Source organism: Cellulophaga sp. BC115SP (assembly GCF_009905545.1).
Lineage (GTDB): Bacteria > Bacteroidota > Bacteroidia > Cytophagales > Spirosomataceae > Flectobacillus > Flectobacillus rivi.
The window spans coordinates 173014-226793 of the sequence record NZ_JAAALB010000007.1 but is presented as its reverse complement, the minus strand read 5'-3'; the positions used below and the strand labels follow the sequence as shown (position 1 = coordinate 226793).

The 53780-nt window shown below is 37.2% G+C and carries 44 protein-coding genes and 3 tRNA genes (1 of these 47 running past the window's edge); 22 read left to right on the top strand and 25 right to left on the bottom strand.

Annotation, left to right across the window (positions count from 1 at the left end):
- Nucleotides 1-191: 191 nt before the first annotated feature.
- The 3 genes from GVN22_RS08320 to GVN22_RS08310 all read right to left on the bottom strand — a co-directional run bounded on the left by GVN22_RS08320 (nt 192) and on the right by GVN22_RS08310 (nt 4472).
- Nucleotides 192-1403, bottom strand: a complete 1212-nt coding sequence (locus tag GVN22_RS08320) for a glycosyltransferase family 2 protein (protein WP_166550567.1) — start codon at nt 1401-1403, stop codon at nt 192-194.
- A gap of 174 nt (nt 1404-1577) precedes the next feature.
- Entirely contained in the window at nt 1578-1937 is a 360-nt protein-coding gene (locus tag GVN22_RS08315; protein WP_166550566.1) for an Hpt domain-containing protein, read from the bottom strand.
- Between the two features lie 261 nt (nt 1938-2198).
- On the bottom strand, nt 2199-4472 hold the full coding sequence (locus GVN22_RS08310; RefSeq protein WP_166550565.1) for an NADP-dependent malic enzyme: 2274 nt from the start codon (nt 4470-4472) through the stop codon (nt 2199-2201).
- A 683-nt stretch (nt 4473-5155) separates the two neighbouring features.
- On the opposite strand from GVN22_RS08310, the gene GVN22_RS08305 reads away from it, so the two are divergent.
- The 3 genes from GVN22_RS08305 to GVN22_RS08295 all read left to right on the top strand — a co-directional run bounded on the left by GVN22_RS08305 (nt 5156) and on the right by GVN22_RS08295 (nt 8873).
- Nucleotides 5156-6175: a glycosyltransferase family 2 protein gene (locus tag GVN22_RS08305; protein WP_166550564.1), complete on the top strand. Its 1020-nt coding sequence runs from the start codon at nt 5156-5158 to the stop codon at nt 6173-6175.
- Between the two features lie 64 nt (nt 6176-6239).
- Nucleotides 6240-6869, top strand: coding sequence for a 7-carboxy-7-deazaguanine synthase QueE (locus tag GVN22_RS08300; protein ID WP_205690817.1), 630 nt, complete (start codon nt 6240-6242; stop codon nt 6867-6869).
- A gap of 78 nt (nt 6870-6947) precedes the next feature.
- Entirely contained in the window at nt 6948-8873 is a 1926-nt protein-coding gene (locus GVN22_RS08295) for an OmpA family protein (protein ID WP_166550563.1), read from the top strand.
- A 376-nt stretch (nt 8874-9249) separates the two neighbouring features.
- Here the strand turns inward: GVN22_RS08295 and GVN22_RS08290 are convergent, their stop codons facing one another.
- The 4 genes from GVN22_RS08290 to GVN22_RS08275 all read right to left on the bottom strand — a co-directional run bounded on the left by GVN22_RS08290 (nt 9250) and on the right by GVN22_RS08275 (nt 12827).
- Nucleotides 9250-9984: a carboxypeptidase-like regulatory domain-containing protein gene (locus GVN22_RS08290; RefSeq protein ID WP_166550562.1), complete on the bottom strand. Its 735-nt coding sequence runs from the start codon at nt 9982-9984 to the stop codon at nt 9250-9252.
- Between the two features lie 335 nt (nt 9985-10319).
- Nucleotides 10320-11156 (bottom strand): phosphatidate cytidylyltransferase, encoded by an 837-nt coding sequence (locus GVN22_RS08285; RefSeq protein WP_166550561.1) that lies wholly within the window; start codon nt 11154-11156, stop codon nt 10320-10322.
- 491 nt (nt 11157-11647) lie between these two features.
- Nucleotides 11648-11869 carry a DUF2007 domain-containing protein gene (locus GVN22_RS08280; protein ID WP_141234719.1) on the bottom strand — a complete coding sequence of 74 codons (222 nt, stop codon included), beginning with the start codon at nt 11867-11869 and terminating at the stop codon, nt 11648-11650.
- A gap of 28 nt (nt 11870-11897) precedes the next feature.
- The gene (locus tag GVN22_RS08275; protein WP_166550560.1) at nt 11898-12827 is read right to left on the bottom strand and encodes a CPBP family intramembrane glutamic endopeptidase; all 930 of its coding nucleotides are present in this window, start codon (nt 12825-12827) and stop codon (nt 11898-11900) included.
- Nucleotides 12828-12929: 102 nt separating this feature from the next.
- Between GVN22_RS08275 and dusB the strand changes: the two genes are divergently transcribed.
- The 11 genes from dusB (at nt 12930) to GVN22_RS08220 (ending at nt 24852) form a co-directional block, all read left to right on the top strand.
- The gene (gene dusB / locus GVN22_RS08270) at nt 12930-13928 is read left to right on the top strand and encodes a tRNA dihydrouridine synthase DusB (protein ID WP_166550559.1); all 999 of its coding nucleotides are present in this window, start codon (nt 12930-12932) and stop codon (nt 13926-13928) included.
- A 99-nt stretch (nt 13929-14027) separates the two neighbouring features.
- Nucleotides 14028-14585, top strand: a complete 558-nt coding sequence (locus GVN22_RS08265; RefSeq protein WP_166550558.1) for a hypothetical protein — start codon at nt 14028-14030, stop codon at nt 14583-14585.
- 186 nt (nt 14586-14771) lie between these two features.
- The gene (locus tag GVN22_RS08260) at nt 14772-15659 is read left to right on the top strand and encodes a DMT family transporter (RefSeq protein WP_166550557.1); all 888 of its coding nucleotides are present in this window, start codon (nt 14772-14774) and stop codon (nt 15657-15659) included.
- Nucleotides 15660-15680: 21 nt separating this feature from the next.
- On the top strand, nt 15681-16178 hold the full coding sequence (locus tag GVN22_RS28240; RefSeq protein WP_166550556.1) for an acetyl-CoA carboxylase biotin carboxyl carrier protein subunit: 498 nt from the start codon (nt 15681-15683) through the stop codon (nt 16176-16178).
- Between the two features lie 360 nt (nt 16179-16538).
- Nucleotides 16539-17249: a UMP kinase gene (gene pyrH / locus GVN22_RS08250; protein ID WP_095162017.1), complete on the top strand. Its 711-nt coding sequence runs from the start codon at nt 16539-16541 to the stop codon at nt 17247-17249.
- Nucleotides 17250-17363: 114 nt separating this feature from the next.
- Nucleotides 17364-17924: a ribosome recycling factor gene (frr, locus tag GVN22_RS08245; RefSeq protein WP_166550555.1), complete on the top strand. Its 561-nt coding sequence runs from the start codon at nt 17364-17366 to the stop codon at nt 17922-17924.
- A gap of 345 nt (nt 17925-18269) precedes the next feature.
- Complete coding sequence (locus GVN22_RS08240) at nt 18270-19142, top strand: ABC transporter ATP-binding protein (protein ID WP_166550554.1); 873 nt, start codon at nt 18270-18272, stop codon at nt 19140-19142.
- Between the two features lie 12 nt (nt 19143-19154).
- Nucleotides 19155-22745, top strand: coding sequence for a M1 family aminopeptidase (locus GVN22_RS08235; protein WP_166550553.1), 3591 nt, complete (start codon nt 19155-19157; stop codon nt 22743-22745).
- Between the two features lie 313 nt (nt 22746-23058).
- The gene (locus tag GVN22_RS08230) at nt 23059-23772 is read left to right on the top strand and encodes a GntR family transcriptional regulator (RefSeq protein ID WP_166550552.1); all 714 of its coding nucleotides are present in this window, start codon (nt 23059-23061) and stop codon (nt 23770-23772) included.
- Between the two features lie 189 nt (nt 23773-23961).
- Nucleotides 23962-24381, top strand: a complete 420-nt coding sequence (locus GVN22_RS08225) for a hypothetical protein (RefSeq protein WP_166550551.1) — start codon at nt 23962-23964, stop codon at nt 24379-24381.
- A gap of 63 nt (nt 24382-24444) precedes the next feature.
- The gene (locus tag GVN22_RS08220) at nt 24445-24852 is read left to right on the top strand and encodes a hypothetical protein (protein ID WP_166550550.1); all 408 of its coding nucleotides are present in this window, start codon (nt 24445-24447) and stop codon (nt 24850-24852) included.
- Between the two features lie 41 nt (nt 24853-24893).
- Here the strand turns inward: GVN22_RS08220 and GVN22_RS08215 are convergent, their stop codons facing one another.
- Nucleotides 24894-25283 (bottom strand): helix-turn-helix domain-containing protein, encoded by a 390-nt coding sequence (locus GVN22_RS08215; RefSeq protein ID WP_166550549.1) that lies wholly within the window; start codon nt 25281-25283, stop codon nt 24894-24896.
- A 175-nt stretch (nt 25284-25458) separates the two neighbouring features.
- On the opposite strand from GVN22_RS08215, the gene GVN22_RS08210 reads away from it, so the two are divergent.
- Together GVN22_RS08210 and GVN22_RS08205 are read left to right on the top strand one after the other, a co-directional pair.
- A complete protein-coding gene (locus GVN22_RS08210; RefSeq protein WP_166550548.1) occupies nt 25459-26271 on the top strand; it encodes a hypothetical protein in 813 nt (270 codons plus the stop codon).
- Complete coding sequence (locus tag GVN22_RS08205) at nt 26255-26674, top strand: hypothetical protein (RefSeq protein WP_166550547.1); 420 nt, start codon at nt 26255-26257, stop codon at nt 26672-26674. Before GVN22_RS08210 ends, GVN22_RS08205 begins: the two co-directional genes overlap by 17 nt.
- A gap of 92 nt (nt 26675-26766) precedes the next feature.
- Here GVN22_RS08205 and GVN22_RS08200 read toward each other — a convergent pair whose 3' ends face one another.
- From GVN22_RS08200 to GVN22_RS08145, 12 genes are all read right to left on the bottom strand, one after another.
- The gene (locus GVN22_RS08200; protein ID WP_166550546.1) at nt 26767-27141 is read right to left on the bottom strand and encodes a PH domain-containing protein; all 375 of its coding nucleotides are present in this window, start codon (nt 27139-27141) and stop codon (nt 26767-26769) included.
- A gap of 217 nt (nt 27142-27358) precedes the next feature.
- Nucleotides 27359-28753 carry a DUF342 domain-containing protein gene (locus GVN22_RS08195; RefSeq protein WP_166550545.1) on the bottom strand — a complete coding sequence of 465 codons (1395 nt, stop codon included), beginning with the start codon at nt 28751-28753 and terminating at the stop codon, nt 27359-27361.
- Nucleotides 28754-28765: 12 nt separating this feature from the next.
- Nucleotides 28766-29854, bottom strand: a complete 1089-nt coding sequence (locus tag GVN22_RS08190; RefSeq protein ID WP_166550544.1) for a hypothetical protein — start codon at nt 29852-29854, stop codon at nt 28766-28768.
- Nucleotides 29855-30146: 292 nt separating this feature from the next.
- Nucleotides 30147-31469, bottom strand: coding sequence for an ethanolamine permease (eat, locus tag GVN22_RS08185; protein ID WP_205690816.1), 1323 nt, complete (start codon nt 31467-31469; stop codon nt 30147-30149).
- 145 nt (nt 31470-31614) lie between these two features.
- Nucleotides 31615-32763, bottom strand: coding sequence for a cysteine desulfurase family protein (locus tag GVN22_RS08180; RefSeq protein ID WP_166550543.1), 1149 nt, complete (start codon nt 32761-32763; stop codon nt 31615-31617).
- Between the two features lie 327 nt (nt 32764-33090).
- Complete coding sequence (gene glmM / locus GVN22_RS08175; RefSeq protein ID WP_166550542.1) at nt 33091-34485, bottom strand: phosphoglucosamine mutase; 1395 nt, start codon at nt 34483-34485, stop codon at nt 33091-33093.
- Nucleotides 34486-34771: 286 nt separating this feature from the next.
- Nucleotides 34772-34842: transfer RNA gene (locus tag GVN22_RS08170), tRNA-Gln, on the bottom strand.
- A gap of 73 nt (nt 34843-34915) precedes the next feature.
- A tRNA-Gln gene (locus GVN22_RS08165) sits at nt 34916-34986 on the bottom strand.
- A 71-nt stretch (nt 34987-35057) separates the two neighbouring features.
- Nucleotides 35058-35128 (bottom strand) — tRNA-Gln (locus tag GVN22_RS08160).
- A gap of 162 nt (nt 35129-35290) precedes the next feature.
- A complete protein-coding gene (fabD, locus tag GVN22_RS08155) occupies nt 35291-36169 on the bottom strand; it encodes an ACP S-malonyltransferase (RefSeq protein WP_166550541.1) in 879 nt (292 codons plus the stop codon).
- 215 nt (nt 36170-36384) lie between these two features.
- Entirely contained in the window at nt 36385-36807 is a 423-nt protein-coding gene (locus GVN22_RS08150; RefSeq protein ID WP_166550540.1) for a thiol-disulfide oxidoreductase DCC family protein, read from the bottom strand.
- Between the two features lie 85 nt (nt 36808-36892).
- The gene (locus GVN22_RS08145) at nt 36893-39655 is read right to left on the bottom strand and encodes a gliding motility-associated C-terminal domain-containing protein (protein WP_166550539.1); all 2763 of its coding nucleotides are present in this window, start codon (nt 39653-39655) and stop codon (nt 36893-36895) included.
- 544 nt (nt 39656-40199) lie between these two features.
- Between GVN22_RS08145 and GVN22_RS08140 the strand changes: the two genes are divergently transcribed.
- The 4 genes from GVN22_RS08140 to GVN22_RS08125 all read left to right on the top strand — a co-directional run bounded on the left by GVN22_RS08140 (nt 40200) and on the right by GVN22_RS08125 (nt 44187).
- Nucleotides 40200-40868, top strand: a complete 669-nt coding sequence (locus GVN22_RS08140; RefSeq protein WP_166550538.1) for a succinate dehydrogenase cytochrome b subunit — start codon at nt 40200-40202, stop codon at nt 40866-40868.
- A 71-nt stretch (nt 40869-40939) separates the two neighbouring features.
- A complete protein-coding gene (locus GVN22_RS08135; RefSeq protein WP_166550537.1) occupies nt 40940-42928 on the top strand; it encodes a fumarate reductase/succinate dehydrogenase flavoprotein subunit in 1989 nt (662 codons plus the stop codon).
- 84 nt (nt 42929-43012) lie between these two features.
- Nucleotides 43013-43372, top strand: coding sequence for a four helix bundle protein (locus GVN22_RS08130; RefSeq protein WP_166550536.1), 360 nt, complete (start codon nt 43013-43015; stop codon nt 43370-43372).
- A 59-nt stretch (nt 43373-43431) separates the two neighbouring features.
- Entirely contained in the window at nt 43432-44187 is a 756-nt protein-coding gene (locus GVN22_RS08125) for a succinate dehydrogenase/fumarate reductase iron-sulfur subunit (RefSeq protein ID WP_205690819.1), read from the top strand.
- A gap of 42 nt (nt 44188-44229) precedes the next feature.
- Here GVN22_RS08125 and GVN22_RS08120 read toward each other — a convergent pair whose 3' ends face one another.
- Nucleotides 44230-45099 carry a M48 family metallopeptidase gene (locus GVN22_RS08120; protein ID WP_166550535.1) on the bottom strand — a complete coding sequence of 290 codons (870 nt, stop codon included), beginning with the start codon at nt 45097-45099 and terminating at the stop codon, nt 44230-44232.
- Nucleotides 45100-45188: 89 nt separating this feature from the next.
- Here GVN22_RS08120 and GVN22_RS08115 point away from each other — a divergent pair, with 89 nt between their 5' ends.
- Together GVN22_RS08115 and GVN22_RS08110 are read left to right on the top strand one after the other, a co-directional pair.
- Entirely contained in the window at nt 45189-46727 is a 1539-nt protein-coding gene (locus tag GVN22_RS08115) for a cryptochrome/photolyase family protein (RefSeq protein WP_166550534.1), read from the top strand.
- An 82-nt stretch (nt 46728-46809) separates the two neighbouring features.
- A complete protein-coding gene (locus GVN22_RS08110; RefSeq protein WP_095162019.1) occupies nt 46810-47556 on the top strand; it encodes an ABC transporter ATP-binding protein in 747 nt (248 codons plus the stop codon).
- A 363-nt stretch (nt 47557-47919) separates the two neighbouring features.
- Here GVN22_RS08110 and GVN22_RS08105 read toward each other — a convergent pair whose 3' ends face one another.
- From GVN22_RS08105 to GVN22_RS08090, 4 genes are all read right to left on the bottom strand, one after another.
- Nucleotides 47920-48885, bottom strand: coding sequence for a MoxR family ATPase (locus GVN22_RS08105; RefSeq protein ID WP_166550533.1), 966 nt, complete (start codon nt 48883-48885; stop codon nt 47920-47922).
- A 351-nt stretch (nt 48886-49236) separates the two neighbouring features.
- A complete protein-coding gene (locus GVN22_RS08100) occupies nt 49237-50583 on the bottom strand; it encodes a peptidylprolyl isomerase (RefSeq protein ID WP_166550532.1) in 1347 nt (448 codons plus the stop codon).
- Nucleotides 50584-50859: 276 nt separating this feature from the next.
- Nucleotides 50860-53130 (bottom strand): peptidylprolyl isomerase, encoded by a 2271-nt coding sequence (locus GVN22_RS08095; RefSeq protein WP_166550531.1) that lies wholly within the window; start codon nt 53128-53130, stop codon nt 50860-50862.
- A gap of 139 nt (nt 53131-53269) precedes the next feature.
- Nucleotides 53270-53780 carry the 3' portion of a hypothetical protein gene (locus GVN22_RS08090; RefSeq protein ID WP_166550530.1) on the bottom strand. The gene runs 242 nt beyond the window's last position, so only the last 511 of its 753 coding nucleotides appear in the window; its start codon lies off the right edge, out of view; its stop codon occupies nt 53270-53272.

Here is a 53780-nt window from a genome sequence, read left to right as displayed (position 1 = left end):
GGGGTTAGGGGTTAGGGGTTAGAATAAAAAAAACCGCACTCCATCTACTCAATTTAACCTACGTTTTCAACTTTTTTCGAAAAAACTAAACCCTATACCCTTACCCCTATACCCAAAAAATACTTTGTCCCTGTTCGCTTCAAAAGAAAAAAACTCACCCCTGATGCCTCACCCCTATCCCCTCAAAAAAACTACTCCGCTCTTTTAACTTTTTCCCAGATACCTGAAGTTAATCCATTGCGATAACGAGCGTAGCCTTTGATGGCACACCAGTTCATAAACGAAAAGTAGAATGGCACGAACAGTAGTTTGATACGAATTTGTTTGTTTTCTAAGGTATATCCCACAATAGCCAATCCATAAAATGCTGTTTGTGCAAGAAATAAAAGTAGATAAAAAGACCGAGGCAAAAATCCCTGTTCTGCCTGTAAAACTAGTAGCAAATTGAGGAAGTAAATAATTGGTAAGCAAAATGGTGCTACCGCCCAGCGCATAGCACGGTGCGATACATACTGGAAAGATAACAAGCCATATTTGAAAATATTCAACAAAAACCCTAAACGAGCAATAGCTTGAAAACCACCTGCGGCAATGCGGATTTTACGCTTCATTTCATCTTGGATAGAGAACGACGGTCGCTCAATAGCATAAGCTTCAGGTTCATAGATAACACGGTATCCATCAGCAGCAATACGAAGGGAAATCACAAAATCGTCGAGCAAAGTATCTTTTTCTACGGGATTAAATAATGGTGTTCTTACGGCAAAAAGCTCACCTGCTGCCCCTACTACGCTATATAACTGTGTATCAAGTTTTTTCAAAAATGACTCATATTTCCAATACAACCCCTCTCCTGCCCCTGCGGCGGCTTCGGCGTCGTTGGTTTGGATACGCTTTTCTCCTGCTACAGCACCCACTTTTTCGTCCTTAAAATGACGAACAATCGCTTTGATTGCTTGATTGTTCAAGGTGGTATTGGCGTCTGTAAATATCACAATCGGAGATTTGATCGTTGGCACCGCCATATTCATAGCCTCAATTTTACCACGACGTGCCGTTCCTCCAATCATCCGAACATTTGGATATTGAGCGCATATCGACTCGATATACTCGCTTGTGCCATCAGTTGAGCCCTCAGTTACAAACAAGAATTCAATCTTTTTGGTGGGATAGTCTAAACTTAAGGAGTTAAAAAGCTTACTTTCGATACAGCTCATTTCATTATAAGCAGGTACAACGAGAGTAACTTCGGGAAGATATTCAGGGTCAAAATCAGCGATAAAGGTTTTTCCTAAGGAACGTCGAATTTTCACTAAAATCCAAGCTACAATTCCATAGCCAACGTAAGTATAAAAAACCAAAAACAACGCAATTACGAGGAGAATCTCAATAAATTGTTTCATACCCTTAGAATATTTGATATAATTAGTAGAAAGGATTTAATAAGCTTTATTGGTATCGAACCCAACAAACACCATTCCACTTAATCAATAATCAGAAAAATATACTTCTAATTACCATCAAGTTTACTTCGATACATAATAACAAACTATTATTAAGGGGACTTAGGTCATACCTTATGATTCTTCTGACAGATAAGCCTCTATTTGTGGTATAATGAGTGCTAGCTCTTCGTCAATCAATTTGTGTAAATCAAGTATAACAGATGATGCTATGCCTTGTTTCAAAGCATGTTCCAAAGCTTGAACAGGCTCATGAAAATCTTGAAGACCAACCATTGTAAAAGAAGGCTTGATACGATGTACCACCTGACCTGCTGCAACAAAATCATTACTAGCCAAAAGAGACCCTACACTTTGCCATGAGGGCACCGAGTCGGACAGAAATACTCCCATCATCATAGTAATAATGTCACGTTCGCCTCCATACACCTCATCCAAGTATGTATGGTCTATATGTCGTCTGAATGGATACATCTTTATAAATTGTCCTGATTAGGTCTTTTTTGTTAGAACGGGTAAAGGTAGTGTGTTGTCAAAGATACTAAAAAATCAGTTTTCATTTTCTTTTTGTTTTAAAAACATCCTAGGATATAATTAAAATTAGTACAGTTAAGTGAGGAAAAATCTATTTAAACACACCTATTTCTTTTTCAGTATTTCTGTAAATAGAAAAAGGAAGCTTCGAAAAAACTTCGAAACTTCCTTTTAAAATAGCAAATGGCACCAAAGAAAAACCTACTTTGATTGTGCTTCTACCACGGCAATCGCTACCATGTTAACAATTTCACGAACTGATGAACCTAATTGCAATACGTGTACAGGTTTTCGTAAACCAAGCAAAATTGGTCCGATATATTCAATATCTCCTGTTTCTTTCAATAAGTTGTAAGAAATATTTGCTGCCGAAAGGTTCGGGAAAATCAATACGTTTGCTCCTTCTTCTGCTAACTTCGAGAATGGATAATTTTCACGTACCAAGTCAGTATCAAACGCCATGTGTGCCTGCATCTCCCCTTCTACGATCATATCTGGATGCTTTCTTTGTAAAATTGCCGTAGCTTCACGCATTTTAACAGCATCTTCACCATCGGCAGTACCAAAGTTAGAATACGTCAACATAGCGATTCGCGGACGAATATTGAATTGCTCAACAGCTTTGGCAGTCAACTCAGTAATCTCCACGATTTCTTCCACACTTGGGTTGAAGTTTACCGTCGTATCAGAGAAGAACAATGGTCCTTTTTTCGTCAACAAGATATACATACCCGATACTTTTTTCACGCCTTCGTCACGACCAATCACTTGCAACGCTGGACGAATAGCATTAGGATAGTTACGAGTCAAACCAGAAATAACACAGTCTGCATCGCCAGTCTCCACCATCATAGCAGCAAAGTAGTTACGTACCTGCATTTGTTTGTGAGCTTCGTACTGATTGTAACCACGGCGTTTACGCTTTTCGAAGAAAATATCGCCATAACGTTTTAACTGGTCTGCGTTTTGAGCATCACGAGTATCAATAATTTTCACATCACCTAACTCCAAGTTATGCTCCTCTATGATACGTTGGATTTTTTGAACATTACCCAGCAAAATAGGAATACAAATACCTTCGTCTTTAGCTTGTTGGACAGCTTTTAATACCTTCAAATTTTCAGCATCAGCAAAAACCACACGTTTTGGCGTTCTCTTAGCACGATTGATGATATAGCGCATCAACTGGTTATCCAATCCCAAACGTTTTGCCAATTCCTGCTCATAAGCTTCCCAATTCGTAATAGGATTTTGGGCAATTCCTGATTCCATAGCAGCTTTGGCAACCGCAATAGAAACCGTTGTAATCAAACGAGGGTCAACAGGCTTTGGAATAATATAGTTACGACCAAAAGACAGGTTTTTTTCGTTGTATGCCAAGTTTACAATATCTGGCACAGGTTTTTTGGCTAGTTCAGCAAGTGCTTTTGCTGCTGCCATTTTCATATTTTCGTCGATTCCTGTAGCACGTACATCAAGCGCTCCTCTGAAAATATACGGAAATCCTAATACATTGTTTACTTGGTTAGGATAATCCGAACGTCCCGTTGCCATAATGATATCTGGACGAGCAGCCACAGCGTCTTCATACGAAATCTCTGGTGTTGGATTGGCCATTGCAAATACGATAGCATCATTTGCCATCGAGCGAATCATATCTTGCGATACAATATTACCCACCGATAAGCCCAAGAATACATCAGCACCTTTCATCGCATCGGCTAAGGTTTCGATACCTTCGGTGTTGGTAGCAAATGGCGCAACATATTTATTGAGGTCGGTACGGCGCTTGTGCACCAAACCGTCCTTATCAAACATCAAAATATTCTCAATTTTTGCACCTAATAACAAGTACAATTTAGCACAAGACAAAGCCGCAGCACCTGCTCCAGAAATTACGAATCTACATTCATCAATTTTCTTATTTACCAATTCCAATGCATTGATGAGCGCAGCACCCGAAATAATCGCTGTTCCGTGCTGGTCGTCGTGCATAATAGGAATTTTGAGGTCTTGTCTGAGTCTCTCTTCAATTTCAAAACACTCGGGAGACTTAATATCTTCCAAGTTTACCCCTCCAAATGTTGGTTCCAATACTTTTACTGTACGAATCAACTCTTCTGGATCTTGAGTATTTAGCTCAATATCGAATACGTCAATATCAGCAAAGATTTTAAACAATAAGCCTTTACCTTCCATAACAGGCTTACTTGCTTCGGGGCCAATATTCCCAAGTCCGAGTACAGCAGTACCATTCGAAATCACCGCTACTAAGTTTCCTTTAGCAGTGTATTTGTAAACATTTTCTACATTGTTGGCAATTTCGATACAGGGTTCTGCAACACCTGGAGAATAGGCCAGTGAAAGGTCACGCTGTGTTTCTGTTTCTTTGGTCGGAACAACTGCAATTTTTCCTGGCCTGCCTTTGGAGTGATAATCCAAGGCATCTTGCTTGCGAATAGATTTTTGTTTCATGTTGATTGGGCGACAATCCCGTGAGGATAATCTTAAGTTAAAAAAGTGCTCGATCTTGTGAAGTATCGAACGTTAGGCATTACGCTTGGTATCCTTACGTTATACGCCAGTTTATTAGTTTTAGATGAATAAAAGAGTGGCGAAATTAGCGTATAGATTTTGAAAAGTCTATAAAAAATATATCAAGTGACCAAATCATAGGAGACACAAAAAGCACATATTTTAGAAGAGTTTTTACTTTTTTCAGAATAAATACATTTAGATAAAAGCTAAAACAAAAGAAAATCATTAAACTTTAGCAAAAAACGATAATAGGACGCACGAAGATTTGAGAAAAGTTTTTTTGAAAAAAGTGCAATCTTATAGGATTTTAACCCAAAATACCTTTCAATTTGATATACATTTATCAAATGAGTACAAAACTAGAGGTACAAGCTAGAGCAACAAAGTATTTTATTTCAGTGCTATCCTTTTAGTAAACAGCTTGGGTAATTGCAAAATCCAAGTGATAAAATCGGAAGTTATCCGTAAATTTGCGATTCTGATTTATCGAGTATAATGCGTTATTTTCAATTATATAGTTCTTGCTAAACAATTTATTGCGATAGATTAAATTTCTTTTCCACTAATAACCTGTAAACAAACTGACACTAATATTATTTTAGTAGAAAGACTTTATTAAAATGAACGTACCCACCATTTCGATAGCACTTTGTACTTATAATGGTAGCAAGTATATCAAAACCCAATTAGAAAGTTTAATTAATCAAACACTAAAACCTAGTGAAATTGTCATCTGTGATGATAATTCGTCGGATAATACGCTTGACATAATTCGTTCGATAGAAGCTCCTTTTCCAATTCTTATTTACGAAAATAAGCCAGCTTTGCGCACAGTCAAAAACTTTGAGCGAGCAGTTTCGTTATGTACAAGTGATTTGATTATGCTTTGTGACCAAGACGACTTTTGGGTTCCTACCAAACTGGAGGTAATGAGCAAATACATGATGCAACATCCTGAGACAAATGTTTTGTTTTCGAACGCTTTATTAGTGGATGAAAATTTGAACAGTTTGGGTAAAAAAATGTGGGAAACCGTCAATTTAGATGAAAAAATTCTACAGCATTGGAAAAATGGTCACTCCACTGAGATTCTGATGGCAGGAAATCGTGTTACTGGTTGCACCATGTGTTTCCGTAAAAGTATAGTTTCTGAAATTATTCCTTTTCCTACGCAGATTGATAGCGACTTTATCCATGATGGATGGATAGCAATGTATGCATCAATTACCAACTCTATCGACTTTATTAACGAAGATTTGATTTGGTATCGTCAACATCCAGCACAACAAGTTGGAGCAAAAAATGAAGAAGCTATATCTCCAGAAAAAGTAACTTTAAAAAATCGTTTTACACGTCCTAAAACTGTAAAAGTTGAACCATTCTTAGCTAAATCGCTCTTTTATAAAAAGATTATTGATTATCTTCTTGAGAATACCTCTTATAAAATTGAAGATTTAACCCCTTTGACCAGAGCCTTCGAACATTATAATTTGCGAGCAGAGTTACCGTTTATACCTAGATTTAAGCGATTTTTACCTTCAATAGTCAATTATACTAAAGGCAATTACCACAAATATTGCCATGTAGGTTCTAGTCAATTAGGGATATTGCAGGCAATGATTGGCGATATTTTAGAATAGCAGGTCAAGGCTAAAGTCTTGGCTATAACACAAACTAAAGAATAAACTACTGAGATAATAAAACATGACAACAATAAAAGAAACGATAAAAGCAACCACCCTTCCAGTTATGGAGGCGTTTTACACGCTCCAAGGAGAGGGTTATTACCAAGGGAAGGCCGCCTACTTTATTAGATTGGGCGGGTGTGATGTCGGCTGCCACTGGTGTGATGTAAAGGAATCTTGGGACGTAAATGCACATCCACGATTAACTCTTGACGAAATTGTGGCTGAAGCAGCCAAGTACCCAGGCAAATTAGCAGTAATCACAGGTGGTGAACCTTTGATGCACCAACTGGATGAACTAACAAATGCACTGCATAATGCAGGTATTCAAACTAATATCGAAACATCAGGTGTGTGCGAGGCGGTGACTGGTTATTGGGATTGGATTTGCTTTTCACCTAAAAAGTTCAAAGCTCCCAATCCAGCTATTTTTGAAAAAGCCCATGAATTAAAAGTGGTTATTTTTCATCCAAGTGATTTTGAATGGGCAGAAAGTTATGCCGCACAAATGGCTCCAGAATGTCTTTTATATCTACAACCCGAATGGAGTAAGTCTGAAACTATTCTTCCTCTGATTATTGAATACATAAAAGACAATCCAAAGTGGAGAATTTCGTTACAAGTTCATAAATTTATGAACATTCCGTAAGGTTAAAAGCAAATGCCTGTTGGATGAATCATCTAACAGGCATTTGCTTTTAACCTTGTCTAATTACTTATAATAACTATGAATACGTTTAGATTTTGGACACTTTTAGGTTGCTTTTTATGCTTCATAATGAGCGAAGTATTTGCTCAGCAAAATCTTTCTACAACTAATAAAAAAGCCATCAATGCCTATCAAGATGGGCTTCAGGCTTTACAAGAAAGAAAAATTGATGAGGCTTTTCAACAGTTTGAGGAGGCTATCGAGCGAGACAACCTTTTTGCAGAAGCCTATTATCAATTGGGTCGTTTGTACGAACAAAATCGCCAATTTGGCAATGCGATTTTGAACTATGAAAAAAGCTATAACTCCAACCCCGAAGCTAGTGTTGCCAATAACACTTTACAGTTTTTAGGCAATTTGTACATGCGTAAGGGTGAGTATCAAAAAGCCAAAGCTTATCTCGAATTACTACTTCCCAAAATTCCTCCAGCTAATAACCTGACTATTCAACGAATCAAAAGAAGTATCGCCAATGCCGAATTTGCCTTAAAAGCTGTGAATCAACCGCTTGACATAAAGCCTATTGCCTTACCTAATACCATAAATGCTTTCGATACACAGTATTTCCCCACACTGACTGCCGACAGAGAAACGTTGATATTTACGGCTCAAAACTATAGCAACCGAGATGAAAACTTATACGTTTCGAAATGGATAGATCAACAGTGGCAACAAGCCCATAGTCTTTCAGAACTAATCAATACCTCACAAAATGAAGGAACCGCCAGTATTGCTGCCGACGGTCGAACCTTGGTGTTTACAGCCTGCGGAGGGCGTAATAGCTTGGGAAGCTGTGATTTGTTTGTGAGTTATAGAGAAGGAAACGACTGGACAAAGCCCGCCAATATGGGACAGGCAGTCAACTCTGGTGAGTGGGACTCGCAACCATCTCTTTCGGCAGACGGACGAACTTTGTACTTTGTATCAGATAGAAGAGGAAGTATCGGGAAAAGGGATATTTGGGTGAGTAAGCAAGATTCGACAGGACAATGGCAAAAGGCCCAAAATGTAGGTAATACCATCAACACCTCTGAAGATGATTTATCACCTTTTATTCATGCCAATGGACAAACGCTTTTCTTTAGCTCAGAAGGACATGCAGGCATGGGCGGTTTAGATTTATTTATGTCTCAAAAACAAGGTGTTAGCTGGACAGCACCTCAAAATTTGGGATATCCTATCAACACCCAAGACGACCAAGTCGCCTTGTTTATTACTGCCGACGGACAAAAAGGATATTATTCATTAGAACAAGATACAGGAGAGAGATATAAAAAATCTAAACTCGTAGAAATCACATTGCCTAGCTCATTACAAGCCAAAATCCAAGCTACAACCTACCTAAAAGGTATTGTAACTGATGCTAAAACCCAGCAAAAGCTTTCAGCAGAGTTAGAATTAGTAGCCTTAAACCCTTCTCAAACAGTGGGTAAATTTATCTCAGATACTCAAACAGGTCAATATATTTCAGTATTAAATACTTCGGGAGAATATGCCTTGTTTGTGAATAAACAAGGGTATTTTTTCAAAAGCCTTCATTTTGATTTTAGCCAAACTCATGCGTTAGACAAAGTATTAAATATCAGCCTTGAACCTATTCAAAAAGATGCTAAAGAAATTTTGAATAATATCTTCTTTGCGACGAATCAGTGGGATTTACAACCCCAATCTGCCACTGAGCTTGACAAATTAGTAGTTCTCTTAAAAAGTAATCCCATGCTTTCGGTGGAAATATCGGGGCATACCGACGATGTAGGCAAAGATGCTGACAATCTAATTTTATCACAAAAAAGGGCTAAAGAAGTGATGAACTATTTGATCAACAAAGGTATTCCAAGCAACAAAATTAAAGCAGAAGGCTACGGCGAAACCAAACCATTTGTACCTAATACATCAGACGAAAATAGAAAGCTTAATAGAAGAATTGAGGTTAAGTTTTTGTAGAGAATGTAGGTATAGCACCAATACGAGTCACCCCTAGTTCATTGTGTGAATTGAGATTGAGTGAATGAGTGATTATTTTAAGAAGAAATTCACCAGTAGAGACGCAATGATTGCATCTTAAGCTGAGTCAGATATAGCATATCAAAAAAGCGGTTGGAAATTGTTTTTCCAACCGCTTTTTTGATAATGAAACTATTTAAACATTTTATGACGGATTAATAAATTTACCCGCTAAATGAAATCATGGTCAAGAATCGTATTGTTTATTAAAACGTTGAATGCGTGTTAAACTCATCCCCAAGCAACATTTCTCTATACTGGTGAAATTTCAATCTAAAAATAATCACCCATTCACTAAATCACAATTCACTCAATATTACTGACCTCCGCCACCAGACTTGATTTCTTTCATAATTTTCTGACGACTTACGCCTTCACTTGGCGCATCTTCGTAGGCCTTTTTATAATCATCTTTTTTCAAATCACCACGCTTGATTGACTGAATAAACTGTGCCCATGCAAATGGATTGGTTAAGGTCATCAAAGGACTAGAAATAAAGTTACGATTGGCCATACTATAAGTCATTTGATCAGAGAAGTTTCGGAAATTACCAGCCCCGCTCAAACCTGCTTTTAGCGCCAACACATTCAATTTCGATTGCTCCAAATTCTTCGCTAATGCCTTACGACCCGCCTGATTATCCAACTGCATTTCTAGGAAAGCCTTTTTAAAATCTTCTTCTGTACTATATGGATATACCCTTACCTCGGCGAGCATTCTCGTTTCTTCAGCCATACGCACATAAGCTTGGTGTGTTTGCTCAATGTCTCTAGGAATGACATAATATCGCTTTTTGTAACCCACATACGAAAACTGAATTGTATCGCCAGGATATACATACAAGGCAAAATTACCTAAGTTATCTGTCAAAGTACCTCTTCCTGAATTTGGGTTAAAAACATAAGCACTTGGCAAAAATTCAGAACTACGGTCAGCTACAACCCTTCCCGAAAAAATAACACTCTTATCTTGCCCCTGAGCAAAAGTTTTAACAGAAAATCCTGTCACTAAGAGTATTAATATGGTAATATATCTAAATGCTAATCGCATGGTATAATATTTAATTTGAAATTTCAACGGATTGAATACGCAAACTTATACAATTTAAAGGATTAGACCTTGTAGTCCTGTATTGGTTTAACAGTTTTTAACGTTTTACCAAAACACTATATTAATTTACAACACTAAAATACAGAATTACCTCACAAAAGTAAAGCGTCTTTTTCAGATCTAAGTTCAATTTAATCTCAATAGGATTCAATCTTTTACATAAATCCTCTTTTATCACAAATACCAAGAAATCATTATGACTCACCCCTATAAAAGCAAAAGCGCCAATGTTTCATAAAGAAGAACATTGGCGCTTTTTATATTGTTTTTAGCAATTAAAACATTTTCAAAAATGTAATGATAAATGGTACTGACAATAACAAACCGTCGAATCTATCCAAAAACCCTCCATGACCTGGGATTGTAGAGGCCGAATCTTTGATTTTAATACTTCTTTTGAAAAGCGATTCTACCAAGTCGCCATACGTACCAGCCACCACGATAATAGCGCCGCATACATACCATTGCCAATCTTGTAAATCATCGAAATATTGAGTTAGAACAAAGGAAACTAACATGGCTGCTGCAAAACCACCGATACTTCCCTCCCACGATTTTTTAGGCGAAACTCTTTCGAACAATTTGGTTTTTCCAAATTTTGTACCTGCAAAATAAGCGCCTGTATCACTAGCCCAAAGTAAGAACAAACAGCCTAGAGGACGTTGCCAGCTAAATCTGAAATCTGGTGTTAAGAAAGCCAAAATGATAATTAAAGCAAAAGGCAAAGCAACATAAATTACTCCTAAAAAAGTATAAGCAATATTCTTAAATGGCTTTTCATCTTCTGATTTATAGAGTTTTATAAAGAAAATCAACGCCATTAGTGGTGATAACACATAATAGTCTTCGTAAGGAATAATGCCCTTCTCAATCAAAAACGTAACTGTGACTAAAATAAACCCACAAAAAGTGCCATAGTAGGTTAATGGCTCGTTGCCATCCAAACCTAGCAATTTGTAAAATTCTAATTGCGCCAATACCGAAATCAAAGCAAATAAGACATAGAAAGTCCAGTCGCTATAAATGATACAAAACAATAAAAATGGAATTGCAATGACTGCAGCAATCACACGTTGCTGAAGATTGGACATACCCTGTAATTTTTCCTTCATCCTTTTCTTTAATAAATTTAAAATTTCATTTAGAATAGCTTCATAAGTATGAGTGCTGAATTGTGAGTGATGAATTATGAATACAAAATTATAATTATCAATATTTCACATTATAATTTAGAGTATGTTTAAATTTTATTAAGTTATTAAAAATGAAATAATTTGTATTCGCTTTTATGAAATCCTATTGTTTGAGCCGCAGGCGAGTTTAGGATTTCTTGACTTTCTTTTGTTACTTTTCTTGTGTCAAGACAAGAAAAGTAAGGAGTCGCGAATGGAAATTTCGTTTTTCTTATGAGAACCAAATAATTTTTTTAAACATACACTTAGTTTATTTTAATGCTGCACTACTACTTAAATAATTGTACGAAATATAATTGCATGATTATGCTGTAGCTCAAAAGTTCATGTTATTTTGATAGAAATATAATTAAACTTCTTACTTACCTCACAATGCACGTAATTTTTTCGTATATCAATGACTTGACCTTTCATTGCAGCGAATCCTGAAAACCGCCTTCATTTTCTAATAAAAACCTCGCCAAGGTAGCACGACTAGCTGGCACATATAGCTCACATACACCCAATAGATACGAACTATCTCTTTTGTTAATCACAACTGCTTCTATCTGATGTTCTTCGACTAAATAAGCTTTTGCCAAATCTGTTTTAAAAGGACTATCAGACACATATATCTTCTGCCAATCGTTCATTATTTCAAATTTCTGATTTATAGACTCACTATTCAATTTTCAGTGCGGTATCTTGATAGATTTTTCTAAAAATCAACACCGATACCAAGGCCGAAGCCAAAGCCGCCGTCCAAGGTACAGAATCTGTTTCTACTATATTTACCTCCAAAACGCCAATTTTATATAAATAGCTCATCAAAATCGTAAAACCATTATTGACAAAATGTGCCCAAACCGGCAAACTCAAACTCCCCGACCAATAGTATAAATATCCAAACATGGCTCCAAGAAACATGCGAGGAATTAATCCGTAAAACTGAAAATGGATAAAGCTAAACCAAAACGCAGCTACCCAAATAGCCAAATGAGGGTTATTCCATTTTTTGAGTAAAATATTTTGTAAAACTCCTCTAAACAGTAACTCTTCACTGATAGCAGCCGTTCCAGCAACTACTACAAGCGCCACTACAAATTGAGGAAATGATTTAAAATCCGTAAAATACAAGGTAATTTTCTTGGCAGCCTCCTCGCTTTCTTGCATCCACTGTTCCAATCCTTTCAAAGCACTCGGAAGCTGAATTGACTTATTCCATTCAATAAACAACGAGTCGAAGGGCATAAAACCTATAACTAATATGAGCACCATACCCCAAACCAACGCCGTAGGTTGACGTAAGCTCCACTGATTAATTTCCCTTTTTTCGACATATTTCCAAAAAATCAAAGCAGAAAGTATGAATGGAATAGGCGTACTAAGGGCTTGTAAAAGCATCATAGCATACCATGCATCAGGGTAATGATCTGGATTTGCCTGAAAAGTAGCGAATTGCGCCATCGGCACACCAGTCATATTGGAGAAAACAGCTAGACCAATTGCCGAACCAACCGCCAGAAAAACAAGGGTTAATCCAAACAAAATCAAAACTTTAGCGAAAAGGGGTCTGTCAGTTTGTGACGAAAAAGTATCAAATTGTGCCATATTGGTTGTAAATTTACAGCAAAATTGTGAGTTTGATAATTCTAAAAGACTGTTTGTTATAGGAATTTACCAAAACCTAGCACATACAGGCAAGAATTGAATATGGCAAAGATAAGAAATATAGATTTAGGCGAGTTTCCACTTTTGCTTGCCCCGATGGAAGACGTGTCTGACCCTCCCTTCAGAGCGGTTTGCAAAGCCAACGGAGCCGACCTAATGTACACTGAATTTATTTCCTCGGAGGGCTTGATTCGTGATGCTGCAAAGTCAGTACAAAAATTGGATATTTTTGAGTACGAGCGCCCAATTGGTATTCAGCTTTTTGGCTCGGATATTGAAACCATGAGAGCTTGTGGTGAGATTGCGACCAAAGCAGGTCCCGATTTGATTGACATTAACTACGGATGTCCTGTAAAACAAGTGGCTTGTAAAGGTGCTGGTGCTGCATTGCTTCAAGATATTCCTAAAATGGTAGCCATGACCAAGGCTGTAGTGGAGTCAACGCACCTTCCTGTGACCGTAAAAACACGTTTAGGCTGGGATGAGTCAACCAAAAATATTCAAGAAGTAGCCGAAAGACTACAAGACATTGGTATCGAAGCCTTGACAATTCATGGGCGTACACGTGTACAGATGTACAAAGGAGAGGCAGATTGGACTTTGATTGGAAAAATTAAAGAGAATCCTCGCATCAAAATTCCTATTTTCGGAAATGGTGATATTGATTCTCCAGAAAAAGCATTAGAATATAAAAACCGTTATGGCGTTGATGGCATCATGATTGGTCGTGCTTCTATTGGGTATCCTTGGATTTTTAACGAAATTAAACATTTCCTAAAAACGGGCGAGCATCTAGCTTTACCTACTATTCAAGACCGAATAGATGTATGTAAACATCATCTCGACTTTAGTATTCGTTGGAAAGGTAACCATGTAGGTATCGTCGAAATGCGCCGTCATTATGCCAATTATTTTAAGGGAATACCTCATTTCAAAGAATTTAGAATGCGTCTCGTAACTGCCTTTAGTTATGATGAAATCTTAGAAATATTAGCCAATGTACAAGCATTCTATGCACAAGGAGAGCTTGTTGCTGAGTAATTCGGTATAGTTTTTGTCTGAATAGTTATTTAGAGAGTATGACCACATTACTCATACTCTCTTTAACATTGAATCCATCCTAAGTAGAAATTTTAAGCTGTGAAAAGGCTAATACTATCAACCCTTATTCTTATAGGGCTGAGCCATATAATTGAGGCACAAAAACTACACCCGATTTATCTTTACTTTGCCCATGGCTCCGATCTAAACAGGGATAAATCTACTCGCATTCTCGAAAATAGTCCGCAACTCTTTTGTATCGGACTCGAAAAGCGTATAACCAAAAGTCCGTACTATGGATTAGGTCTTCAGTATACACAATTCACATCAGAATTTTCAGATTTTAAGCAATTTAGTTTCAGAGGCTATCAACATTTTGGAGAGCTAACCAATTCTGATGAAGCCAATATAGACCCTTATTTTGGAGCAATGCTAGGTGGCGATTATTATCAAAAACAATTTGCACCAACCGTTGGTATCCTTTTGGGTATCAGAGTGATGGTACGTTCATTTATTGGTATTCACTTCGAAATCGGCACGTCTTCTTCCTCACATAATAGCGGAACAATCTTCCAAATGGGCATTACCAGTTGTTTTAAAAGTGGACTCAAACTTCCCACTCGTACTCGCAAAGGCACCGATTGCCCAAGGTTTTAAGTTTTATTGACCCTTTTTCAGTAGTTCTTGCTTATCCTTTCTTGACGTCTTCTCTCGTATTTCTTTCTTTTTCAAGGTTTCTGAAACTCTATTTCAATTTTTAGTTGTTAAAAAAGCATTAACTTGTCATTGCTAACTGTTTTGCTGTACCATGTATGGTCAAAGCTTCATTCAACATTGTTTCTTATGAGCAACACTACTACTAAATCTACTTCTGCCATCGCTTGGTTTTTGTTAATCTTATTGGCTTTAGTCTGGGGAAGTTCTTTTATTCTTGTCAAAAAAAGCCTTCATGTATTTCAAGCGTCACAGGTAGGTTCATTGCGCATCTTTTCGGCATTTTGCTTTTTTGTACCTATTTTTTTGTATAACCTCAAAAAAATTCCTTTCAAGGATTGGTATAAATTTTTGATTGTAGGTTGTTTAGGAAACCTCTTTCCTGCTTTTCTTTTCTCATTAGCAGGAACAAAACTAGATAGCGCTATTTCGGGAGCATTAAATTCAACAACACCGCTATTTACCCTAGTCATTGGTGGATTGTTTTTCAATAATCGTATTACCAAACGACAACTCTATGGCATTATTATAGGCTTTGTGGGTGCTTTAATGTTGGTTTTGGCTGGAAAAGAAAAAATCTCCATTAACCTATATGCCTTATTGGTGATTTTGGCGACGCTCTTATATGGTATCAATCTACAGTTTACCAAAAAATATCTTACTAATATTGGTCTCGACTCCTTGGTCATTACCAGTTGTATCTTTATGACTATTGGTCCAGTGTCAGGTGTAGTTTTATTTAGTTCAGACTTTGTAGACAGGCTTTCGCAAGACGGAGCTTTGCCTGCTTTGGGTTATGGTGTCTTGCTTGGGGTAATGGGTTCTGCTATTGCGATGGTGTTGTTTAATAGACTGATACAGATGACTTCAGCAGTTTTGGCTAGCTCTGTTACCTATCTCATTCCGATTGTAGCGATGATCTGGGGCGCACTGGACAACGAAGCTATACTTATTGAGCACTATTTAGGTATGTCAATTATTTTAGTTGGTGTATATTTGGTCAATAAAAGTTCGTAACAAAACAAAATTAAAAGAGCCATGTTAAAAGCAAGTGTAAATAATAAGACTTTCGATATTCAACAAAATGCTACTGAAACCATCCTTAATGGAGAACCTTTTGGTTGGGATTTTGCCAAGACACAGGACGGAAATTTCAGTATTTTGTATAATAACCGTTCGTTCAATGCCGAAGTAATCGAGGCGGATTATGCAAGCAAGAGTTTTGTCCTAAAAATCAATAATTCTGTTTACACTGTTGGCGTAAAAGACCGTTTTGATATTTTGCTTGACCAACTGGGCATGAGCAATGCAGCCTCTTCAAAAGTAAATGACCTCAAAGCACCAATGCCAGGCTTGGTTGTTGACGTTAAAGTTGCGGTTGGGGATGCTGTCAAAAAAGGAGATACTTTATTGATTTTGGAAGCCATGAAAATGGAAAATGTACTAAAAGCTACTGGCGACGGAAAAGTAAAATCTATTAAAGTAGCCGCACGTGAAAATGTAGAGAAAAATCAAGTAATGATTGAATTTGAATAAAATCATTCGTAATAATCCTAGATTCAACCATTTACTAACACTTTTGATAAATACTCAATAGCCCAATTACATATTTTGCGTAATTGGGCTATTTTTGTGTGCATGCGAGTTCGCAAATCGCTCAGCTATCAGATTATGTTCCATAAGTAAAAAAGTTATTTGTTATTAGTATATCAGTTATTGGATTGCATTCATAATCATAGGGATACTATCCAAGTGAACCAGAGATATATTCTTAATTTAAGCTTTCCTGTTACTTATATGGTGCAGGAATAAAGATAAAAATCATTTAACTTCAAATCGGGGCTATTCCAAACTAAAAAACTTTGTTTATCTTTGCGACCGAAAAAAAAAATTCTCATGGACAAACCCAAGTACAAAAGAATTCTTCTTAAGCTCTCAGGTGAAGCCCTCAGTTCAGATGGCGAAGTTCTCGAACCTTCAATTTTGGAGCAATATGCCCAAGAAATCAAGAAAATACACGATTTAGGTGTCGAAGTTGCCATTGTAATCGGTGGCGGTAATATCTTCCGTGGCGCAAGTGCTGCCAAAGTTGGTATCGACCGTGTACAAGGTGATTACATGGGTATGTTGGCTACCGTAATCAACGGTATGGCAATTCAGGCTTCTTTAGAGAAGCACGGAATGTTTACTCGTTTGATGACTGCTGTCAAAATCGAGGCTGTTTGCGAACCAATGATTCGTCGTCGTGCTATTCGTCACCTTGAGAAAGGAAGAATTATTATCCTCAGTGCCGGAACTGGTAACCCTTATTTTACAACTGACTCAGCGGCAGCACTTCGTGCTATCGAAATCGAGGCAGATGTAGTACTAAAAGGAACTCGTGTAGATGGTGTATATACTGCTGATCCAGAAAAAGACCCTACTGCTACACGTTATTCACAGCTTTCATTTGCTGAGGCTTTAGGTAAAGGTCTGAAAATTATGGATGCAACAGCGTTTACGCTTTGCCAAGAAAATAAACTCCCTATTATCGTATTCGATATGAACAAACCTGACAACCTTACTAGGCTTGTTCAAGGTGAAGATGTAGGAACTTTTATTAGCTAACAAATAACCTTCAAATATCGGATAGCTCAAAGTTGTTTTACCTTGGGGCTGTCCGATTTTTTTTGAAAGTCTCTAGCGAACTATTTGAATTTCACAACCCACTCATTACAACAAATGGAAGAAATAGAATTTTATCTTGATGCTGCCACAGAAACAATGGATGGCGCTATGAAGCACCTAACTATTGAGTTAGCCAAGATTCGTGCAGGAAAGGCAACTCCCGCTATGCTCGACGGGATTCAGGTGGAATACTATGGTATGATGACTCCTCTTACAGGTGCTGCGTCTATTGCAATTCCTGATGCGCGTTCAATCGTAGTAAAACCTTTTGAGAAAAAAATGATTGCGGAAATCGAAAAGGCTATCCGTAACTCAAATATCGGACTTTCTCCAATGAATGACGGTGAGGTAATTCGTTTGAACTTGCCCCCAATGACTGAGGAAAGACGTAAAGAATTGGTAAAAAAAGCAAGAGTTGAAATCGAAACAGCTAAGGTGAACGTTAGAAAAGTTCGTCAAGAAGCCAATGATTCTATTCGTAAATTGAAAAACGATGGTGTATCTGAAGATGCTGTAAAAACTGGTGAAGAGCGTGTTCAAAAATTGACTGATAGCTACATTGCTAAAGTTGAAGCTATTTTTGTAGAAAAAGAAAAAGATATTATGTCGGTATAATTGTGATATTCTTGAAACTGATTTTTATCAAACCGTTTTCAAGGTATTCTACCGTTTTATAAGACCGTTTGCACATCATTAGAATGTTCGAACGCTAAAAACCTCCTCGTTATTTTGTATGTCTAGGCATATAGAAAACAGGAGGTTTTTTATATGCCGTATCTTTGGGACTCAACCTAGGTTATACATACCATTCAATCTTTGAAATCCTCGATGTTAATCATATCCTCAAAGTTCTTCTGTAACCTATATGACTATTTGGGCACTTTATCCTTTTCTCTATTTCTTTTTTACACTTTTTTACTATATTACCTTTATTCTTTTTTCTAAAAACCTTTTGACCTCATGCAATTAACAATTACCAATCTCAACAAAACCTACTCGAATGGTGTACATGCCATCAACAATGTAAATCTAACCATCAATCAAGGAATGTTTGGTTTGCTGGGACCAAATGGTGCAGGAAAGTCATCATTGATGCGTACCATTGCCACTTTACAAGAAGCCGACTCTGGCAGTATTATGTTGGGAGACATCAATGTGCTTACTCAAAAAGATGATGTTCGCAAAACCTTAGGCTACCTACCTCAGGAATTTGGTGTTTATCCTAAAATCGATGCTATCACGCTACTCGACCATCTTGCCGTATTGAAAGGTATTACCCATAAAGCCGAACGTAAAGAATTAGTCGAATCTTTGTTACAAAAAACCAACCTTTGGGAAGCTCGTACCAAAAACTTGGGAGGCTATTCGGGAGGTATGAAACAACGTTTTGGCATAGCCCAAGCTCTTATTGCGAGTCCAAAATTGATCATTGTAGACGAACCAACGGCTGGTCTTGACCCTGCCGAACGCAATAGATTTCTGAACCTCTTGTCGGAGCTGGGCGAAAATACCATCGTCATTTTATCAACACATATCGTTGAAGATGTCAAAGAATTATGCTCCGACATGGCGATTATCAACCGAGGACAGGTATTATACAAAGGAAATCCTTTTGATGCCATGGCTCAATTAGAAGGAAAAGTATGGCAAAAACGTATTACAAAAGCCGAACTAAACACCTACAAAGAGCAGTTTACGGTAATTTCTGATCGCTTGATTGCTGGTACGCCAGTTATCAATGTGCTAGCAGATACTCAGCCAGAAGCTGGATTTGTAGCGGTAAATCCAGATTTGGAAGACGTATATTTCGGAAAAATATTTGCTAACGCCTAACCTATTCAAACTATGCTTTTAGAATTTATTAGATTCGAAATTAACTATCGCAAGCGAAGACCTGCGACTTGGATATACTTTTTGTTACTCTTTGTAACTGCCATACTATTTGTTACCACAGAGCTAAAAGACATTGTAACCAGAAGTGAGCAAATCAAAGAAAATGCACCTTTCATTATCGCTTTTTTACAAGGAATTGTCTCCTATTTTTTCTGTATGATTACCTCCGCAGTCATGGGCGTAGCAGTTTTGAGAGATTTTGAGTACAATACCGAAGCATTGATGTTTAGTAATCCTATCAGAAAGTTCGACTATTTGATGGGGCGCTTTATTGGCTCATTTCTAGTGTTGCTATTTATTTTCTCTGGTTTTTGGCTGGGTTTAGCTATAGGGGACTTCTTGCCAAATCGCAAAGCTGAAAATTTGCTTCCTTTTAATTTACTGCATTTTATTCAGCCATTTTTTGTCTTGGTAATACCTAATTTACTTTTCACAGGAGCATTATTTTTTGCAGCAGGGGCACTCACTCGCAAGTCTGTGATGATTTACACACAAGGAATTATCCTTTTTGTCGTCTATAATATCGCTCAACAGCTCCTTTCAAATATCGATAACCGTGAACTAGCAAGCTATATAGACCCTTTTGGTATTATCAGTCTTAATACCACCATTCGTTATTGGTCACCTGCCGAACGCAATATGTGGATGATTCCACTTTCAGGAGTATTTCTTTACAATCGCCTTATTGTCACAGGATTGGGATTGATTATTTTAGCCATCACGTATTGGAGTTTTAGTTTTAATGTTGTCAAAAGTTCACATTTTAAACCCAAAAAATCTAAGAAACAAGAAGAAGTACGTATCAAACCAGAAAATGTTGTTATTCCACAAGTCCAACAATTACTTAATAACAATACCTATCTGCGACAGTTTGGGAGCTTAACTACCTTCTACTACCGAACAATTTTTAAGGAAGTACCATTTCTGACAATCATCATTTCGGGCTTTGCCTTGTTCATTGCAACGGTCGGTAATACTCAACGCTGGTTTGGGGTTGGAACTCTACCTACTACTGCCAATATGCTTGGTTCTTTAGGGATTCTAGAGTTTTTCTATTTAGCCATTGCAGTTACGTATGCTGGCGAGCTAGTATGGAAAGAGCGTACTGTCAAATTCAACCTGATTTTTGATTCGATGCCGATTCCTGATTTTATCGGGATTTTTAGCAAATTCTTATCGCTTTTATTGGTATTTTGTACGCTATTGGTCTTTTTTATTGGGCTGAGTGTGCTAGTTCAGGCAGTTCAGGGATATTTTGACTTTCAGCTATCGGTGTATTTTGGCACTTTGTTTTCTTCCACCCTAATTTCTATCATACAGTTTCTCCTATTCTTCTTTTTTATTCAGGTAATAGTCAATGATAAATTTTTGGGTATTGCTATCTCGGTCGGTTTTTTGATTCTCACGGCAGTGCTTTCACTGATGGGAGTCGAACACCCTCTTTTACAATTTGGAGGACAAAGTTTGGGGCAATATTCTGACATGAATATTTATGGGCATTTTGTGACACCATTCTCATGGATGAGTTCTTACTGGCTTGCCTTTGTCATGATCATGTTTATTGGTGCGACGATTCTCTCCGTACGAGGTGCCGACGAATTGCTCGAAACTCGTATTGCTGCTAGTAATCATCGTTTTAGTAAACCCTTACTCACGGCAACTATTCTTACACTGACAGTCTTGATTGGCACAGGTGGCTATATTTTTTATAATACCAATTTCTTAGAAACCTATCGTTCTTCAAAGAATGAGAAAAAACTACGAGCAGATTTTGAGAAAACGTTAAAAAAATATGAGAATGCACCCCAACCCAAAATCGTAGAATCCAATCTCAAAGTAGAATTGTACCCGTCGGAAAGAAAAATGAAAACTGAAGGTTTTTATTATTTGAAGAATAAAACCAATAAACCTATTCAGGATATCTATATTTCATTTACAGCCGATGTAGATGTCGAAAAACTGACGTTTGACCAACCTTTTACTAAACAAAAAGAATGGAAAGATTTTCAGTTTACGATTTATCATTTGCAAAAAGCTCTTGCTCCACAAGATTCGATCAAGATGGATTTTCAATTGGCAGTCGGTGCGAAAAGTTTCTTGTCAAGCGTTACAGGCACGAACATTGTGTATAATGGAACATTTTTTAACAATAGTTCCTATTTTCCACAATTGGGATATATCGAAGATGCTGAACTGAGCGATAAAGACGACCGCGAAGACAATGGACTCAAACCCAAAGAAGACCGATTACCAAATCAAAATGACCCACATGGGCTATCAAGTAACCTCTTTGGCGATGATGCCGATTTAATTCGATTCTCGATGACCATTGGCACTGAGCCTGACCAAATTGCCATAGCACCAGGTTACCTCCAAAAATCGTGGAATGCCAATAATCGTCGCTATTTTAGTTATAGCATGGATCAGCCTATGGCTAATTTTTACTCGATAGTTTCGGCAAGGTATGAGGTAAAACGTGAAAAATGGAATGGTATCAATCTGGAAATTTATTATCACAAAGGACACGATAAAAATCTTGACAGAATCATGAATGGCATGAAAAAGGCATTGGGATATTATTCGAAAAACTTCAGCCCTTTTCAATACAAACAAATGCGCATCATGGAGTTTCCTAGATATGCTTCCTTTGCACAATCTTTTGCCAATACGGTTCCATTTTCTGAAAGCATGGGCTTTGTGATGGATATTCAAAAAGATGACCCAGATATTCCATTCTATGTAACTGCGCACGAACTTGGTCATCAATGGTGGGGACATCAGGTCATTGAAGCCAATGTCAAAGGCAATGGCATGCTTTCGGAGTCTTTATCTGAATATTCTGCTTTGATGGTACTCAAAAATCACCTGTCAACTGAGGTCATGCAAAAGTTCATGAAATATAATTTGGATGAATATCTTTACGGTCGTGCCACCGAGCGCAAGAAAGAGCAACCATTATATTTATGTGAAAATCAACAATATATCCATTATAACAAAGGCTCTGTATGTTTGTATGCACTGCAAGATTATATCGGTGAAGATAAAGTAAATCAAGCCTTATCCGAATATGCTAAAGATTGGAAATATGCAGGACCAGACAACCACAAAAAGCGCTATCCAACTACCTTAGATTTATTAGCGTATCTCAAAAAAGCAACGCCAGATTCTTTGAAATATCTGATTACTGACCTTTTTGAAACAATTACTTTGTATGAAAATAAAACAGATATAGCTACTGCCAAAAAGCTGAAGAACAATACATACGAGGTTACTTTAAAGATTTCTTCTGAAAAAAGTAGAGCAGACAAATCTGGCAACCAGAAGGTGATTGGTATGAATGACTGGATTGATGTGGGTGTTTATGGAAAAGATGCAGAAGGAAATGATAAATTAATTTACCTGAAAAAACATCGTTTTAGCAAAAAGGAACAAACACTCAAGCTTATCGTGAAAGAAGAACCTCTCAAGGCTGGTATAGATCCCATTCATAAATTAATCGATAAGCATATTATCGATAATGTAAAAAAGGTTTCGATAGAGTAAAGCGGTTTTTAGTCTGTAGTTTTATTACTGGACAAAACGGGTAAGTTTGGTAAGCGGATTTAGACTGCTCAGTCCTTTAACCAGTTTTAAACTGGTTAAAGGACTAAGTCCAAGACAAAGTCTTGAACTAGGAACTTTCATTTTGTCCAGTAATAAGTTATTGAATACTAATTTTTATCATCAACATTTTTACAAAAATCTATCTATCAATAGATTACCAAACACAATATCATCAAATTAGAGAAACCTTTTCTGAAGAGTGCAGAAGTCTTGCTGAAGAATTGTATTTTTGCACCCTAATTCCTCAGAACGTATGCAAATTCCACAATATCGACAACTATACGAGAGCCTTCGACATCAGATTATTTCGGGTATTTATCAGCAAGATGATTTATTACCATCCGAAAATCAGTTAGCCGATTTGCATCAAATCACTCGTATGACCGTTCGACAAGCCCTCAACGAGCTTGTGAAGGATGGCTATATCCGCAAGCAAAAGGGAAAGGGAAGTTTTGTGAATCTTCGACGCAAAACAGTAGGATTACTCGCATTTAGAGACCCCAAACAGCTCAATAGTAACGAAGAGGTTGCTCTACAATCCAAAATCATTGGAAGACCCTCCATTCAGGCATGGGATCCTGCTTTTTTCTTCCCTATTTCAGAAGCTGAACGACAAGCAGGCTGTATCGTTGCGATGAATCTACACCATTCTCAAGCTACGCCTGTGATGTTTGAATACTATTATTTGCCGAATATCAATTTGCCAGGTTTTATCATGACGCCTTTTGTCAATGATTCAATCATGGAATCATTACGCGTCAATTATCACGTAGAAGCCTCAGGTGTTGAACAAGAAGTATCCTGTGTATTGGCCAAAGCCCAAGAAGCACAATTCTTGAAAGTAAGTGTGGGAAGTCCGCTCGTATATGTATGGCGCAGATATACGACCAACCGTATGGGATATTATTTCTACAGCGTTTCTTTTTGCAATACGCAACAGTATTCCTTGAGTAGTTTGATAGTGTAGAAAATTGAGAACCTGTTTTTATTTCAAAGGACTAATGTATAAATTTAGAGTTACTGTTACGACTTTTGAATAGACTTTACTTTTAGGGTGCGACTAAAGTCGCACCCTAAAAGTAAAGTCTAAAATAACACTACATTCACCTTCAAATCAATATTTTATAAATAGTTTCAACCTTTAAAATTCTTCACCATGAATTTAAACACTCGATCATTTCTTCGTATTATTATTCCATTTGGCGTAGCAAGCCTGTTATCCTGCACCATCAGAGAACCCAGTTACCGTGAATACACTATCACTCAATGTGAAAAAGATACTGCAATTTTAGTAGATAATTTACAAGCTTATATGGGAAACTGTCATGTATCTATCATTGTGGAAGGTAGTATTGATAGTACTGCTATTATCGATTTACAAGAACATAATAACGATAATTATAGAAAAAATCCTAGTGTAATTCAATTTAGATTGGCAAAAGGTATTTTTTCGAAAAAAGGAAGAGATGAAATTTATGCTAAAAATTATGTACTCTATTATGACCATCAAAAAGCAACCAAGGGGAATATTAAAATTAAGCTTCAGTTGTTAGATGTAGATAATAGACCTCTATAATTATGACTTGATTCACTTCAAACAAGTTATAATGTAAATAGTCACCCCTTATCAAAAGACAAAATGAAAATTAACTGCATCTTATTCATAGCAAGTATATTTGTTATAGGTAATTTCAGTAGTTGTAAAAAGAAGCCTCCTTTGCATCGAAACTTCACAATTCAAAATTGCCAAAAAGATACTCTAATCAAAGTAGAAGGACTCCTTGGATTTAAACCTGCTAAAGCAATTTATTTAAAAATTCAAGGTAACATTGATGATTCGATACATATTAGTCTCACTTCAATAGGTCATGATATGGGTCCATTCTTTGTGGCATTACCAAAAGGAAAAATAGATACCGTCCTAAAAAATGAAATTTATGAGGATGACTATAACTTGGTTTATAAACACAAAAATGCCAAGTCTGGAATACTTAATTGTGAGATAATTTCATTGTTAGCCTCACAAGATACTGTAGTTATTAAATAAAGAAGGGGTGGATATATGTCGTCTGACTTATCCACCCCTTTTTATTTAGAGTTGATTAGCTCCCCAAATCTTTCGATGATATCTAAGTTTCTTTCTAGAAGAATATCGTATCGATTAAATCTAGCCTCTAATGTTATTAAAAGCCTTTCTATAATTTTACCATTTTCACTTAACATTGGAGCTTCTGCAACTATCTTCCCCTTTAACTCATCCCTCGAACCTAGTAGTTTATTTTCATTAAAACCAAGAATTTGCTCGACAGATAAACTTAAGTAATTGGCTATATTTTCTAATCGGTCAAAATCTAGTTTTGTTTCTTCACGTTCAATTTTTCCATAAGCTTGAGGAGAAATATCTAAGTAAATAGCTAGTGCCTCTTGTGAAATTCCTTTCAATTCACGAATCATTCTAATCTTGTTTCCTAATCTCATATTAATTAAGGGATAAACGGTTTAAGAACTATTTAAGGTTTCAAAATACAACTATATAGGTTTTGTAAAACAACTTTTTAGTATAGTAAAAGTAAATCAATAAACTGAATTTTACAACAGAAAATGGCGCCAAATTCTATCACTTATCTTAATTTTTTATTAAAAATCTATTAAAATGAAAGTAAAACTATTATTTTCAAGTTTATTCGTAACTTTATTATTATCTTTAGTAAGTTGCGATAAGAAGGAGGACAATGTACAACCATCTTCACCGACTAAAATTATAAGAGCTAATTCAAGCCGTATAGGTGACGGAGACGTCATGCTAAGTGAAGTAACAGTTTATGGTATTTCTATGCGAGGGAATAACTTTGATATGATATTGAGTTGGTACAATAACTCTACTCATGTTGAAGAACGCCAAACAGTAACATTTAGTCCCTATGCAGGTATTTCAATGGATGATGAAGTCTTAAATTCTGAAGAATTTAAAGCAAAGGTAATTGCGTATATAAACAATATGCTTTCAAAATTCAAAATGAAATTAAATGATGCTGAGATCAATATTTTGAAAACCTTAACTTATAGACAAATTGTACAATATGGTTTTATTTATTATAATGCCAAAACTTATGGAGAGAACCTCATCAAACCTGGAAGTTTGTTCGCAGGTTGGTCGATTGACGAAGGAATAAATAATGCTTTTGTCCATACCCAAATAGCATACAATTTAAAAGTTGCTTTTGGTTATACTACGGCAAATAACATGTTAATTGCACATGAAAGTGGACAAGGTAATGCCCTCAATAGTATCATGGATGTCAGAAACAATAACATAGGTTTATCTTTAGACTACTGGACTGAAGATTTATTAAAGAATCTTGGTGTTCAAGGTAGCTTATGGTCAATTGTAAAGATAAATGGTGTTCCAACTTTAGGCCAATTCAAATTAATTCTACCAAGTAAATCCAATGGAAATCAGCCTTAAAAACTCTATCAAAGCTTTATTATTTGTAGCTACACTAGGTTCGTGCACCAGCCAAGAACCCAGTTACCGTGAATACACCATCACTCAATGTGAAAAAGATACTGCTATTCTCGTAGATAATTTACAACCTTCTATGGGAAACTGTAGGGTATCCATCGCCATTGAAGGCAGTATTGACAGTACTGCAGCTATAGATTTTTATGAACATCATCATGAAAATTATAGAAAATATGGTGGAATAATCAATTTCAGATTGGCAAAAGGTGTTTTTTCAAAAAAAGAAAGAAATGAGATTTATGCTCAAAATTATGTGCTCTATTATGAACATCAAAAAGCAACCAAGGGCAATATTAAAATTAAGCTTCAGTTATTAGATGCAAATAATGTTCCGATAAAAGACTAGTTTTGATTTCCTCATAAAAGCAAAAGGTGCGATAAAACCCAACTTAACTTGGATTCTATCGCACCTTTTGCTATTTATTATAACGTTATTCCTTACAAAACATAAGTAGATAAAACCTTATAAACATCGTTGATATTTTCGCCTTTTCTAAATTCTTTAATGAGTGGCGCATCGCTCCCTTTTACCCAAATAATTAGCTCTGCATCCAAATCTAGCAAACCATTACTTCTTTTCGAAAAATGATTAATGCTTTTGTATGGAATGGTATGAAAATCTACCTTCGAACCTGTCAAACCTTGTTTATCTACCAAAATCAATCTTTTGTTGGTAAATACAAACATATCTCGAATCAGTCGAAATGACTTTACGACTTCTTCACCATGAATCAAAATCGGTGCAAACTCCTCAGCAACTTTGTGAGAGGAAACCTCCGAGGCGTTTCCCATCAATGCATCAAATAATCCCATAATTTTCTTAGTTTTTAGAGTGAATAAATATTGGGGCTTTAGGCGTTAAGCCCTAGGCATTAGATAAAGGTTCTAAAACTGTTTATTTCGGATATCGGATATTGGATTTCGGAAGTGTAAATTGCTATATTTTGAAAAAATAAAAGTCTTTTACTTTATTTCCGAAATCAGAAATCCCAAATCCGCAATAGTTTGGAATCCTTCGTACACTACTAACTCACAATTCCTCTGATGAATCAAAATCCTCCGAAATCAATTTACGTAATTGCTGATGCGGACGTAATTGCGGTTTACGACTAAACAATGCTTTTTCTGGCGATGAAGATTTTGCTTTACTTGCGAGATTTGAAGTTGTAAAATAGCTTTCTCGAACAAATTGCGACAATTCTTCATCATTAATCGCATCGCGCACCATCGAGCCTTTTCCAAAACCATCGTTGTACGAAGCAATTCGAGCATCGGTCTCAGACAACCTCATTCCTTCATAGATTTCTTTGATTTCTTGTGAAAGATTCGCTCTCTCTTTTTCTAAAGCTTGAAAATCATCTACAAGCTGTAAATCATTTTCGAGAATATTTTTCTGAATCAAATGCTCTGCCAACGCTTCATCTTCTGCCTTAATTTGAGGAAGAAGACTATTTCTTTGTTTATTCAAACGCTTAAGTTGTGGATCGATTTGAAGCCAACGATACCAATAACACTGCAACACAGGAAAGGCAATTCCCAAACAGATCGCACCTGCTAAAGCAAATAATACGCCTGACAAAACAAATGAAGCTAAAGCCCAAGGGCTATTCACCAAGTCCTGATTAAGGGCGTCAAAGCTGCGCATTTTGGCCTCAATCTGCGCCTGAACTGCTGGAGGCGGTGGAGCGGTAGGATTGAACGGGTCAAAAACTTGGTTATTAAGATTTTTTATCGCCTTATTGATTCCTTCTTTCATTTTGTCGGTTTTGTACGCTTCGTATCTAAACCAACCCAACACAAAGAGTGTAATTACCGCAAAAACCACCGTCACGCCTTTGAACCATGCGTAAGTTTTTTTAGCTTTTGCACTTTCCCCATCAGAGTACGGTGATTCAATCAAGCGTTCGTAGGCAGGTTTGAGTAAAATAGAAACCATCGCCAAACCAACCGCAAAAGACCAAGCCTCTACCGTATTATGAATGTTGAGCGCATAAGCCACAATCTCATGGGAGATAATCAAGTCACCTGCCACAAACGAGACACCCGCAATAAAGTAAATAATACCCGCAAAAAGTGAATACTTATGTACAGCGGTTAAACGGCGCTTTTCGAGTTGATGCTTTTTTTCGTCTATTTCAAAAAGTTCAGATTCTAATCGTTCTTTATTCTTACCTGCCAAACCCACCTTCAAGACTCTATCTTGAAGCGCATCAAAAGCTGATTTGTAAGCAGATTTCGCTTGAGTAATTTTTTCCTCTAGCTTATTTAACTCCTGTTTTTGTTCCTGAAGTTGTTTATCTAGCCATTCAAAATTGACTTGGCTGGATAAATATCCTTCATAATTATTTTTATCTACCGATTCCAAACCGCTAGTATAACCATGTTGGAAATCATATTTTTCGGCATGAGATTTATTTTCGTCCATCAGTTCTCAATATTAAAATTCCTCTTCCTCCTCTCCTAGCATCGACTGTATATCTTTCTGCGAGATACGACTTCGATAATTTAAAGCCAAGTGATATTCACTTTCAAAAACTTTGATTAGCATATCTCTTTGAGCATTGATACGCGTACGTTCTGCAATATATCGGCTCAATTCTGGCAAAATTGATTGTTTCTCAACACGATACTCTTTGATTTCGGCTTTATGTTGGTCAATCTCTTTTTCCCATTCAGCCACTTTTTTGACTTTATCTTGTTGTAATTGATTTCGTTTTTGAAAAATGGTTAAATCATCCTTTAACACCGCCAAATTACCCAACAAAAGTTTACCCGAAAACATAAACAAGAAAAAGATAAAGGCAAACAACGCCCAAGCATTCAAAACTGGTTGAGAGGCATAAATCTGAGCAAACACAAAAAACGCAGAAGCCAATGGCATACCAATTTCCTCAAGGATTTTACGCCAATTACTTTGACGGGCATCGTCATGTAAAAATGAGATTCGACCAAACAAATTGAACATCCCTGCCATAAATACGCCCAAAGCAATCAATTTATTTTGTTCAAAGTGTCCACGAAGTGCTTCTTCAATCAAAAAATAATTACCCACAGCAATGCCAATCGCCAAAGACAAGCCTGTTATGGTTCTAGGTAAATGATGTTGCTCGGTGAATTCTTTTTCTTTGAGAAGCTCTATTTTTCGCTCTAATTCTTTGACTAGGCCTTCCTTTTCATTTATCCAGTAATTGAGTTCTCCTATCTTCTCCTCTCGGTGCTCAATCAACTTTTCGGTATCGGCAGTTTGTTGATGAAAATAACTTCGAATAATTGAAATTTTTTCTTCAGGGTTTGAGCCAGAAAGTCCAAAAATCACCCCTTCATCACGCAGAATATCCTCATTAATCAACCAGTCTGGTTGGTTAATAGATGAAACTTTCATTCTTTCTGACGACGAGACAGGGATTACCTCCACAACAGGAGAAGATTCAAGAGGCTGTACTTCAGCAATTTGCTCGCTTAGCTCTACAATCTCTTCTTTCTGCTGTTTTACAAAAACATTTTTTATTTTATCAAAAATCGACATACTACTCCCTTTCTATAAAAATCAAAACAATTCGAATATGATAAAAAAAAACCTTTTTACCCAACAAAATAGGAAGAGCGGAGCATCAAGATGCCTATCAGCGAATAGTTCATTGGTAAGAAAAGGGTATTTTAACATTCGTAGCATTTGAACATAACTACCCCAAAATCATCTTCAAACTATCTCATTTCCAAATTACCAAATCTTCAAATTACACTATCCCCAAATCATCTCATATTCAAATTAAACCTAATTTTCAAATCTTCAAATCAGCACATCTTCAAATTAAACACTACCATTTCTTTCTTTTTTTCTGCCAAAGAAAAATTGGAAGTAGTAACAAAAAGATACCAACAAACAGTAAAGTAATTGCAGGATTGTAGTAAATAATAGCCATCATACAAACCACCGATAGCACCAAGGCTATGATTGGAAACCAAGGATATAAAGGAGCTTTAAAAGGTTTTTCGAGCGCAGGTTCACGCATACGTAATACAAACAAGCTAACCATACTTACAGCGTACATAACTACAGCTCCAAGTCCTGACATAATAATAATCTTATCAGTAGTTCCTGTGAAAATGGCTAAAAAGCCAATTAAACCACCAGCAATAAGCGCCCAGTGTGGAGTTTGATACTTTTTATTAACGGCAGATAAAAATTCTGGTAAATATCCCTCACGAGCAAGCGCATAAATCTGGCGCGAATAGCTGATAGTATTACAATGAAAAGAAGCGATTAAGCCAAATAACCCTAAACTTGCGAAGATTTTTGACAAAGCATTTTTTTCGCCCAAGGCCATTGACAAAGCCTCTGGAATAGGGTGATCAAGACTAATCAATCTGCGCCAGTCGCCTACGCCAGCACTCAAGATCATGACACCAAGTGCCAATATAGCCAATGTCAAAATACTCGTGATATAGCCAATTGGTATTGTTTTATGTGGATTTTTGACCTCCTCAGCCACCATTGCGACGCCTTCTATGGCTACAAAAAACCAGAGAGCAAAGGGAATTCCTGCAAAGATTCCATCAGCCGTAAAATGTTCGGGATTATTGGCGACAAAGTTTTCGTACTTGAAATAAGGAGCTACCACCGCCATAAAAACCGCCAATTCGAGCACTGAAAGAATGGTAACAATCAATGAAAACTGAGCAGATTCTTTGATTCCAAACCAGTTGATAGCGATAAAAATAACATACATAGCCATTGCCGTTGGCACAACAGGAATCGCTGGATTAAGGAAATTGGTATAACTTCCCAATGCGTAGGCGATGGCTGGTGGAGCCAACAAAAAATCTACTAGGGTGGCATAACCTGCGATAAATCCGCCCCAAGGTCCCATAGCTCGTCGTGCATAAGCAAATGCCCCACCCGCATGAGGAATAGAGGTAGTCAACTCGGTGTAGGAAAATATAAAAGTGATGTACATAACAGTCACCAACAAGGTTGAAACCAAGAAACCTATTGTTCCCGAAGTTTGCCAGCCATAATTCCAGCCAAAGTATTCACCCGAAATAACTAATCCAACGGCGATACTCCATAATTGAATAGCATTAATCGCTTTTTTGAGTGTAGGTTGTGAAGTTTGACTAGGAGTTGTTTCTTCCATCATGAATAAATTTTATAAAAATACCAAGTTGATTTAAAAAGGGCACTAAACAAAATTTACAAAAAAAACCCTAGAATTCAAACCTGAACTCTAGGGTTTTACAAAGAATTAATCTTTCTGACAAGAAAAAAGAACCTAACTAAAAGAATTATGCTTCTACTTTCAAAATCTGATTCAATTTTTCAATCACATAATCAATTTCTTCAATTGTATTATACTTAGAAAACGAGAATCTCACCGATGGGCGATTTGGATCTGCACCAATACCACCTAATACATGTGAGCCAATATTTGAACCGCTCGTACAAGCACTACCACCAGAAGCAGAAATTTTGTTGATGTCCAAGTTAAACAAGAACATATCCGCTTCTTCCGAAGGAGGAAAACTTACATTGAGTACAGTGTATAAGCTTTTTTCCAAGTTATCAGAATCACCATTGAATTGAATATCATCAAAAGAGGTCTTCAACTTTTCAATCATATATGATTTTACTGATTCGATATGCTTGCGGTGTCCGTCCATATCGCTATAGGCAACTTCCAAAGCTTTTGCCAAACCAATAATACCATACACATTTTCGGTACCTCCGCGCATATTACGCTCTTGTGAACCACCATGAATAAATGGATGGATTTTTTTATCAGCATTAATATAGAGAAAACCTGCACCTTTTGGTCCATGAAATTTATGACCTGCACCTACAATAAAATCAATATTGAGTTGTTGCAAATCATGTTTGTAGTGCCCCATCGTTTGTACAGTGTCAGAATGGAAAGTAGCGCCATACTCTTTACACAACTCCCCTACCTTTTCCATATCCAACAAGTTGCCAATCTCATTATTACCATGCATCAACGATACCAAGGTATTAGGATTTGCCTTCAATAACTCTTCAAGGTGATTCAGGTCGATATGACCTTTTTCATCTACATTGACTAAGCTCAGCTTAATTTTACCAATCTTTTGCAAGTGCTCCAAGGTATGTAGCACAGCATGGTGCTCAAGCGACGATGTTACAGCGTGTTTAATCCCATATTCTTCAATTGAGCATGCAATCGCTGTATTATCGGCTTCTGTACCACCAGAAGTAAAGAAAATCTCAGCAGGAGAAGTATTCAAAAGACCAGCAACAGTTTTACGAGCACGTTCAATAGCGTTGCGCACTTCACGTCCATGTGCATGAATCGATGATGGGTTACCGAAATTTTTCTCCATCATTGGTAACATTGCCTCAATCACTGCTCTATCGAGCGGTGTGGTAGCGGCATTGTCCAAATAAACACGTTGTTGTATCATATTAATTTGGTTGGGGAAATGTGTGAGTCAAATCAATGACTCAAATAAAAGGGTTAAAAATATTTGTTGATAAATATGGGTTATTAAAATTTCAGATATTGGATGTTGGATTTCGGATGTGTATTCTACTTTTTAAAATTCAATTTTGTAAAAAGAGGCATATTTCTGAAATCCCCAATCCGCAATAGTTTGAAATTCTTCAAACACTACATAACGCTAAAAACTCTACCATTTCTCTATGCTTACTTGGAAAAGCTATAAATACAAAATGTCAGAAGGGCTACTTCTGACATTTTGTATTTATACCGGTAAGAACAAAAGAAATAACTACATCGTTGCAGCTACTACCTCTTTGATATCACTAATAAGTTTTTTTGCTAAATTCTCAGCCTTCGTCATTGAATCTGACTCTGAGTAGATACGAATGATTGGTTCTGTATTTGACTTACGCAAATGTACCCATTCTTTATCAAAATCTATTCGAACTCCATCAATTGCATTGATAGGGTTTTTGGCATATTTTCTTTTAACAGCCTCCAATACCTCATCAACGTTAATTTCTGGGGTTAGTTCGATTTTATTTTTCGAAATATAATACTCTGGGTATCCTTTACGCATAACCGAAATCTTTTTACCAGATTTGGCCAAATGCGTCAAGAATAGTGCGATACCTACCAAAGCATCACGGCCATAGTGTAATTCTGGATAAATAATTCCGCCATTGCCTTCGCCACCAATGATAGCCTTTGAAGATTTCATCAATGTCACGACATTAACTTCTCCTACCGCTGAAGCATAATATTTGCCTCCATGCTTTTCGGTTACATCACGCAAAGCACGTGTTGATGATAGATTGGAAACGGTATTTCCTTTTGTATGCTGAAGAATATAATCAGCCACAGCTACAAGCGTGTATTCTTCGCCAAAAGGAGAAGCATCTTCACAGAAAAAACACAAACGGTCAACGTCTGGATCTACAACAATACCAAGGTCATATTTCGTTTTTTCGATAGCCTTAGTAATATCGGTTAAGTTTTCAGGAAGTGGCTCAGGATTGTGAGCAAAATTACCTGTAGGCTCACAGTGTAGTTTTGTAATTTGGGTTACGCCGAGAGCTTCAAGCAACATCGGAACCGCAATTCCACCTGTAGAGTTTACTGCATCTACAATTATTTTAAAGTTGCGTTCTTTAATGGCTTCTTTATCCACTAGAGGTAAAGCCAAAATCATGTCGATGTGTTTCTTAATCCAAGTGTCATCTTGGGCATAAGAACCTAATTTTTTCACATCTACAAAATCAAAATCTTCTGCCTCTGCGATAGCTAGTAGCGCTTCACCATCAGCTCCTGAAATAAATTCTCCGACTTCATTCAATAGTTTCAAGGCGTTCCATTGAATCGGATTATGACTTGCTGTAAGGATAATACCTCCTGCCGCATTTTCTACGGGCACTGCTACTTCAACTGTCGGAGTAGTAGAAAGACCTAAATCTAAGACGTCTAGTCCAAGTCCTTGTAAAGTACCAACCACCAACTTAGATACCATATCGCCTGACAAACGTGCATCACGCCCCAAGACAATTTTTTTATTGTTAGGGTTTTTACGTTTAAGCCAAGTACCATAAGCGGCCGTAAACTTCACTACATCTAAGGGTGTAAGGGCATCCCCTGCCTTTCCTCCGATAGTTCCTCTAATTCCTGATATAGATTTAATTAATGTCACGTTAGCGATGGGAGGTTTAATGGATTATTAATACACGTCGAGTGTGTTAGAAAATTATTAATTCATGAGCAAATTCTATGCAAATCTAACATAATTTGAAGAACTTTTGCCTTAATGCAACCAAGTTAAAACGGATTCTACAGAAAAGATAGTATTCGGTCGTACTTATTTTGTTGAACAGATTTTACCACAAAACTTGTTCCAAAATCAAAAGATTTTCCTCGGCAAATTGGATAAATATCTTATAAAATGAAAAAGCCTCTCAAGCGAACTTGAGAGGCTTTTGTTAACCCACTAGGATTCGAACCTAGACTAGCAGAACCAAAATCTGATGTGCTACCCTTACACTATGGGTCAATACACACTTTAAAATTAATAACTGTTAGCTTTTAGCTGAACAAAGAATCACGAATGATTTCCTAATTTAATGTTAACCGACATGGATTCGAACCATGAATGACGGTACCAAAAACCGTAGTGTTACCGTTACACCATCGGTCAATCTAATTCGTTGTTGTGCTGACTTGAAAATAAAACCTCTCCAATTAAATGGATTAAAAAGAGAGGTTTTGTTAACCGACATGGATTCGAACCATGAATGACGGTACCAAAAACCGTAGTGTTACCGTTACACCATCGGTCAGTACAACTGAATTGTGGTGCAAAATTAGGGTGTTTTATTTTGTTTGTCAAGTCCTTTTTCAAAAAAAATTGAACAAAATTTACAACACCCACTTTAAGTCACTGACTATTTGAAGCTTACCAGCACAAAAAAAAATGATTTTTTTTTGTGCTGGTATCCCTTTTACAACACTACAGCACTAGTTTCAGCAGTAGGTGCTATTTTTTTCACCAAGCCTTGTAATACTTTACCTGGGCCGCATTCAACAAAGCTAGTAGCGCCATCAGCTACCATATTTTGCACAGACTGTGTCCATTTTACTGCACCAGTCAACTGAGCAATCAAATTAGCTTTGATAGTAGCCACATCCGTTGAAGGTTGTGCATTTACGTTTTGGTAAATTGGACAAACAGGTGCATTGAAGTTGGTAGCTTCGATAGCTGCTGCCAATTCTTCACGAGCAGGCTCCATCAAAGGAGAGTGGAATGCCCCACCTACAGGAAGAAGCAATACACGCTTTGCACCAGCTTCTTTCAATTTTTCGCCAGCCAAAGCAACGCCTTCGTTGGTTCCCGAAATTACTACTTGTCCTGGGCAGTTATAATTAGCAGCAACTACTACATCGTCAACTGAAGCACAAATATCTTCGATTACATTATCTGCTAAGTTCAAAACGGCTGCCATAGTTGAAGGATTAGCTTCACACGCTTTTTGCATGGCTAATGCACGCTTAGAAACTAATACCAAGCCATCTTCAAAGCTCAAAGCTCCAGCAGCAACCAATGCAGAGAATTCGCCTAGCGAGTGACCTGCAACCATATCAGGCTGGAAATCTGGTGTTTCTTTGGCTAAAATTACAGAGTGAAGAAAAATAGCAGGTTGCGTTACTTTCGTTTGTTTTAACTCTTCGTCAGTTCCATTGAACATAACATCAGTAATGCTAAAACCTAAAATTTCGTTAGCTTTTTCAAATAATGCCTTTGCTGATTCTGATTTTTCGTAAAGGTCTTTGCCCATACCAATGAATTGAGAACCTTGACCTGGGAAAACGTATGCTTTCATTCTTGGGAATTTTTGTGATATTTGATTTAGTTCTAGTGGAAACAACAAGCTCAATTTAGTAAATTAATATCAGCTTTATGTTTCGTCACCACAATTGTCTGAGAAAAAGTACCTAAAATGTTTCTCAAATAGCTGTCTCTGAATCGCTCTTCTTGTAGAAGATATTTTCAAAGAAGTCAGCAAAAATACTACTTCGAGCTCTACATCTCCCAATTCTAGCCTAAAAACCTTTCACGAATCTCTGGATTTGGTAAACGACAAGCGTCTGATTTTCCGAAAATTCGGTATCTATTCTTTGCAATCAAATCGTATATCATATCTCTTATCGTTCGTGGAATCCATTTCAAAAAATACAACCTCCGCCAAACTCCATCTAAATGCTGAGCGATATGAAGAGCTGCATCGGATTTCTCAAATAATTGTCCATTTTTTATCAACAAAACAGAATCAAAATCTTTTTTATTTCTAGAAAACTGAGCCAAATATTGTTGTCCCACCTCAGATTGTAAAGAGGCAAATTTGAACCGTTTTTGTGTGTCGTGATCAATAACAAAATTGATTGAGGAATTACAAAAATTACACACTCCATCAAACAAGATTAAGTCGTATAATTGATGTTTTGAAGCGTCTTCTTTCATCTTTTTAGGAACTTTATACCTTACTAACAAAAAGACGAGCCTATGTACTCCACAAGCTCGTCTTTTCTGTATACTTATTTGATAATTATTTTATTAGTTCAATATAGCCCTTCAATGTTAAACTATTCTTGGCTGTATCTAATGTCAAGAATTTCACTGAACAATTATAGAAATAAGTTCCCGAAGGAGAATCATTACCAGAATTATCTCGACCGTCCCACTCCAATTTTGGTCCAGTGTAATTATATACTTTTTGTCCGTTTCTATTATAAATCGAAATAGTTACTTCCTGAACAAAACGTGGACATTTTAATGCTTGGAAGATATCATTTTTGCCATCTCCGTTTGGCGTAAAGACATTTGGTAATGAGAAACTTGGACAATTATCTTTACAAACTACATTACTACGCGCACTTTCGGTGCCATACTTATTAGTAGCAGTCACATAGTAACATCCCATATACGAATCCGTTTTGGTATGTGTGTAGTTGTGTGCTGGAGGATTCAGTGTGGTAATATCTGCAATTTTCGTAAATGCACCATCTGGTCCAGACGCATAATACAAAGTATATTTTACAATATCTTTATCACAGTTAGCTCCAGTTTCATCTGTCCATGTAAGCTTATTCTCAAAAGTTGTTTGATTACAGTTACTATTGTCTTTTGTATAAGCATCACAATCTAAAAGGTCGATATTAAGTACTGGAGGACAAGGAATCAAATCACTTTTTGGCGTTGCGCAACTAATCTGAGAGAAGTTATTCAGCAAACTAGGTTTGATTTTGGTCGAATTGTAAGAACCTACTGTTTCCACCTTATAACAATACGATGAATCTGGCGACATTTTCACTGGGAAGCTACCATCTGAAGCAATCTTATCTTGTCCATCATCTGTAAAGGTATAAGTAGATGCTCCTTGTACTGTTACATCGGCAATACGGGTAAATACTCCAGAACCTGGACGAGTTTCGCGATACACACGATGCGTTTGATTATCGTTAGACCAAGGCGTACTGGCTTGCCAAGTTAGCACTACTTTGCGAACATCGGCTGTGGTTGTTAAGCGCACACTTGATGCAGCCTCGGTACTATCCAATAAGGTCAAGCCTGTAGCGCTTGTGTAATAGAACAGCAAGCGATAACGATACGCATTATCTTGTGTATTGAGGTTTTTATCAACAAATACCGTATCGGCTACTGTTCCAGATAAATCGGTGTTGATATTTGCTCCTACTTGAGCAAAAGACGTACCCGTCAAGCCAGTAGCACGGAACAAACGATACTGATATGGTCCTTTGAATTGCTCTGGTTTAAAATCAATTGGACGAGTCCATTTTACTGTGATTTCTCCTTGTGTAGAAGATGTTTTATCTACTGTCACATTTGTAATTACAGGTACCTGTGCTTCCAGTTTTAAACAAATTTGATCTGACGATACACTTTTACCACCCGAAGGAGCTGCAAAAGACGCCACTATACGGTAGCTATAATCAGTATCACGTTTCAGACCGTTGTTATCTACGTATGTAGTAGCGTTGATAGGTACTCTCCCTATTTCGACATAGCCCAAGCCCGCAGGAATACCTGTTTGACAAACATCTGGCACAAAATTATCACAACCTTGTTTACGATAAATGATTAATTCGGCTCCTGCATTTTGACATGAATAAGCGTCCCAAGTCAAAGTGATAGCCTTATTACCAGCATCGCCAGTAGCTTTTAGGTTTTTGACTCTAGGGGCTACAATTTTTACTTTCCAGATTTTACTATCTACTAATTTAGGTATGGTACTTCCTACCCTCGTTGGTGGCACGTCCTCTACCTTAAAGAGAATATCGTAGGTTTGCTCTCGTATGTGTGCACAACTTGTTTGCCACCTAAATACCCCTGTAGCAATAGGATTTGAAGGATTGGTAGCCGTAAATGTCGCATAAGGTTGAGCAAAATAGGCTGTTCCGTCAGTTGGTTTGTAAACAGACCCTGTCGAGTACAAATTCAATTGGTCTTTACGTCCAGTACTAGAAGGGGTATCGTCTGCTGTAACATTTTGCTGAATAAATGTTCCTGCTTCCACACAAATATCGTCTGGTACTTTGATAATAGGAGCCTTATTATCGGCATCTTTTACCTCAATTTGCATATCACGAACCGTCTCCGAAATTTTTACACCATTCCGCCATTCTTCAATGATAAAAGCACAGTTATAAAGACCCGTTTCTTGAGGGACATTCCAAATCAAATCACCTGTTCGACTATTAATGGTAAAGCTAGAAGAAGTAGCTGCTACCAAATTAGGTTGACGAAAACCAGCTATAGCATTACCACGTCCAGTACAAGTAGTTTGCAAACCTGTACGACAGTCAATTAGGCGGTAAGCCAAGCTATCGCCTTCGATATCTACTGCATTGGGGTTATGAATAAACTTTTGTCCAACTACAGCTGTAAGATCTACGGCAGGGTTCATCAACAATGGAGTTGAGTTTAGCCCCAAACCTGGATCTATTTTAAATACGGTTTCAACATAAAACCCCACCATGTCCGAATTAGGGATATTTCGAACATTGGCATTACGGTTTTCGATACCAACGTTTACCTTATAAATACTTGGCGCTGCGTAGGTGTAAGTAACCTTATAGATACCCTTCATAGTGCCGTTGCCAATATCTTCGCCCAAGCCATTACCATTAGAACGGGGAGCCCATTGAGAGCCGAGCCCATCCCCAAAGCAAAAAAGGACTTCGCGTTGTTGCTGCCAAGCCACGTTATTTTCGCAATATATCGTGAGGGTAAATTCGTAAGTAAGAGCCGTACTCGACACACGACGCACGGTGATTTCGCCCCCTTTCATGTGGGTTGCCCTTGCGGAATGAAATGAAAAAAGGCCTACAAAAAAGGTAAAAATGAGAATGTAGATAAAGTTTGGTCTCATACGTTAGTGAATAAAAAGTTTTGAGGACAGCCTCTTCAAAAGCCTTGGTATAAGGTATTGATTACTGACCTACACACTTTACTGGCACAATTTAGAGAATAATTTTTTTTACAACTAACAAAACAAAAAAATCAAACACAAAGTTGGAAAAGTGAACTAAATACACAAATCCGATGAAAGACCCTCCAAAGTATCGTTAATTATAGTAAAACCGATTGGTTGGTATACTTCCTAAATCGTTGGCTAAATCCAATAATACAGTACAAAAACGTAGAAAGATTATAAATAATTGCTAAAATCTTATAGATTATTTGATTGACAGGTGATTCAATTGTAGTTTTGGGTTCAATTTTCAACTAATTAATAGTTAATAGCAATTAATCCATACAAGGTTTTCTGTGTATAGATTAAGAACCAGCCCTATTAATTGTTAACTAATTAACAACCAATAACTTATAAAAAAATGTCTTGGGTAACAAAAACATTATCAAGTTCGTTGGGCCGAAAGCTCATCATGGCGATAACAGGCTTATCGTTGGTAGCCTTCCTTCTCGTTCATTGTGGTATCAATGCGTGCATTTTTTTAAATGACGGAGGTGAAACCTTCAATGAAGCCGCAGAATTTATGGCTAAAAACTTTTTCATCCGTACTGCTGAAATCGGACTATTTGTGGGCTTAATTGCTCACATTGTAGACGGTTTGATGTTGTGGTCGGCTAACAAGAAAAAACGCCCTGTACAATATGCTGTTGTATCAAAAGATAATAGCACATGGTACTCTCGCTCAATGGGTTTATTGGGTACATTATTATTACTTTTCTTAGTGATGCACTTAAAGCATTTTTGGGTAGTAAGCCGTTTTACAGACGTAATTACTGGTGGTCAAAAAACACTTTTCCAAGAAATGCAAGAGGTTTTTGCTAGCCCAGTACCTGTAATTGTGTATGTTGTTGGTTGTATTTCTTTGGCATACCATTTATTGCATGGTGTTCAAAGTGCATTCCAATCACTTGGATGGAATCACCCTAAATACACTCCGTTTGTGAAATCTTTCGGATATTGGTTTGCTATTATCATTCCAGTTGTGTTCGCAGCAATGCCAATCGCAATGCATTTAGGATTTATTAAATAGTTCATAGTTGTTTGTTACATTTTTAACAACACTATATCTAAAAACTTTTATCATTACATAATTCTTAAGTTATGGCAACTTCACCAAGATTAGATGCTAAAATCCCTGATGGTCAGCTGTCTGAAAAATGGACTAAATTCCGTTCGACAGTACCATTAGTAAACCCCGCAAACAAGCGGAATATCGAAATCATCGTAGTAGGTACAGGTTTGGCGGGTGCTTCGGCAGCGGCTTCTTTGGCCGAAATGGGATATAAAGTAAAAGCTTTCTGTTTTCAAGATTCTCCTCGTCGTGCTCACTCAATTGCAGCACAAGGTGGTGTTAACGCAGCTAAAAACTACCAAAATGACGGTGACTCTGTGTATCGTCTTTTCTATGATACTATCAAAGGTGGTGACTACCGTGCTAGAGAGGCAAACGTTCACCGTTTATCTGAAGTATCAGGTAGCATTATTGACCAATGCGTAGCGCAAGGTGTACCTTTTGCTCGTGAGTACGGTGGTTTGTTATCAAACCGTTCTTTCGGGGGTACTCAAGTACAACGTACGTTCTATGCTGCAGGTCAAACTGGTCAACAATTGTTGTTGGGTGCTTATTCGGCATTACAACGTCAGGTTGGTTTAGGTAACGTAGAAATGTTTACTCGCCACGAAATGATGGACGTAGTAATGGTTGACGGCAAAGCTCGTGGTATCATTGCTCGTGATTTGATTTCTGGTAAATTAGAACGTCACTTTGGTCACGCGGTATTGTTGTGTACAGGTGGTTACGGAAACGTATTCTATTTGTCAACTAACGCAATGGGCTCGAACGTAACAGCGGCTTGGAAAGCACACAAAAAAGGTGCATTCTTTGGTAACCCTTGTTACACTCAGATTCACCCTACTTGTATTCCAGTATCTGGTGATCACCAATCGAAATTGACATTGATGTCAGAATCATTGCGTAACGATGGTCGTATCTGGGTTCCTAAAAAGAAAGATGATAACCGTCCAGCAGCACAAATTCCTGAAGACGAACGTGATTACTACTTAGAGCGTCGTTACCCTGCATTTGGTAACTTGGTTCCTCGTGATATTGCTTCTCGTGCAGCTAAAGAGCGTTGTGATGAAGGTTATGGTGTAGGTGCTTCTAAAAAAGCTGTTTATCTTGATTTTGCAGCAGCTATCTTGCGTTATGGACGTGGAGAGGCTACCAAAAGAGGTATGCACAATGCTAGCACAGAAGAGCTACAAGTAATGGGTAAAGAAGTTGTGAAAGAGAAATATGGTAACTTGTTTGACATGTACAAGCAAATTACTGGTGAAGACCCTTACGAAGTGCCAATGCGTATTTATCCTGCGGTTCACTATACAATGGGTGGACTTTGGGTAGACTATAACTTGATGACTACAGTACCAGGTCTTTATGCTTTGGGTGAAGCAAACTTCTCAGATCACGGTGCAAACCGTTTGGGAGCTTCTGCCTTGATGCAAGGTTTGGCTGATGGTTATTTCGTAATTCCATACACAATTGGTGCTTATTTGTCTGGAGATATCCGTACAAAAGCAATTCCAACTGATGCTCCTGAGTTTGTGGCAGCAGAAAAAGCTGTTCAAGATACTATCGACCAATTGATGTCTATCAAAGGAACTAAATCGGTTGATTATTACCACAAGAAACTAGGATTAATCATGTGGGATAAGTGTGGTATGGCTCGTAACGAGGCTGGTTTGAAAGAAGCTATCGAAGAAATCAAAGCGCTTCGCAAAGAATTCTGGTCAAATGTTCGTATTCCAGGTGATGCCAATGAATTTAACCCAGAATTAGAAAAAGCTGCTCGTGTAGCTGACTTCTTAGAACTTGGTGAATTGATGTGTATCGATGCCTTGAACCGTAACGAGTCTTGTGGTGGTCACTTCCGTGAAGAATATCAAACTGAAGAAGGCGAAGCAAAACGTGATGACGAAAACTACGCTTACGTAGCTGCATGGGAGTACAAAGGCGATTCTGACTACGAATTACACAAAGAAGAGCTAGTGTACGAAAACATCAAAATTGCACAACGTAGCTATAAATAATTTGAAAATTTGATGATTTGAAAATTTGAAAATGAAAAAGATTACTTGTAGGTTTGAAACTATTAATTCTCACCTACAAGTAATATGCAGAATCAAAAAGCGAATCTCATCGTTGAAAAAACGCTTTCATTTTCAATTGAAATCATCAAATTCAGTGAGCAATTAGAACTCCAAAAAAAATATGTCATAGCCAAACAATTGTTGAGGTCAGGCACATCTATTGGAGCTAATGTTTGGGAAGCTCAAAATGCAGAAAGTAAGGTAGATTTCATTCATAAAATGAAAATTGCAGCCAAAGAAGCTGATGAAACTAGCTATTGGTTAAAACTTTGTGAACTATCCGAGACTTACCCACAACCCCAAAAAGTTATCATTGAAGAATTAACTCAAATAATCCGAATTATCTCGAAGATTATTAGTAGTTCTAAAGTAGATTCTAAATGAATCTATTTTCAAATCTTCAAATTTTCAAATCTTCAAATTGTATCAAAATGGAAGGAAATATGAACTTGACGCTTAAAGTATGGCGTCAAAAAAATACCAATACAGAAGGAAACTTCGAAAATTATGACGTTAAAGGAATTTCTGAGGATATGTCATTCCTTGAAATGTTCGACGTTCTTAATGAAAGATTAATCAACGACGGTCAAGAACCAATCGCTTTCGACCATGACTGCCGTGAAGGTATTTGTGGTATGTGCTCAATGTATATCAACGGTAGTCCTCACGGTCCAAACCGTGGTGTAACTACTTGTCAATTGCACATGCGTTCGTTCAAATCTGGCGATACAATTACTGTTGAACCTTGGAGAGCAGCTGCATTCCCAGTAATCAAAGACTTAACTGTAAACCGTTCGTCATTCGACCGTATTATCTCTGCGGGTGGCTTCGTATCGGTAAACACTGGTAACGCTCAAGATGCTAACGCATTGCCAATCGCAAAAGAAAAAGCTGACGAGGCATTTGCTGCAGCGGCTTGTATCGGTTGTGGTGCTTGTGTAGCAGCTTGTAAAAATGCTTCAGCCATGTTGTTTACTTCAGCAAAAATCTCTCAATTGGCATTGTTACCACAAGGTCAAGCTGAACGAGAGATGCGTGCTGAGAAAATGGTTGCCCAAATGGATATCGAAGGTTTCGGTGCTTGTACAAACACAGGTGCTTGCGAAGCCGAATGTCCAAAAGGTATCTCATTGGAAAACATCGCTCGTATGAACCGTGAATACTTTGGTGCTGTATTGTCATCAAAAGAACACGAATAGTTCGAATAGTGAAATTCATAGAAGCTCTAGTACCTTTCGGTACTAGAGCTTTTTATTTGCCAATTCTTCACCACACGCATATCTTATTCGGTTAAAAAGAGTCGGGTATGACAAGCTTTCTTTCTCCAATCCTCTATTAGTGGCAATATTGAGATTTTGTAAGGTTTCAGCATAAGTATTCCTTCCGACGCTTTCAGCTGCAAATTTGTCTGCCTGATATTCTAATCTTTTTTGTAGTAATCCTGCTAAGACAACCGTCACTCCACCCCAAAATCCTCCGTTCATACCAACTACCCAACCATTGTAGTTTCCCCCTAACATTTTTGAAAAGTAGAAATATCCTAAGCAAGCTCCTGTAGTACATACAAGATGTATCAAATACATCCAGAATAAATGATGATATTTTAAATGTCCATACTCGTGATAAATAAGATTTTTAATATCCTTTTCCTCCATAGAGCCAAGCATTTTGTCAGTAAGCAATATCACTTTATGTTGAGGTAAAATACCCGTAGCGTAAGCATTTACGATAGAACTCTTAAGAATTTTGATTTTTAAGGTTGGATCGATTGTTTCACGAGCCCATTTCTCATATTCTAACGCAGGACTATACTTACTTTTTCTCAAAAGGATAATAATAGGGAGTATGAGAAAGTTGTAATTAATCAAAAAAGAAGAGGCTATTATAGAGAAAATAATCGAAATAAAGGTAGGTATATTCCCAGTGACAGCTTGTAATTCAAGAAGGCCTGCAAAAAATACAGTACCCAAAAGTACTTGTATTAGTTTTTCTCTCCAATCAAACTCTTCTATAAGCTTTCTTATGGGAATGAAAGAAAAGATTTGAACAATATATCCAATGAGTGTAAAAAGTACTGTGAGGTAAAATCCAATTAATAATGAGTGTAGCATGGTGTCAAACGATTTAGTATTAGAGATTTTCATCAGTAATAATACATTAAAAAAACAAACAATCCCTCCCTTCAAGCGGTTTTGTTTACATGAAAATTAAAACGCTTCGACTTATTCTTGGTGACCAACTCAATAGCCAACATTCATGGTTTGAATCTGTAAATCAGGATGTCATTTATGTCATGATGGAAATGCGTCAGGAGACTGACTATGTCACTCACCATATCCAAAAAATTGTGGGCTTTTTGGTGGCTATGCGACAGTTTGCTGAAGAGCTAAAACAAAGAGGGCATCAGGTGGCTTATATTACCTTAGACGACGAAATAAATACCCAATCACTTCCACAAAATCTCCTTTGGCTTATTCAAGAATTAGATATTCAACAATTTGAATACCTATTGCCTGACGAATATCGCCTCGATTTACAACTTAAAGACTTTTGCCACAACCTTTCAATACCTTCAAAAGCCATTGACTCGGAACACTTTTTGAGTCAGCGAGAAGAATTAGCTACTTTTTTTAAAGGAAAGGAAACCTTTCTCATGGAAAACTTTTATCGCATGATGCGCAAAAAGTACAAGGTACTGATGGATGGAGATGAACCTACTTCGGGACAATGGAATTATGATGCTGATAATCGCAAAAAACTTCCCAAAGATCATCGTCCAATCGAACCGCTAATTTTTTCAAAAAACGTAGAAGATATCGTTCAACTACTTTCTCAATCTGGCGTATCATCTATTGGAAACATCGATGCTAAAAATTTCTTGTGGCCCACCACTCATCAAGAGAGTTTGGTCTTGTTGGACTTTTTTCTGGAAAACTGTCTGGCGCAATTTGGCACTTATGAAGATGCCATGCATCCCTCCTATTGGTCTATTTACCATTCTCGGCTATCTTTTTCTCTCAATCTGAAATTACTGCATCCACTGGAAGTAATTCAGAAAAGCGTAGAATATTGGGAACAACATCAGGATACAATTACGATTGCTCAAATTGAAGGGTTTGTTAGACAAATTCTTGGTTGGCGCGAATACATGCGAGGTATTTACTGGGCTAAAATGCCTGAATTTGCCACCATGAATTTCTTCGGGCATGACAGAAAACTTCCTTCGTGGTTCTGGAGTGGTCAAACAAAAATGGCTTGTTTACGCCATGCTATTACCCAAAGTTTAGATTATGCCTATGCCCACCATATCCAAAGATTAATGCTGACAGGCAACTTTATGCTATTGGCAGGAATTCATCCTGATGACGCCGACGCATGGTATTTGGGTATTTATATTGATGCCATTGAGTGGGTCGAGATTACCAATACACGTGGAATGAGTCAGTATGCTGATGGTGGGATTATTGGGTCGAAGCCTTATGTGGGTTCTGCCAATTATATCGACAAAATGAGTCATTATTGTGGCACCTGTTTTTATGATAAAAACAAAAAAACAGGTGATAAGGCTTGTCCTTTCAACAGTCTTTATTGGCATTTTTTTGAAAGAAATCGTAGCCTATTAGAAAAGAATCCAAGAATAGGGATGTCATACATAACGCTCAATAAGATGGCAACCACTCAAAGACAAGAGCTATTGAAACAAGCAGATTTTTACTTGGAACATATCGAAAAATTATAAACCGACTATCAAGGTTTATTGCCATTCCAAAAAAAACTTAAAAACTATATTGTTGAGTTCTGAATGCCTACTAAATTTGGGTATGATAGAGATAAAAGACGTTTGTAAAGCCTTCAATGGCCGAGATATATTATTAGGAATCAGTGGACAATTTAAGCCAGGTGATACTTCCTTGATTATTGGCGGTAGTGGTACGGGGAAAAGCGTACTGCTCAAATGTATGATTGGTATTATCAAACCTGAGTCGGGACATATTTTGTACGATGGGCGTGATTTTCATAATTCCTCAGAAGAGATACAAAAGGATATTCGTCGTGAAATGGGTGTACTATTTCAAGGTGGGGCACTTTTTGACTCTAAAACCGTTTTAGAAAATGTCAAATTTCCATTGGATATGTTGACCAATATGTCGGAGAAGGAAAAAATCGACCGTGCTGAATTTTGCCTTCAGAGAGTAGGTTTGGAAAATGCAGGGCAACGTACACCTTCCGAAATTTCGGGTGGTATGAAAAAGCGTGTAGGCATCGCCCGTGCTATTGTAATGAACCCCAAATATCTATTTTGTGATGAACCCAACTCTGGTCTCGATCCTTTGACTTCTGTCAGAATCGATGAGCTTATCAAAGAAATTACTGATGAGTTTGGAATCACTACGGTGGTAATTACGCATGATATGAGTTCGGTAATGGGTATTGGCGAAAGTATTATGTTTTTGTATAAAGGTAAAAAATTGTGGGAAGGCGACAACTCCAATATTCTTCAAAATACAGTACCAGAATTGAATGAATTCCTATTTTCAAGTAAACTTTTACAGGATTTGAGAAAATAGGTTAATAATTTGAAAATTTGAATCAAATAAACAGAATCATTCTAAATTTAGTGAATTGAGATTGAGTGATATTCTAGCTGTAAAGACGCAATGTTTTGCGTCTTAAGCCGAGCCAGACATAAAATATTTGTATCAAACATGAGTAATCCCGAATTTTTAGGATTGGGATTATTCTCCAAGTTTTATCAAAAAAGCGGTCGAAAAATATTTTTTCGACCGCTTTTTTGATGCTACTATACTAGATATGATTTGGCTTAAGACGCAATCATTGCGTCTCTACTGATGGAATCCATATTTTCACATAATCACTCACTCGCTAAATCACTAAATCTCTCAACTTGAGATAACTCATACTTAGTGAATCTATACTAATTTCTTGATAATATCTTCTACAGAAACACCTTCAGCCTCAGCTTTGAAGTTACGTACGATACGGTGGCGTAAAATTGGCAATGCAACCGCTTGCACATCTTCAATATCTGGCGAATATTTTCCATTAATTAAAGCATTACATTTAGCAGCCAAAATCAAGTTTTGAGAGGCACGTGGACCTGCACCCCACTCCAAATATTGGTTGGTCACGGCATCGCTCAACTCTGATTTAGGACGCGTTTTGTGCACCAATTTTACCGCATATTCTACTACATTATCAGCTACAGGGACTTTTCTAATCAATTCTTGAAAAGCTAAGATTTCTTCTCCTGAAACTTGCTTTTGAACTTGGTATTTAGTCGCATTGGTTGTGTTCTTCACAATTTCAACCTCAGCACGGTATGATGGATAATCCAAATTGACCATAAACATAAAACGGTCAAGTTGAGCCTCTGGTAATGGATAAGTACCTTCTTGTTCGATAGGGTTTTGTGTAGCCAATACAAAGAATGGACGGCTCAATGGATATTTTTTACCAGATACCGTCACTGCATATTCCTGCATCGCTTCCAAAAGAGCTGATTGTGTTTTGGGAGGAGTACGGTTGATTTCATCCGCCAAAATGATATTGGCAAAAATTGGTCCTTTTACAAACTTAAAATTACGTTCATTATCGAGCGTTTCAGAACCAACAATATCCGAAGGCATCAAATCTGGGGTAAACTGGATACGATTAAAATCGAGGTCTAAGGCTTCAGCAATCGTTTGAATCAACAAAGTTTTTGCCAATCCTGGAACCCCAACTAATAAACAGTGTCCTTGACAAAAAATAGCTGTAAGTAATAGTCTAACGGTGTCTTCCTGACCAATAATAACTTTACCGATTTCTGAACTAAGTTTTTGATAAGATTCTTTCAAAGCGTTTACCGCTTCCACATCCGACTTGTATTGCGCCATGCTTGTGATATTAACTATGTTTAGATTTTTGAACTCTTTTACTCAATGATATTATCCTAAAAATAGGCATTTTCTGAATACAGAGGTAATTCTTAGACGTATTGCTTCAAATAAATCATTTGAGTTGCAAGAGTATAATTGAATAGCGTGTACCGTAAAGTTAATCAAATAACCTGCCAATTTGTAGTGATTTGGTGGGGTTTATTCAAAACTTTCGACCAATCAGTCTGCTAACGTCTTTAATGTCAAAGTTATTGAGTCGTTCATCGAGTTTTTAGAAAACAAAAACGGTCAGCGTAAAGCTGACCGTTCTAAATATTATTAGGTTGTATTCAATTCTCTGTAAGTGCTTTATTGCCCCGTGCCTTTCATGACGTTACAATCCTTATATTCGTCCGAAATATAAATGAATACTTCTCCTTTGGCTTTAGCAAACCACTCTTCGATAGCATTGTTACGTTTTCTGTTCAACGTAATTGTTGCTAATTTTTGGAAGTCATCTTCTAAGTTAGCAAAGTGAGGTGGGTGTTTTGCTTTATAATATAATACTCTGACAGCTGTACGACCATCCTCTGTACGATATTGAATAGGCTTGGTAAGCGTACCTACGGTCATTGAGTCCAAGGTAAAGTACAAACCAGATTCCATACTACCATCTAATGGCATTTTAATAGAACGTGTACTAGGGTCAATCAACATACCACCAGCATCTTGAGTACCTTTATCTTCAGAGTGTAATTGAGCAGCTTTTTCAAACTTCAATGAATCACGTTGTACCAATACTCTAATACTATCCAAGTAGCTAGTTGGCTCTGTTAAGTCCATTTTCTGATAATCAGGACGCAATAAAATATGGCGTGCGTGATATTCCTGTCCACGAACTTCTAATAATTGAATCAAGTGATAACCAAATTCTGATTCTACTACGTCCGACAACTGGTTTGGTTTCAATTTCAAGGCAGCAGCCTCAAAAGGTGCTACCATCTGACCACGTTTAGCAAAACCTAAATCTCCTCCACGTTTTCCAGAACCTAAATCTTCAGAGTGCAATTTAGCCAATTCTGCAAAGTCTTCCCCATTTTCTACTCGGCGCTTGTAATCTAACAATTTCTTGATAAGCTCCTCCTTTTGATTTTGGGTCACTTTAGCCAAACGAACAATATGACCTACTTCTACTTCTGAAGGCAAATATGGCAAGGAGTCTCTAGGAATAGATTCAAAAAATTTACGAACCTCTTTCGGAGTAACTTTTACATCGCCTGTGATTTTTTCTTGCATTTTGCGAGTAGTAAGCTGTTCTTTGATAGCCGAACGAAGCTCGTCTTTCAAAGAGGCAATTGTTTTGCCGTAAGCTTCAACAATGTTCTTTTGAGAACCAAATTGTTGCTCCATTTGATCCATACGAGAACTCAACTCCATTTCTACTTTCTTATCATCGATAAGTACAGAGTCGATTTCGGCTTTTGCCAACATCACTTTACCAATAATCAAACTCTCAAGCAATTGGCAACGAGTAGGCGTATTTCCCTGTCCGCTTTGCAAATATTGCTGATACTGTGCTTCAAGTTCAGACTTAAGAATATAGTGATTGTCAACTTTTGCAATGATTTTATCAATTACTACAGATTGAGCTTGCATCGAAAAGCTCATCACTAGTAACAGACCCATCAATGAGAGTAAATAAAAGGGTTTCTTCATTGTTATATGATTTCTTATGTAATGCTTGTAATTAGGTTTAATCGCACGTCACAAACCTCCTTCGCTTTCAAAAATCTCCATTCACTCTGAAAAGAGTAGAATTTTAGTTTCTCAATTAACAAATTTAAGCGTTTTTATCCTCTAAACCTGTGGATGATGCCGTTAAAAAATGTTAATTGGCTTTTTTGGAACGATTTCTTGAATATAAAAGCAAAAAAAATAGTGAAACTGCCACAGAAATGCCTTTGACAATTTCACTATGTTAAAACTAGAGTTCTATTCAAGGATACGACGAACTTCGTTTTCGTTGACCGAAACAGGATAACGTTCTTTCAATTTTGAAATCCAATTATCGTATAACTGCTTCTGATAATCTTTGATAATTTGTCCTCGTGCTTCTTGGAAAGTTTTAGCTCTTGGCAATTCTACTTTGTTGATATCTATCCAAACTTGACGACCTTTTGATTCAAAAGTCTGTTCCCCTACTGCCCAATTTGCCACATCTACAAATTCGTTTTCACCACGTTTAAAATAGCGTTCTTCTGCGGTAAGACTATTCGGTTTTAAAGTATTAAATCTTTTTACCACATCGTCCATCGACGTCGAGAAAAACTTGATAGACACGCGCATATTTTTACTATGGTCATTTTTTGAGGCTGGTTTAAATTTACCATCATCTTTCTCAATAACCCTCGTAGCTGAAATGCCTTTATTGATTAAGCTATTCACGATATTTCTAGCACGTTCTGCTGAAATATTTTCTGGTTCGTCAGCATCAGAATTTCCTGTAATTTCTACCGTATAATCACGATTTTTAATCATGATAACCGCCAATTCATACAGCATTTTTTGTGCATCAGGCGTAAATTCAGCTTTATCTTTTTCAAAATAAATTTCAGGGAAACGACGGTTCATTGGATATGGACCTTTCTGTAATACCTGTTTTGCCTGCTCTAATGTTTCTTTTCTATCTGTAGTAATCAATTTCGCCAAAACACGATTGGTATATTGATAACGGTCTGGATTTTGTTGAAAAAATCTTACTTGACCCAGTGAGTCTAAAGAAGGGGCTAAAACATACTTTTCATACATTTCTTTTTGTAAAATTCCCTCTCTATATTCCTGTACTATTGAACGAAACTCTGGATATCTAACTTCAAGATTCGCTTCTTCAAAAGAGATATTAGCCTGTTCTACAAATTGCTTATACCAAGTATCTACAGATTTGTCCTCAACGACGCCCACTTTCAACATTTGGCGTTGTTGTTTTAACACAAAATCATAGAAATCCTTCGTCTTATAAGGTTTTGAATTAATTGAGAAGAGGGTCTTTCCTAAATAATCTTCTTGTCCTGTACGGTCTTTATAAAACTTATCAAAAGCGTCTTGTTTGACCGAAATATATTCCAGAAAATTATTATCTCTCACAAGTTTTTTCACCAAAGTACCTCTCGCCAGCGCACCTCTTGAAGCATCAGCATTGATCTTTTGACGAATGTATGGAGCCATTTCTTCAAATTTCAGCAAACTCTTTTTCTCCACCAATCTAAAAATATGCCAACCTAAAGAAGTCTGAATCGGAACTGTATAATCACCTTTTTCTTTGAGAGAGAATACTAAATCTGTAATTTTTTCATCAATCAAAGTACCTGCTTCATACCATCTTCCCAGTACTCCACCTCTTGATTTGGTACTGGCATCATCAGAAAATGTACGACATACACCTTCAAATGGCTCATTTTTTTTGAGATACGCATAGGCATCATCGATTCGCTTTTTGGCAGCAGCTTTTTCAGCTTCAGACATACTTGCTGACACAGAAACTAAGATATGCGCCAAACGCACCTTGCCTCTAAACGAACGACGATCTAAAACTTTGATAATATGATAGCCCTTTTCGGTACGGAAAGGCATAGATACCTCCCCTTTTGGTGTGTTGTAGGCAGCAGATTCAAAAGCGTAATTATTGTCTAACACAGCTAAATAGCCCAAATCGCCTCCACGCGGGGCAGACTTAAGGTCTTTGGAATAATCCTTAGCAATTTGTTCAAAAGCTTCGCCTCTTAAAATTCGAACACGAAGATTTTTGATTTCATCATACGCAGCTAAAGTATCGGCAGGAGTGGCATGTGAAGTTAGTGGAATAAAGATTTGTGCAACCCTTACTTCCTCTTTCATACGTTCATAAGCCTCTTGAATCAACTTTTCGAGCATTGCTTTATCTGTCAAATACGGCAAAGCTAATTCTTTTCGGTACGTATCTAGTTCATCAACAAAAGCTCTGGAAGTATCTAAGCCCGCTTTTTCAGCTGCAAATACACTAAGTTTGTAATTGATAAAATCTTGTAAAAATGCTTTGGAGTTCTCTTTTTTGACGCTGTCACTCTGGACAAGCTTTTTGTATGTAAGCTCAAAGTCTCTTGAACTAATAGTTTTTGATCCTATAGTAATAGCAGGCACTTCGCTTTGCGCCAGAGCCGTTTGCTCATGAGTCGCCAATCCAAAAGAGGCAGCTATGACCGTGTATATTTTAAATAACTTGTTCATTCTTTCATTCATACTAAATCAGAAAAACTTTCCTGACTTGTTCATTTTAACTTGCAAGCACAGTGGAATATTGTACAAAAAAAACAAAAATAACAATAAAATTGAGATTAAGTCATGGCAGTGACTCATCATGCTCCACTTAGTTGGAAGATGATTTCTGAATGCTAGTTTTGATTAATTTGAGTTGTAGGTCATACGTTAGCTCATACTGGAACGAATTTTTGAGGTGTTCTCCTTTAAATACCAATGGTACAGTATAGAGTGTTTTCCCTGATTTTAGCTCCTGAGCTGACAATTGAAAAGTATTTTGCCCTAAAAGGTCGTCCTTATCAAAACGTTCGGCGGCTTTAAGCCCTAAACCTGCGGCTTGCAAACTACCAAACACGATGGCTAATGGTGTTTGATACTCTGCAATACTTACCATTACGGCAGGAATTTTGGCTATGCCTCCAAACTCATTGATTTTTTTGACTAATTCTTGAGCTTTGGTATAATCGTCGATTTCATTTAAGACAACAGAAACTAATAGTCGCCCGTTTTCTGGAACGACCAATTCAATTGGCTTGAAGCGTTCTGAAGTAAGAATTTGTCCAGCTTTGACTGACTCCACTCCAAATGATCCTGTGACAACTTGGGCAATTTTTCCTTGG

Bases quoted from the DNA above. Each gene is read 5' to 3' on its own strand.
- GVN22_RS08320 (WP_166550567.1), bottom strand. From the start codon at position 1,403: ATGAAACAATTTATTGAGATTCTCCTCGTAATTGCGTTGTTTTTGGTT.
- GVN22_RS08315 (WP_166550566.1), bottom strand. From the start codon at position 1,937: ATGTATCCATTCAGACGACATATAGACCATACATACTTGGATGAGGTG.
- GVN22_RS08310 (WP_166550565.1), bottom strand. From the start codon at position 4,472: ATGAAACAAAAATCTATTCGCAAGCAAGATGCCTTGGATTATCACTCC.
- GVN22_RS08305 (WP_166550564.1), top strand. From the start codon at position 5,156: ATGAACGTACCCACCATTTCGATAGCACTTTGTACTTATAATGGTAGC.
- GVN22_RS08300 (WP_205690817.1), top strand. From the start codon at position 6,240: ATGACAACAATAAAAGAAACGATAAAAGCAACCACCCTTCCAGTTATG.
- GVN22_RS08295 (WP_166550563.1), top strand. From the start codon at position 6,948: ATGAATACGTTTAGATTTTGGACACTTTTAGGTTGCTTTTTATGCTTC.
- GVN22_RS08290 (WP_166550562.1), bottom strand. From the start codon at position 9,984: ATGCGATTAGCATTTAGATATATTACCATATTAATACTCTTAGTGACA.
- GVN22_RS08285 (WP_166550561.1), bottom strand. From the start codon at position 11,156: ATGAAGGAAAAATTACAGGGTATGTCCAATCTTCAGCAACGTGTGATT.
- GVN22_RS08280 (WP_141234719.1), bottom strand. From the start codon at position 11,869: ATGAACGATTGGCAGAAGATATATGTGTCTGATAGTCCTTTTAAAACA.
- GVN22_RS08275 (WP_166550560.1), bottom strand. From the start codon at position 12,827: ATGGCACAATTTGATACTTTTTCGTCACAAACTGACAGACCCCTTTTC.
- dusB (WP_166550559.1), top strand. From the start codon at position 12,930: ATGGCAAAGATAAGAAATATAGATTTAGGCGAGTTTCCACTTTTGCTT.
- GVN22_RS08260 (WP_166550557.1), top strand. From the start codon at position 14,772: ATGAGCAACACTACTACTAAATCTACTTCTGCCATCGCTTGGTTTTTG.
- GVN22_RS28240 (WP_166550556.1), top strand. From the start codon at position 15,681: ATGTTAAAAGCAAGTGTAAATAATAAGACTTTCGATATTCAACAAAAT.
- pyrH (WP_095162017.1), top strand. From the start codon at position 16,539: ATGGACAAACCCAAGTACAAAAGAATTCTTCTTAAGCTCTCAGGTGAA.
- frr (WP_166550555.1), top strand. From the start codon at position 17,364: ATGGAAGAAATAGAATTTTATCTTGATGCTGCCACAGAAACAATGGAT.
- GVN22_RS08240 (WP_166550554.1), top strand. From the start codon at position 18,270: ATGCAATTAACAATTACCAATCTCAACAAAACCTACTCGAATGGTGTA.
- GVN22_RS08235 (WP_166550553.1), top strand. From the start codon at position 19,155: ATGCTTTTAGAATTTATTAGATTCGAAATTAACTATCGCAAGCGAAGA.
- GVN22_RS08230 (WP_166550552.1), top strand. From the start codon at position 23,059: ATGCAAATTCCACAATATCGACAACTATACGAGAGCCTTCGACATCAG.
- GVN22_RS08225 (WP_166550551.1), top strand. From the start codon at position 23,962: ATGAATTTAAACACTCGATCATTTCTTCGTATTATTATTCCATTTGGC.
- GVN22_RS08220 (WP_166550550.1), top strand. From the start codon at position 24,445: ATGAAAATTAACTGCATCTTATTCATAGCAAGTATATTTGTTATAGGT.
- GVN22_RS08215 (WP_166550549.1), bottom strand. From the start codon at position 25,283: ATGAGATTAGGAAACAAGATTAGAATGATTCGTGAATTGAAAGGAATT.
- GVN22_RS08210 (WP_166550548.1), top strand. From the start codon at position 25,459: ATGAAAGTAAAACTATTATTTTCAAGTTTATTCGTAACTTTATTATTA.
- GVN22_RS08205 (WP_166550547.1), top strand. From the start codon at position 26,255: ATGGAAATCAGCCTTAAAAACTCTATCAAAGCTTTATTATTTGTAGCT.
- GVN22_RS08200 (WP_166550546.1), bottom strand. From the start codon at position 27,141: ATGGGATTATTTGATGCATTGATGGGAAACGCCTCGGAGGTTTCCTCT.
- GVN22_RS08195 (WP_166550545.1), bottom strand. From the start codon at position 28,753: ATGGACGAAAATAAATCTCATGCCGAAAAATATGATTTCCAACATGGT.
- GVN22_RS08190 (WP_166550544.1), bottom strand. From the start codon at position 29,854: ATGTCGATTTTTGATAAAATAAAAAATGTTTTTGTAAAACAGCAGAAA.
- eat (WP_205690816.1), bottom strand. From the start codon at position 31,469: ATGATGGAAGAAACAACTCCTAGTCAAACTTCACAACCTACACTCAAA.
- GVN22_RS08180 (WP_166550543.1), bottom strand. From the start codon at position 32,763: ATGATACAACAACGTGTTTATTTGGACAATGCCGCTACCACACCGCTC.
- fabD (WP_166550541.1), bottom strand. From the start codon at position 36,169: ATGAAAGCATACGTTTTCCCAGGTCAAGGTTCTCAATTCATTGGTATG.
- GVN22_RS08150 (WP_166550540.1), bottom strand. From the start codon at position 36,807: ATGAAAGAAGACGCTTCAAAACATCAATTATACGACTTAATCTTGTTT.
- GVN22_RS08145 (WP_166550539.1), bottom strand. From the start codon at position 39,655: ATGAAAGGGGGCGAAATCACCGTGCGTCGTGTGTCGAGTACGGCTCTT.
- GVN22_RS08140 (WP_166550538.1), top strand. From the start codon at position 40,200: ATGTCTTGGGTAACAAAAACATTATCAAGTTCGTTGGGCCGAAAGCTC.
- GVN22_RS08135 (WP_166550537.1), top strand. From the start codon at position 40,940: ATGGCAACTTCACCAAGATTAGATGCTAAAATCCCTGATGGTCAGCTG.
- GVN22_RS08130 (WP_166550536.1), top strand. From the start codon at position 43,013: ATGCAGAATCAAAAAGCGAATCTCATCGTTGAAAAAACGCTTTCATTT.
- GVN22_RS08125 (WP_205690819.1), top strand. From the start codon at position 43,432: ATGAACTTGACGCTTAAAGTATGGCGTCAAAAAAATACCAATACAGAA.
- GVN22_RS08120 (WP_166550535.1), bottom strand. From the start codon at position 45,099: ATGCTACACTCATTATTAATTGGATTTTACCTCACAGTACTTTTTACA.
- GVN22_RS08115 (WP_166550534.1), top strand. From the start codon at position 45,189: ATGAAAATTAAAACGCTTCGACTTATTCTTGGTGACCAACTCAATAGC.
- GVN22_RS08110 (WP_095162019.1), top strand. From the start codon at position 46,810: ATGATAGAGATAAAAGACGTTTGTAAAGCCTTCAATGGCCGAGATATA.
- GVN22_RS08105 (WP_166550533.1), bottom strand. From the start codon at position 48,885: ATGGCGCAATACAAGTCGGATGTGGAAGCGGTAAACGCTTTGAAAGAA.
- GVN22_RS08100 (WP_166550532.1), bottom strand. From the start codon at position 50,583: ATGAAGAAACCCTTTTATTTACTCTCATTGATGGGTCTGTTACTAGTG.
- GVN22_RS08095 (WP_166550531.1), bottom strand. From the start codon at position 53,130: ATGAACAAGTTATTTAAAATATACACGGTCATAGCTGCCTCTTTTGGA.